Below are 56,272 nucleotides of genomic sequence, written 5' to 3'. Positions count from 1 at the left end.
CGGCAGCTCATGCAATCGGCGACGCGGGCCGCGAGCGCATCCCAGTCGAGCATCGCGACCGGCGTCGCGGCCGGACGCGCTTCGGCCGGCGGCAGCGGATCGCCGGGCGGCGCCGCGTCGAACCACGCGAAATCGTCTTCGGTGAGCGGCGGCATGTCGTCCGCGGCAGCGGCAGCGGCTGTGGACGATGCTGGCCCGGCGGACGCACGATCGTCGTCGATCGCGGCACGCGCGGCACTGCCCGTTTCGGCGGCCGGCGCCGCGGCGCGCGCGGCGCCGCCAACCGGCGGCGTATCAACCGGCGGCGTATCGTCACGCGGGAACACACGTGCAGGCGCCTGCGTGTCACGCGGCTGCTCCGACGTCGGCCGCGGCGCGCGCGCGACGGTTGCGGCCGCAACGGCGGGCGCATCGTCCGCCGCACCCGGCGCCTCAGCCGGCGCTGCACCCGCGCCACCCGCCTCCGCGCCTTCCGCGCGCGACCCGCGCCGCACCCAGATCTGCGCGAGACCCATTTCCTCGAGCGCTGCTTCAGCCCACGCCATGCGCGTCCCCTTCGTCCTTGTTCAGCGTCAGACGCATCACGATCGCGTCCTCCCGGCTGCGATGCCGCGCCGGATAGTAGTTCTTGCGCCGGCCGATCGTCACGAAGCCGAAGCGCTCGTACAGATGGATCGCCCGCGGATTGGACGGCCGCACCTCGAGCAGCATGCCGTCGAGCCGTTCCGCGCGCGAGATGCGCACGGCTTCGCGCAGCAGCGCGAGACCCGCGCCCGACTGCTGGGCGGCCGGCGCGACGCACAGGTTCAGCAGGTGCATCTCGTCGACCACCGGCATCAGCACGCAATAGCCGACGAGCGCGCCCGTCACGTGGCGCAGGCACACGCCGAAATAGCCGTTGCGCAGCGAATCCTCGAAATTGCCGCGGCTCCACGGGAATTCGTACGCGACCTGCTCGATCGCGACGACCTCGTCGAGATCGGTGTCGGTCATCGGCGACAAATAGCGGTCGCTCAACAGGACGCCCGTCATCCTTTCGCTCCGCCCGTCTGCGCGGCGCGCGCGGCCATGCGCTCGGCGGTGGTCTGCGCGACCTTGTCGCGCACGTATTCGGGCGCGGCCTGGTCGGCCGGCACCGTCCGGCCGGCGCGGAACGCCCGCAGCGCGGCATGCGCGACAGCCAGCGCATGCGGCAGCGCATCGCCGTCGATCACGGCCGCGGCCGCCGCGGCCGGCAGTTGCGCGCCGAACGCGGCCGCCGCGTTGCCCGCGAGCGTGAACGGCGCGTCGGGCACGCCGACGGCGCCCGGTGCATCGAGCGACGCCGGATGCAGCGTGCGCCAGTCGCCCGCCTGCGCGTCCCACGCGAAGTCGGCCCAGTACGCTTCGTCCATCCGCGCGTCGAGCGCGGCCAGCACGCGCGTCGTGCCGGGTGCGCGCAGCCGCGCGTGTTCGGCGCACGCGAGCAGCGTGCTGACCGGCACGACCGGCAGCCCGCGCCCGAACGCGAGCCCCTGGGTAATGCCGGTCGCGGTGCGCAGCCCGGTGAACGAGCCGGGGCCCGCGCCGAACGCGATCGCGTCGCAATCGGCGAACGTGAGGCCCGATTCGGCGAAGAGTTCCTGGATGGCCGGCAGCACGCGCGTGCTCGACACGGCGCCCGTCAGCTCGTGGCGGACCCAGGTTTGCGGGGTGGAAACGGCGTCATCGGCGAAAGCCGAGCGCAGCAGCGCGACCGAGCAGTATTCGGTCGACGTATCGATGGCGAGGAGCACTGTTTGCGTCATGGCCGACATTGTAATGCGGCGCCCCGCTCCCACGGGCGATCGGACCCGATCGCGATGCGCGCGCCGCGCGGCCGGCGGTTTGGAAGGATCGCTCGACCCCGCGCGGCGCGGCGCTTGTTAAGATCGCCCGACCTGAAACCCTTACGGAGACACACGATGAGCGAACTCACCGCCCAATTCGACCAGGCCCAGGTCGACGTCAAGCAACTGACCGAGCGCCCGGGCAACCTGACGCTGCTGCGCCTGTACGCGCTCTTCAAGCAGGCGACCGACGGCGACGCGCACGGCGACAAGCCCGGCTTCACCGACATCGTCGGCAAGTACAAGTACGACGCGTGGGAAGCGCTGAAAGGCACGACCCAGGACGCGGCGAAGCAGCAATACATCGAGCTCGTCGAATCGCTGAAGAACGGCACGGCGTCCTGATCTGTCCCGCCTGCCGCAATAGGCAATCAAATCAGTGGCGCAGCGCAGCAAATTTCTCTATAATGCTGGCTGCGTCACCTCCCGCGCTCGGCTCGCAAGCCGTTCCGGCCCGACGCCTCGTAGCGTTAAGCTCCAATCCGGTTTAGAACCTGTCCCCTCCTGCTTCGACCCTCGCGGTCGTCAACTAGGCTGGCGGCCCCGCTCCAGAAGCGCGCCGCACCCAAAACAGCTTCTAATGCCTCATCCGCCGACGGTTCGGCGGATTGCACCCGTTTCCCGATTTGCTCGCTGAATCCGACGACTTGGGTATGCGCGATTGGCGCCGACGTTTCACCCACTGTGTTTCAAGGATTGTTATGACTTCGAGCATCAACTCCAGCCCGCTCAACGCGATCGCCGACCAGGCGCTCGGTCTCGACAACGCTGCCGCACCGGCCGCGGTCGAACCGGCGTCGGACGAGCCGACTTTCGCGTCGCTCGGGTTGTCGCCGGAGATCGTTTCCGCGCTGCAGGCCGCCGGCTACGCCAAGCCGACGCCGGTCCAGCAGCGCGCGATTCCGGCCGGCATCGCCGGTCGGGACCTGCTGGTGTCGAGCCCGACCGGTTCGGGCAAGACGGCCGCATTCATGCTGCCCGCGATCGAACGTTTCGCGCAGCTCCAGAAGGCGCAGGCGCAGCAACCGCGCGCGCCGCGTGAACCGAACCAGGGCGACCGCCGTGTGCGCCGCCCGCAGCCCGTCGCCCGCCCGGGCCTGCTCGTGCTGACGCCGACCCGTGAACTCGCGATGCAGGTCACCACGGCCGCGTCGACCTACGGCAAGCACCTGAAGCGCCTGCGCACGGTCAGCATCCTCGGCGGCGTCGCCTACGGCCAGCAGCTGATGCTGCTCGCGAAGAACCCCGAGATCCTGGTCGCCACGCCGGGCCGTCTGCTCGATCACCTCGAGCGCGGCCGTATCGACCTGTCCGAACTGAAGATGCTCGTGCTCGACGAAGCCGACCGCATGCTGGACATGGGCTTCATCGAAGACATCGAAACGATCGTCGCCGCCACGCCCGAGTCGCGCCAGACGATGCTGTTCTCGGCCACGCTCGACGGCAAGATCGGTTCGCTGACGAGCCGCCTGCTGAAGGATCCGGAACGCATCGAGATCCAGCAGCGCCTCGAATCGCGCGCCAACATCGCGCAGACCGTGCACTACGTCGACGACCGCGACCACAAGGATCGCCTGCTCGATCACCTGCTGCGCGACGACGCGCTCGACCAGGCGATCATCTTCACGGCGACCAAGATCGACGCCGACCAGCTCGCCGGCCGTCTCGCCGACGCCGGCTTCGAATCGGCCGCGCTGCACGGCGACCTGCCGCAGGGCGCGCGCAACCGCACGATCCGTGCGCTGCGCGAGCGCCGCGTGCGCGTGCTGGTGGCCACCGACGTCGCGGCCCGCGGCATCGACATCCCGGGCATCACGCACGTGTTCAACTACGACCTGCCGAAGTTCGCGGAAGACTACGTGCACCGTATCGGCCGTACCGGCCGTGCCGGCCGTTCGGGCACCGCGGTGAGCCTCGTGCACCACGCCGAACAGGGCGCGCTCAAGCGCATCGAGCGCTTCGTACGCTCGCCGCTGCCGGTCAACGTGATCGAAGGCTTCGAGCCCCGCAAGGCACCCCCGCGCAACGATCGCGGCACCGGCGGCCGCGGCCGTCCGGGCGGCGGTAACGGCGGTCGTCGTTTCGGCGGCAAGCCGGGCGGCGGTCATGGCGGCAACGGCGGCAGCCGCAGCTACGGCGGCGGCAACGGCGGCGGCTGGAGCGGCAAGCCGGGCGGCAGCCGTGACGGCGGCCCGCGTCGCGACGGCCAGCGCAGCGGCGGCCCGCGTCGCAGCAATTCGGCGTCGTAAGCACGCCCCGGCGGCCCCGCGGCCGCCCGCCCATCCGGCAAACCGGCGCACCCGCGCCGGTTTTTTTTCGTCCCGCACCAAATTTCACGATGCGGAAAATTTTTTTGCGTCGTAAAAAATCATGCTGCGCGGCACAACCTTACAATTGCGAGATGGGAAAAATCGTTTCTCATTGCGAAATAAAAACAACAAGCGATTGATTAATAACGATTAAAAAGTTCGAAACTTCGCGAGACAGCCCCTGTTTGACTCCGACCGGTTTGCCTAGACTCTTATACAAGACTTCTCGAAGCGGCACGCCCCCGCTTCCGCTTCGAGAACAGCATCAGCACCGTCCGATTCGACCGATCTGGCAACACACCGCATCAAGGAGCTCATCATGTCGCGACAGCAACAGGCACAGGAACTGCAAAAGCAATGGGAAACCGATCCGCGCTGGAAGGGCATCAAGCGCAGCTACACGGCTGACGACGTGGTGCGCCTGCGCGGCTCGATCGCCGTCGAGCACACGCTGGCCAAGCGCGGCGCGGAAAAGCTGTGGCGCCTCATCAACGAAGAGCCGTTCGTCAACGCACTCGGTGCGCTGACCGGCAACCAGGCGATGCAGCAGGTGAAGGCCGGCCTGAAGGCGATCTACCTGTCGGGCTGGCAAGTGGCCGGCGACGCGAACGTCGCGGGCGAAATGTACCCGGACCAGTCGCTGTACCCGGCGAACTCGGTGCCGCTCGTCGTCAAGCGCATCAACAACACGCTGACGCGCGCCGACCAGATCCAGTGGTCGGAAGGCAAGAATCCGAGCGACGAAGGCTACGTCGATTTCTTCGCGCCGATCGTCGCGGACGCGGAAGCCGGCTTCGGCGGCGTGCTGAACGCGTTCGAACTGATGAAGGCGATGATCGAGGCAGGCGCCTCGGGCGTGCACTTCGAGGACCAGCTCGCGTCGGTGAAGAAGTGCGGCCACATGGGCGGCAAGGTGCTGGTGCCGACCCGCGAAGCGGTCGCGAAGCTGTCGGCGGCGCGTCTCGCAGCCGACGTGATGGGCACGCCGACCCTGCTGGTCGCGCGGACCGACGCGGAAGCGGCGGACCTGATCACGTCCGACATCGACGACAACGACAAGCCGTTCCTGACGGGCGAGCGCACGGTCGAAGGCTTCTTCCGCACGAAGCCGGGCATCGGGCAGGCGATCTCGCGCGGCCTCGCGTATGCGCCGTACGCCGATCTCGTCTGGTGCGAGACGGGCAAGCCGGATCTCGAGTACGCGAAGAAGTTCGCGGAAGCGATCCACAAGCAGTTCCCCGGCAAGATGCTGTCGTACAACTGCTCGCCGTCGTTCAACTGGAAGAAGAACCTCGACGACGCGACGATCGCGAAGTTCCAGAAGGAACTCGGCGCGATGGGCTACAAGTTCCAGTTCATCACGCTGGCCGGCTTCCATGCGCTGAACTACTCGATGTTCAACCTCGCGCACGGCTATGCCCGCACGCAGATGAGCGCGTTCGTCGAACTGCAGCAGGCCGAGTTCGCGGCGGCCGACAAGGGCTTCACGGCCGTCAAGCACCAGCGCGAAGTCGGCACCGGCTACTTCGACGCGGTCACGCAGACGGTCGAGCGCGAAGCCTCGACGACCGCGCTGCACGGCTCGACCGAAGACGAACAGTTCTTCGACGGCAAGAAGGTCGCGTAACGCGCGCAAGCGTCACGCCGATGCCGGCCCGTCACGCGACGGCGCGGCATCGGCCGCACGGAACAACGGGAACAACAATCAGGGAGGAGACGGCAGGCGCGCGGTGACCCGCGCGACCCGCCGCGCGGCCTGCGGCCGCCAGCAACGACGCGCGCCGGCTTCGTCCGGCGCGCCTTTTTTCAGCGGCGCCGCCGTGCTGTCACACGCGCGGCCACGAACGACGGGCGCCGCCTCTATCGATAGACGATCACCGGAATTTTCGTATGGGTCAGCACGCGCTGCGTTTCGCTGCCGATCAGCAGGCTGCCGAGCCCGCGACGTCCGTGGGACGCCATGAAGATCACGTCGCAGCCGCCACGTTCGGCCGCCTCGATGATGCCGAGGTACGGCGATGGATGCACGCTCGTCCAGCTGTCGCAGACGACGCCGGCCGCCTTCGCGGCTGCCTGCACATCGTCCAGGTGCGCGCGCGCCTCGCGCTCGCTGCGCGCCCGGAAATCGGCGGGCGGCTCGATGATCACTTCGGAAAACGGCGAGTACGGATACTGCGGCAGGCACGCATAGGCCGTGACCCGCGCGCCGACCGCGCGCGCCAGGTCGATCGCGCCGTCGATCGCCTTCTGCGACAGTTCGGAACCGTCGGTTGGAACGAGGATGTGCCGGAACATCGCGCCCTCCTGCGTCAGACGCATCGCGCGCACCGCGAACCCATGCGGGCCGGCTCCGGCGCGTCGCGCATGCCAGTTTCGATTGTAGTGCGCGAAACCGGGCGACCGGCGCCGGCAGCGGGTTCGCCCTCATATCGGAAACGCGCGGGCGGGTGCGCCCTACTCGCCCCAATACCCGGGCCGTTCGTACGTATGTTTCAGGTAATCGAGAAACAGCCGCACGCGCAGCGGCAGGTGACGGCGCTGCGGAAACACCGCGTGGATGCCGATCGGCGGCGCTGCGAACGCGTCGAGCACGGTGACGAGGCGGCCGGCCGCGATGTCGTCGCCGACCTCCCACCACGATCGCCATGCCAGGCCGTAGCCGGCGAGGCACCACTCGTGCAGCACCGCGCCGTCCGAGCATTCCATCGTGCCGTTCACCCGGATCGACACCACCTTGTCGTCCTCCTGGAACGCCCAGCCGCGCTGCTGGTTCGCATTCGCGGCAAGCGCGAGGCAGTTGTGGCGCGCGAGTTCCGCAAGCGTGGCCGGCGTGCCGCGCCGCGCGAGATACGCGGGGGACGCGACGCACACGCGCCGGTTCTCGCCGAGCTTCAGCGACACCAGCGACGAATCGGGCAGCTCGCCGAGCCGCACCGCGCAATCGAACCCTTCGTTGACGAGGTCGACCATCCGGTCGGACAGGTCGAGCGTGACCGACACGTCCGGATGCGCGCCGCTGAACTCGGGCACGAGCGGCGCGACGTGGCGCCGCCCGAAGCCGGCCGGCGCGGAAATGCGCAGGTGGCCGCTCGCCTTCACGCCGCCGGCGGACACGCTTGCCTCCGCGTTCTGCATGTCGTTGATGATTCGCTGGCAATCCTCGAGGAAGGCCGAACCCTCGAAGGTCAGCGTGAGCTTGCGCGTGGTCCGCACCAGCAGCTTGACGCCGAGCCGCTCCTCGAGCGCGTCGAGGCGGCGGCCGATGATCGCCGGCGCGACGCCTTCCGCATGCGCGGCCGCCGACAGGCTGCCCTTCGCCGCGACCGCGGCGAACGTTTCGATCTGTTTGAACCGGTCCATGACTCGCAAGGGCGGCGTTCCCGCCCTTCAAATAGCTTGAGCGGTCAAGATTAGGTATATGAAAGTAAAAGATCAAGTGATGTTTAGCGTCTTTTTTAGCACTGACGAGCACGAATAAAATCGTTTCCGACCTCTGAAACTGGAGCGCAAGGCTATGTCGGCCACAACGACACTCTCCTCTCCCGACGCAATCCTCTTCGATGCATTCGGCACGTTGTTCGACGTGCATGCGGTCGTGGCCGCGGCAGAGCAGATGTTTCCCGGTCACGGGGACCGGTTGTCGCAGCTGTGGCGACGCAAGCAAATCGAATACTCGCAGTTGCGCACGCTCGCCGATCCGTCCGGCGCCCGCTATCGCCCGTTCCGCGACATCACGCTCGACGCGCTGCGGTTCGCCGCGCGCAGGCTCGGGCTCGCGCTGAACAGCGCGGCCGAAAAGCGGCTGATGGACGAATACGCGTGCCTGTCCACCTATCCCGACACGGTGCCCGCGCTGCGCAAGCTGCGCGCGCTCGACCCGCGCCCGCCGCTCGCGATCCTGTCGAACGGCAACCCGGAGATGCTCGACATCGCGATCAAGAGCGCCGGCATGACCGGCCTGTTCGATCGCGTGCTGTCGGCCGACGCGGTACGCGCGTACAAGCCGAGCCCGGCCGCGTACGCACTCGGCACCGCCGCGTTCGGCGCGAACCCGCGCGACATCGTGTTCGTGTCGTCGAACGCCTGGGACGTCGCGGGGGCCGCCTGGTTCGGCTACACGACGTTCTGGCTCAACCGCACGGGCGCGCCCGCCGAGGAACTCGGCGCGCCGCCCGACGGCACCGGCAGCGGCATGGCCGATCTGCTCGCATTCCTCGCCACCCCGGCTCCGTCCGGCAGACCCGCGAACCGCGCGCGCCCCGGCCCGGGCGCATGACGTTCGCTGCGCTGCCGCCTTCCCCCTTCACCGAAACCGCAACTGACCGACCAAGGAGATGAGACTCATGAGCACCCCGATCACGCTGCCGCAAGGCATGGCGATCACCGGCGAAATCAAGCCGGGTTACGAAGCGATCCTGACGCCTGAAGCACTCGCGCTCGTCGCGGCGCTGCACCGCGCGTTCGAGCCGCGCCGCCAGGCGCTGCTGCAGGCCCGCGTCGAGCGCACCCGGCGCCTCGACGCCGGCGAACGCCCCGATTTCCTGGCCGACACGAAGGCGATCCGCGAGGGCGACTGGAAGGTCGCGCCGCTGCCGGCCGACCTGCAATGCCGCCGCGTCGAGATCACCGGCCCCGTCGAGCGCAAGATGATCATCAACGCGCTGAACTCGGGCGCCGATTCGTACATGACGGACTTCGAGGATTCGAACGCGCCGAGCTGGACGAACCAGATCGACGGCCAGATCAACCTGAAGGACGCGGTGCGCCGTACGATCTCGCTCGAGCAGAACGGCAAGTCGTACCAGCTGAACGACAAGGTCGCGACGTTGATCGTGCGTCCGCGCGGCTGGCACCTCGACGAGAAGCACGTGACGGTCGACGGCCAGCGCGTGTCCGGCGGCATCTTCGATTTCGCGCTGTTCCTGTTCCACAACGCGAAGGAACTGATCGCGCGCGGCTCGGGCCCGTACTTCTACCTGCCGAAGATGGAAAGCCATCTCGAAGCGCGCCTGTGGAACGACATCTTCGTCGCGGCACAGGAGGCAGTCGGCGTGCCGCGCGGCACGATCCGCGCGACGGTGCTGATCGAGACGATCCTCGCCGCGTTCGAAATGGACGAGATCCTGTACGAACTGCGCGAACACAGCTCGGGCCTGAACGCCGGCCGCTGGGACTACATCTTCTCGGCGATCAAGAAGTTCAAGAACGACCGCGACTTCTGCCTGGCCGACCGCTCGAAGATCACGATGACGGTGCCGTTCATGCGCGCCTACGCGCTGCTGCTGCTGAAGACCTGCCACAAGCGCAACGCGCCGGCGATCGGCGGGATGGCTGCGCTGATTCCGATCAAGAACGATCCGGAAGCGAACGACAAGGCGATGGGCGGCGTGCGTTCGGACAAGGCCCGCGACGCGACCGACGGCTACGACGGTGGCTGGGTCGCGCACCCGGGCCTCGTGCCGATCGCGATGGAGGAATTCGTCAAGGTGCTCGGCGACCAGCCGAACCAGATCGCGAAGCAACGCGACGACGTGCAGATCGAAGGCAAGAACCTGCTCGACTTCCAGCCTGAAGCACCGATCACCGAAGCCGGCCTGCGCAACAACATCAACGTCGGCATCCACTATCTCGGCGCCTGGCTCGACGGCAACGGCTGCGTGCCGATCCATAACCTGATGGAAGACGCGGCGACCGCCGAGATCTCCCGCTCGCAGGTGTGGCAGTGGATCCGCTCGCCGAAGGGCGTGCTCGACGACGGTCGCAAGGTCACCGCCGAGCTCGTGCGCGAATTCGCGAAGGCCGAGCTCGACAACGTGAAGCGTTCGGTCGGCGGCAACACGCAGCCGTACGAGCGTGCCGCGGCGATCTTCGAACAGATGTCGACGTCGGAAGGCTTCACCGAATTCCTGACGCTGCCGCTGTACGAGGAAATCTGACGACGCGGGCCGGGTCGCCCGGTCCTGCCCGCCGCCGGTCGCACGACACGGCGGCATGAAAAAAGCGCCCAGCGGGGCGCTTTTCTTTTGCTGCGCAGCGGGTTCTCTATACGGATGCTGCGGCGGCTTCCCGCTCGCGCCGATGCTGGACCCAATCGCCCGACGCGATGCGCGGACGGTCGGCTGCCGCATGCGCGGCGACCGGGTAGTAGACGCACGCGTAGGCACGACCGCCGAGTTCGACGGTCACCGGCTCCTGCCGGAACAGCGTGTCGACGCCCGGATAGACGCGCTCGATCTCGTCGAGTACGGGCACCAGTCGCTCGTCGATCTCGTAGACGTCGCCCCACACGAGCGACCGGCCGGCCGGCCCGGCGACCATGCCCGGATACGTGCCGAAATCGTACAGTTCGCCCGGCAGTGCGGCCGCCCCGAGCAGCGTCGGCGCGGCGATCCCGTGGCGCGCGGCCGCATGGCCGATGTCGTTGGCTTCTCCCGCTCTCAATGTGCCGTAGACGAATACATGGCGCATCGTGGTCCTCCTCTTCGATTCAGGTGTTGCCGTGCCGGGCCGTCGCGGCCGTGCCGCGGGCGCCGGCGTCGTTGGGGCGCTGCTTGTGCGAAAACGCGCCCACATCGATAGACCGCGCCGGCGGCACGATGGTTCTTTTCGGCACGACGCATCACGCTGGCCCGGGCTTGCGCCGGCCGGAACACGTGCTGCCCCATACAAAGTTCATTTGAGCCGTGCATTATCGACCGAAAAACCGCCGCATGCGCCTGCGCGGCGCCTTCTAAAATGACGGCATCGCCGCCGCGCCGACCGAATCGTCCATGAACCCGCCAGCCCAAGCCGACGCATCGAACCCGTACGACGTCATCGACATCCCGCCCGAGTTCGCGCCGACCCGCGTCCACCCGATGCGTGTCCGGGCGCGGCAGGTGGACGCCGGCCGCCGGATCCCGCTGCACACGCACGCGTGGGCGCAACTTGCGTATGCATCGCGCGGCGTGCTGCGCGTCGCGACGACCGGGACGACGTGGATGGTGCCGCCGTCCCGCGCGATCTGGGTGCCGCCGCACGTCACGCACGAGGTCGTGATCGTCGAGGAAGCGTACTTGCGCACGCTGTACATCGACGAGTCTGTCGTGCCGGACGGGCTCGATGCATGCCGGGTGGTCGAGGTGACGGGCTTGCTGCGCGAACTGATCGTCGCGCTCGACGCGCGCGACCTGAGCGGCACCCGCGAACGGCTGCTGTGCGGGCTCGTGCTCGACGAGCTGAGCCGCGCCGAACCGCTGCCGCTCGCGGTGCCGATGCCCGACGAGAAGCGGCTGCGCATGCTGTGCGAGGCGGTGCTCGCGCAACCGGCGCATGCGGAATCGCTCGAACACTGGGCGAGCGAGGTCGGCGCGAGCACGCGCACGATCTCGCGGCTGTTCAGGCAGGAACTGGGCGTGAGTTTTTCGCAGTGGCGGCAGCAGGCGCTGCTCGCGCGCGCGATTCCGCTGTTGAACCAGGGGCGCCCGCTGTCGCATATCGCACGCGAACTCGGCTACCAGAGCCAGAGCGCGTTTTCGGCGATGTTCCGGCGCGCGTTCGGCGAAAGCCCGCGCGCGTTCATGCTGCGCGGCTACGAGCATCGGGGCGCGGAAGACGGCATCGCAACCGACGGCGCGATCGACGCTGCCCGCTGACCGTCGCAGCGTGGTCCCCCGCGTGGGTCCCGTTACGCGCTCAAACCGGACGCACCATGTGGCGAATCGAGCCGAGCTGGGCCAGCCTCGGCCCGGTGACACGGTAGCCCATACGCAGGTAGAGGCGCGCGGCCGGATTGTCGACGAACACACGCAACTGCAGTTCGTGCAACCCGCGGGCGCGCGCCCAGCGATGCGACATGTCGAGCATGTAGGTGCCGGCGCCCTGTCCGCGATGGCCGGCCGCGATCTGCACGTCGCGGATGTGCAGCGAATCGCCCTCCTCGGTCACGCGCAGCACGCCGATACGTTCGCCGTCGGCTTCCAGGATGAAGTTTTCGGATTCGCGCCAGCTCGCATAGAACAGGTCGCTGCGCCAGACGAGCCCATGGCGCTTGTAATAGCCGCCCATGTTGCCGTGCGTCAGCGCCTCGGCAAACGGAAAATCGCCAGGCTCCGCGGGCCGGAGCTGATACAGCAATCGCAGGTCGGTCGGATCGAGCATCGCGCAGGGGTCAAGAACGCATTCCGCCACGATAGCGCAGTCGCGGGCGGATGCAATCGCGAATTTCTCGTAGCGGCGCCGGATCAACGATGCAAATGAAAAAGCCCGCACGAGGCGGGCTTTCTCATTTTCTGGCGGAGCGGACGGGACTCGCCTACATCCTGCAGGCCGCGGCTGCGCGTGCACGCGCAGCCCTTCGAGTCCCGCCGGAAGCCGCGCAGGCGGCTTCCTCCGCTCCGCAGTCACGCGCCCGCAAGCGGGCACGAGCAACGATGCAAATGAAAAAGCCCGCACGAGGCGGGCTTTTTCATTTTCTGGCGGAGCGGACGGGACTCGAACCCGCGACCCCCGGCGTGACAGGCCGGTATTCTAACCGACTGAACTACCGCTCCAGTCTTGCTTCTTGCCTGGCAGGCGTCGGTTACTTCCTGCCGGCGCATCGTTTGTTCGAACGACGCCGAAATCTGGCGTCCCCTAGGGGATTCGAACCCCTGTACTCACCGTGAAAGGGTGATGTCCTAGGCCTCTAGACGAAGGGGACAACGTACTGCTTACATCTTTAATGCAAAAGCCCGTTCAAAACGTTCATTTGAACGGGCCTTGTTCTGGCGGAGCGGACGGGGCTCGAACCCGCGACCCCCGGCGTGACAGGCCGGTATTCTAACCAACTGAACTACCGCTCCAGCTTTCTTCACTCTCACCTGCAGGACCTCGTTCACGTCCTGCAAGCGTTGCGACACTTCTACTACGAAACGCCGCTGAATCCTGGCGTCCCCTAGGGGATTCGAACCCCTGTACTCACCGTGAAAGGGTGATGTCCTAGGCCTCTAGACGAAGGGGACAACGTACTGCTTACATCTTTAATACAAAAGCCCGCTCAAAAACGTCTTGAACGGGCTTCGTTCTGGCGGAGCGGACGGGACTCGAACCCGCGACCCCCGGCGTGACAGGCCGGTATTCTAACCGACTGAACTACCGCTCCAACTTTCTGCACCGTTACCTGCAGAACGTCGGTTACGTTCTGCAAGCCTCGCGACACTTCTACGAAACGCCGCTGAATCCTGGCGTCCCCTAGGGGATTCGAACCCCTGTACTCACCGTGAAAGGGTGATGTCCTAGGCCTCTAGACGAAGGGGACATGATCTTTTCAGATCAGTCTGACTTTCGCTATTCACTCATCATCAACAGCGAAGGCCGAAATTCTAACTGCTTTAAATCATTTTGTGAAGCATTTATTACTACTACCGCTGCTTCGCAAATCAATTCGTTCTGCTCTGATGGTGGAGGTAAGCGGGATCGAACCGCTGACCTCTTGCATGCCATGCAAGCGCTCTCCCAGCTGAGCTATACCCCCTTGCAGAACAGAAATGAGATTATATGGACCGAATTTGAACTTGTAAATACCCTTTTTGCGATTCGAGCGAAATTTTTTGCGAAGCCGCCGTGACACCCTGCGCGAGCGGCTTCGCACCCGCTCCAACCTCAGGCCAGCGCGGCCTCGATACGCGACACCACGACGTCACGACCGAACAGCACGAGCACCGCGTCGATCGACGGCGTATGCGTCGTGCCCGCCACCAGCAGGCGCACCGGCATCGCGAGCTGCGGCATCTTCAGCTTGTGCGCGCCGAGCGTCGCCTTCAGCGCAGCGGACACCGCTTCCTTCGTCCAGTCGGCCGCCTTCAGCGCGGCGACGAGGTCGGCCAGTGCCGGGCGCACCGCATCGGTCACGTGCTGCGCGAGCGCGTCGGCATCCGGCGCCGGCACACGGTAGAACATCGCGGCGCCTTCGGCGATCTCCTTGACCGTCGTCGCGCGGTCCTTCATCAGGCCGACCACCGCGTCGAGCGCGGGGCCCGTCGCGATCGCCGCGTCGTCGATGCCAAGCGCGTCGAGGAACGGCTTCGCCAGCGCGGCGAGGCGCGCGTTGTCCGCTTCCTTGATGTAATGGGCGTTCAGCCAGCTCAGCTTGCTGTGGTCGTACTGCGCGGGCGACTTGCCGAGATGCTCGAGGTCGAACCATTCGACGAACTGCTCGCGCGAGAAGATTTCCGCGTCGCCGTGCGACCAGCCGAGGCGCGCGAGGTAGTTGACGACGGCCTCCGGCAGGAAGCCGTCGTCGCGGTACGCCATCACGCTCATCGCGCCATGCCGCTTGCTCATCTTCTCGCCCTGCTCGTTCAGCACGGTCGGCAAGTGTGCATAGACCGGCGGCTCGCCGCCGAGCGCGCGCAGGATGTTGATCTGGCGCGGCGTGTTGTTCACGTGGTCATCACCGCGAATCACGTGCGTGATGTTCATGTCCATGTCGTCCACGACCACGCAGAAGTTGTAGATCGGCGTGCCGTCCGGACGCGCGATCACGAGGTCGTCGAGCTCCTCGTTCGAGATCTCGACACGCCCCTTCACCGCGTCATCCCACACGACCGTGCCGGTCAGCGGGTTGCGGAACCGCAGCACCGGCTTCACGCCGGCCGGCGGCTCGGGCAGCACCTTGCCCGGCTCCGGACGCCACGTGCCGTCGTAGCGCGGCTTGAGGCCGGCCTCGCGCTGGCGCTCGCGCAGCGCGTCGAGTTCCTCGGCCGACATGTAGCACGGGTACGCGAGGCCCTGCTCGAGCATCTGCGCGAGCACCGCGCGGTAGCGGTCCATCCGCTGCATCTGGTAAATCGGGCCTTCGTCGAAATCCAGGCCGAGCCACTGCATCCCCTCGAGGATCGCGTCGACGGCTTCCTGCGACGAGCGCTCGACGTCGGTATCCTCGATACGCAGCACGAACGTGCCTTTCATCTTGCGGGCGAACGCCCACGGATAGAGCGCGGAGCGGATGTTGCCGAGGTGGATGAAGCCGGTGGGACTCGGCGCGAAGCGGGTACGGACAGGACGGGTCATAAACGGTAACTCGAACGCCTGGGGCGCATGAATGATTCGACGCGGGATCGACGGCGACAGCCCGGACAGCACTGGGGCCGGCCGCGCCCGGAACGGGAAAGAAGCCGGAATTATACTCGCGCCGCCCTTCGCGCCAAGCGCGCCGCTTGCTTTATGATGTGCGCGCCGCGGCCGCCAGCCGGCGCCGCGCCGGCCGCGCGGTTTGTGCCGCGCGGCCGCTCGGAACCTATCGCCGCCGCGGGCCGCACGGCCCGCCGCCAAGCCGCCGGAGAACCATTCGATGTCGTCCCCTCGCCTGTCGCGCCGTCACTTCACGATCGCTTGCGCATCCGCCAGCCTCGCCGCCTGCACGTCGTTCGGCGACAAGTCCCGCCCCGACAACGCCGCGAATCCCGCGCAGTCGCGCGAGAAGCCCGTGAAGATCGGCATCGCGCTCGGCGGCGGCGCCGCCCGCGGCTTCTCGCACATCGGCGTGCTGAAGGCGCTCGAGGCGCGCGGCATCCCGGTCGAGATCGTCGCGGGCACGAGCGCGGGCTCGGTGGTCGGGGCGCTCTATGCCGCCGGGATGAGCGGCCTGCAGATCAACAAGATCGCACTCGACATGGATCAGGCGGCGATCAGCGACTGGGCGCTGCCGTTCCGCTCGCGCGGGCTGCTGCAGGGCGTGGCGCTGCAGAACTTCCTGAACAAGACGCTCAACAACCGGCCGATCGAAAAGATGGCGAAGCCGCTCGGCATCGTCGCGACGGACCTGCAGAACGGCCAGCCGATCCTGTTCCAGCAGGGCAATACGGGGCTCGCGGTGCGCGCGTCGTGCAGCGTGCCGTCGGTGTTCGAGCCCGTGAAGATCGGCAACCGCGAATACGTCGACGGCGGCCTCGTGAGCCCGGTGCCCGCGTCGTTCGCACGCAAGATGGGCGCGAGCTTCGTGATCGCGGTCGACATCTCGTCGCGGCCGGACGGCGCGGCGACCAACAACCCGATCGAGATGCTGCTGCAGACCTTCACGATCATGGGCCAGACGATCAAGACCTACGAGCTCGACAAATACGCGGACGTCGTGATCCGCCCGAACCTCGCGGCGATGGGCGGCAGCGACTTCAACCAGCGCAACGCGGCGATCCTCGCGGGCGAGGAAGCCGTCGCGCGCGTCATGCCCGAGCTGCAGCGCAAGCTCGCGGCGGCCCGCGGCGCCGCGGCGGCATAAGCGGCACATCGCGGGGCGCGGCGCACGACAGCGAGCGCGCCACCGACGATGGCACCCCCGCCAGCCGCTTGCGCACGCCCCAAAACAAAAAACCCTGCCGCCTTCCGGTGACAGGGTTTTTTTGATCCGGCGGTTCGCCGGCGCGCGTCGGTTAGTTGCTGCCGTTCGCCGCGTCGTCGCCGATCGTGGCACGCACGCGCTGGCGCAGGTCGTCGGCCTTCATCGGGACCGCCGACTCGAGCCGGCGCGCACCGGTGAAACGCTTTTCCCAGTAGCCGCTGTCGAGGTCATCGACGCGAACCGTGCTGCCCGTCGACGGCGAATGCACGAACTTGTTGTCGCCGATATAGATGCCGACGTGCGAGAACGTGCGGCGCATCGTGTTGAAGAACACGAGGTCGCCCGGCTTCAGGTTGCTCATGCTGACCTTCTCGCCGACTCGGCTCATCTCTTCGGCACGACGCGGCAGCGACATGCCGAGCGTGTCCTGGAACACATAGCGCACGAAGCCGCTGCAGTCGAGGCCGGAATCCGGCGAATTGCCGCCCCAGCGGTAACGCACGCCGATCATGTTCAGCGCACCGACGACGACGTCGCCTGCCTTGCCCGCCATGCCGGCGAGGAACGACTTCGCGCCGCCGCTCGACGACTGGGCATTGGTCTGCTGGAGGGAGGAGCTCGACCCGATTTGAGTCGAATTCGTGACATTCTGGTTAAAACTGCTGACTTCGTCGGCGAACGCGCCGGGAGCTGCTGCGAACAAGGCGCCGATGAACAGCCCCGCGAGGGTGCGCGCGCATGCCTGGGTCAGGGATCGATGCTGCATTGGTCGATGGAATGTGCTTAAAAATCAGCTGATTGGCGGAAAATTTCGGTCGATACTAGCCAGCGCGTAATCGTTTGTCAAAACAAATTAAAAAATACAATCGAGATAGTCAGACCATTGGACGCCTATCACGCTTTCCAGACCGCTTTCAACAGCTTTTGTGTGTAAGGATGTGACGGTTTCGTGAAGATATCGGCCACGTCGCCGGACTCGACGATCGCCCCGTCCTGCATCACCGCGACGCGGTGCGCCATCGCGCCGATCACCTCCAGGTCGTGGCTGATGAATACATAGCCGAGGTTGTATTTCTGTTGCAAATTCGCGAGCAGCTTCAGCACCTGCTGCTGGATCGACACGTCGAGCGCGGACGTCGGTTCGTCGAGGATCAGGATGCGCGGCTCCAGCACGAGCGCACGCGCGATCGCGATCCGCTGGCGCTGCCCGCCCGAGAATTCGTGCGGATAGCGATGCAGCACCGTGCGGTCGAGGCCGACTTCGCGCAGCACGGCCAGCGACTTCGCGCGCCGAGCGTCCGGCGTGAGTTCCGGGCGATGCAGTTCGAGCCCCTCGCCGACGATCCGCTCGATCGTGTGACGCGGCGACAGTGAACTGAAGGGATCCTGAAAGACGACCTGCATGTTCGAGCGCAGCGCAGTCTGTTCGCGGCCGCGATAGGTCGACAGCGCGCGCCCCTGGAATTCGATCTCGCCGTGGGCCGTCCTTTGCAGCCCGAGCAGCGCCATCGCGAGCGTCGACTTCCCGGAGCCGGATTCGCCGACGATCCCGAGCGTCTCGCCCTGCCGCACCGACACGGACACGTCCGCGACCGCCGTCACGGGCGTCGTGCCGAACCAGCCTGCGAAGCCCGGCCGCTTGCGCGCGAACTGCACGCTGACGTGGCGCGCATCGAGCACGACGGGCGCGATCGGCATCACCGGCGCGACCGCGCGCTGCGGCCGGCTGTTCAGCAGCCGCTGCGTATACGGATGCTCCGGCTCCGCGAAGATCCGCTCGACCGGCCCGCTTTCGACCAGCTTGCCGCGCTCCATCACCGCGACCCGCTCGGCGAAGTGCCGTACGAGGTTCAGGTCGTGCGTGATCAGCAGGATCGCCATCCCGCGCTTTTCCACCTCCTCGCGCTGCAGCTCGAGCAGCAGTTCGACGATCTGCGCGCGGATCGTCACGTCGAGCGCCGTGGTCGGCTCGTCCGCGAGCAGGAGGCGCGGCCGGCAGGCGAGCGCCATCGCGATCATCGCGCGCTGCCGCTGGCCGCCCGACAACTGGTGCGGGTAGCTGTCGACGCGCCGCTCCGGCTCCGCGATGCCGGTGCGCGCAAGCAGCGCGATCGCGCGCTTGCGCGCCTCCACCGCCGTCACGCCGTCATGCAGCATGATCGTCTCGCCGATCTGCGCGCCGATCGTATACAGCGGGTTGAGCGCCGTCATCGGCTCCTGGAAGATCATCGCGATGTCCGAGCCGCGCAGCCCGCGCATCTCGCGTTCGCTCTTGCCGGCGAGGTCGTGCCCGGCGAAGCGGATCGTGCCGCTCACGTCGGCGTCGCGCAGCAGCCGCAGGATCGACAGCGCGGTCACGCTCTTGCCCGATCCCGACTCGCCGACGAGCGCGACGCGCTCGCCGCGGCCGATCGCGAGCGTCACGTCGTCGACGGCCACCGTGTCGCCGAAGCGCACCTGCAGATGCTCGAGCGACAGCAGCGGCTCGCCCGCGTTCGATACGATCGGGGCGTTCATCGCTGGCCTCCTGCCGCGCGCACCGAGTCGGCGATCCGCGTGTCGAGCGCGTTGCGCAGCGCGTCGCCCATGAAGGTCAACAGCAGCAGCGTCGCGACCAGCACGCCGAACGTCGACAGCGAAATCCACCACGCATCGAGGTTGCCCTTGCCCTGCGCGAGCAGCTCGCCGAGGCTCGGCGTCGGCGGCGGCACGCCGAGCCCGAGGAAGTCGAGGCTCGTGAGCGCGAGGATTGCGCCGCTCATCCGGAACGGCAGGAACGTGATCACGGGCGTCATGCTATTCGGCAGCACGTGGCGCCAGATGATCTGCCAGTTCGTGAGCCCCATCGCGCGGGCCGCGCGCACGTAGTCCTGCGTGCGGTTGCGCAGGAACTCGGCGCGCACGTAATCAGCCAGGCCGATCCAGCCGAACAGCGACAGCAGCACGATCAGCAGCAGGAAGCTCGGCTCGAAGATCGACGCGAAGATGATCAGCAGGTACAGCTCGGGCAGCGAACTCCAGATCTCGATCAGCCGCTGCCCGACGATGTCGATGCGCCCGCCGAAGTAGCCCTGCACGGCGCCCGCGGCGATCCCGAGCAGCGTGCCGATCGCGGTCAGGATCAGCCCGAACTCGACCGACACGCGGAACCCGTACACGAGCCGCGCGAGCAGGTCGCGCCCGTGCGCGTCGGTGCCGAGCCAGTTCGCGCGCGACGGCGGCGCCGGGTTCGGCACGGTCGAGAAGTAATTCAGCGTGTCGTAGTAATAGCGGTTCGGCGGATACACGACGAAGTTGCCCGGCGCCTCGAGCCGCTTGCGGACGTACGGATCGAGATAGTCGGCCGGCGTCGGGAAGTCGCCGCCGAAGGTCGTCTCCGGATACGCATGAAACATCGGGAAATAGGTCTGGCCGTCGTAGCGCACGACGAGCGGCTTGTCGTTCGACCACAGCGGCGCCGCGAGGCTCGCGGCGAACGCGACGACGAAGATCACGAAGCTCCAGTAGCCGAGGCGCTGCTGGCGAAAGCGCTGCCAGACGCGGCGCGCGGGCGACGGCGACACGCGCGCACGCGCCGCGTCGATGCGGGACGACACGACGGCCCGGTTCATCGCGCACCTCGCCCGGCGAGCGCGGGCAGGCGGACGGGCGCGCCGGCGAGCAGCGTGCTGGCGGACGGTTTCATGTCAGCGCTCCAGGTTGTCGAATTGAATGCGCGGGTCGACCCACACATAGCAGAGGTCCGAGATCAGTTTGGTCGCGAGCCCGATCAGCGTGAACAGGTAAAGCGTGCCGAGCACGACCGGATAGTCGCGCCGCACGACCGACTCGTACGACAGCAGCCCGAGGCCGTCGAGCGAGAACAGCGTTTCGATCAGCAGGCTGCCCGTGAAGAACGCGCCGATGAACGCGGCCGGAAACCCGACGATCAGCGGCAGCATCGCGTTGCGGAACACGTGCTTCCACAGCACGGTGCGCTCGGCGAGCCCTTTCGCGCGCGCGGTCAGCACGTACTGCTTGCGGATTTCGTCGAGGAACGCGTTCTTCGTGAGCATCGTGATGACCGCGAAGCTGCCGACGACCGACGCCGTGATCGGCAGCGCGATGTGCCACAGATAATCGAGCACCTTGCCGGCGAGCGACAGCTGGGAAAAGTTGTCCGAAGTGAGCCCGCGCAGCGGGAACAGCTGCCAGAACGAGCCGCCGCCGAACAGCACGAGCAGCAGCACGCCGAGCACGAAGCCCGGAATCGCATAGCCGACCAGCACGACGAGGCTCGTCGCGACATCGAACGGCGAGCCGTTGCGCACGGCCTTCGCGATGCCGAGCGGCACGGAGATCAGGTAGGTGACGAAGAACGTCCACAGCCCGATGCTGATCGACACCGGCAGCTTCTGCACGACCAGCGACCACACGCTCTGGTGGCGGAAGTAGCTGTCGCCGAGATCGAAGCGCGCGAAACGCTTCAGCATCAGCCAGTAACGCTCGAGCGGCGGCTTGTCGAAGCCGTACAGCGCCTTGAGCTGCGCGAGCTGCTGCGCGTCGACGCCGGTGTGCGCACGCATCCCGAACGGCGCCGCGCCCTGCTCCGTCGCGCCCTTGCGCAGTTCCTGCACGGCCTGTTCGACCGGGCCGCCCGGCACGAACTGGATCACCGCGAACGTGAGCGTGAGCACGCCGACGAGCGTCGGGATCATCAGCAGCAGGCGTTTGAGGATGTAGCTCCACATAGGGCGTCGACTCGCGATCGATAGGCTGGGTTGAACGAAGGGCCGGCAGGCTTCAGTGATCGGGCTTGGCCCACCAGGTCGATACGACCCAGCCCTCGGCCGAATAGTACAGCGGCAGCGTTTGCGGATAGCCGAGCGTGCGCTTGTATGCGATCCGGTGCGTGGTGCTGTACCACTGCGGAACCGCGTAATAGCCGTGCATCAGCACGCGGTCGAGCGCATGCGTCGCGTCGAGCAGGTCCTCGCGCGTCTGCGCGGCGCCGAGCGCATGCAGCAGCGCGTCGACGGCCGGCGACTTCAGGCCGATGATGTTGTCGGAGCCTGGTTCGTCCGCGAACTTGCTGCCGTAGCGCGAGAACTGCTCGGCGCCCGGCACCTGCACACCCGGCAGGCGAACCGTCGTCATGTCGTAGTCGAACGCGTCGAGCCGCTTCTGCAGCAGCGCGTAATCGGCCGTGCGAAAGCGCGCGTCGATGCCGAGCTTCGCGAGATTGCGCTGGTAGGCGGTCACGACGCCTTCCATCGCCGCGCCGGAATCGTCGAGGATCTCGAACGTGAACGGCTCGCCCTGCGCGTTGCGCAACGCACCGTCGCGGTAGGTCCAGCCGGCCTGCGCGAGCAGCGCGCGCGCCTTCAGCAGGTTCGCGCGCAGCGAGCCCGGCGGGTTCGTGTTCGGCTGCGTGACCATCGGGCCGAACACGGCCGGGTCGAGTTGCGTGCGCAACGGCTCCAGCAGCTTCAGTTCGCCCGGGCCCGGCGTACCGGTCGCCTGCAGGTCGGTATCGGCGAAATAGCTGTCGAGGCGCGTGTACGCGCTATAGAACAACTGGCGGTTCAGCCATTCGAAGTCGAACGCGAGATCGAGCGCCTGGCGCACGCGCACGTCGCGAAACAGCGGCCGGCGCAGGTTCATGAAGAAGCCCTGCATGCCCGCGCCGTTGTGCTGGCGGAACTCGCGCTTGACGAGCTCGCCGCTGTCGAAACGCTTGCCGACGTCGCGCCGGGTCCAGTTGCGCGCGATGTATTCGACCAGCACGTCGTACTCGCCGGCCTTGAACGCTTCGAGCCGCGCGACGCCGTCGCCGTACAGCTTGTAGACGATCCGCTCGAAGTTGTCGGTGCCGATCCGCACCGGCAGGTCGGCGCCCCAGTACGCGGGATTGCGCCGATAGGTAATCGTGCGGCCGTTGTCGTAGCGCTCGATCAGGTACGGGCCGCTGCCGATCGGCTGCTCGAACGCGAGCTGGTCGAACGGAATCCGCGAACCGTCCGCGCGCAGCCCCCACTTGCGCGAGAATACCGGCACGCCGCCGGCGATCAGCGGCAGCTCGCGGTTCGTGCTGCGGAACTCGAAACGCACGGTCGCGGGATCGACCACCACCGCCTTCGCGATCTCGGCGAAATACGCGCCGAACTGCGGTGCGGCCTGCTTGCTCTTCAGCGTGTCGAACGAAAACCTGACGTCGTCGGCCGTGACCGGATCGCCGTTCGAAAAGCGCGCGCGCGGGTTCAGGTGAAACGTGACCGAGCGGCGGTCCGGCGCGATCGCGATGTCGTCGGCGAGCAGCCCGTAGGCGGATGCCGGTTCGTCCATGCTGCCGGTCGCGAGGCTCTCGAACAGCAGGTCGATGCCCGGTGCGGGATTGCCGCGCATCGTGAACGGATTGAACTTGTCGAACGACGTAAGCCGGCTCGGGTTCGCGAGCACGAGCGTGCCGCCCTTCGGCGCGTCGGGGTTCACGTAGTCGAAATGCCTGAAGCCCGGCGGATATTTCGGCTCGCCGTACTGCGCGATGGCATAGGCCGCGTGCGCGGCGGTTGCAGCCAGTACCGCCTGTAGTGCCCATGCTGCCGCCGTGCGGCCGGCGGCCCGTACCGCATGCGCGGCGCCGAAGCGGATGCGGGTGGCGGCGGTCCGGGGCGAACCCTTCGTCATAGAGGCCCTGTCGGTCGATTGAGGGATGGAACGTGGGTCGATTCTACCCATTCAATTCGAGGTCGAGCCAACTTGCGGGTTTTCGTGCACGGCACCGGCGCGTTGCGGCTGCCGCGTCCGACTCGCACAGGCAAAGAAAAACCGCCACGCGGGCGGTTTTCCTTCGAGGCGCGCACGCATCGCGCGTGCGCCGCAGATCGATCAGCGCCAGCCGTTGTGGCGACCGTTGTCCCAGTGGCCGCGATCGCCGTGCCAGCCGCGGCCATGATGGCGATACCAATCGTCGCGGCCCCAGTAGCGGCGGCCGTCCCAGTAGCGATCGCCGTGCCAGCCGATCACGATCGCCGGGGCCGGCGCGTAGACGGGCGCCGGCGCATACACGGGCGCCGGCTGGTAGACGACCGGCGGAGGCGGCGGCGCATACACGGGCGCGGGCGCGACGTAGACCGGAGCCGGCACGCCGACGTTGATCCCGACATTGACTCCCGCCATTGCTGCGCCCGACACGAGCAAGGCCGTCATACCGGTCAAGAGCGAGGCAATACGCAAAGTCTTCATGGATTCCTCTTCGAGTTGTTTCATGTGTGATTCGACTATAACGACAAGCACAGTCTCCGCATATTTCAAGTTTGTAAGAACTGATGCGCTGCATCGCAACCGGAGGCGCCCGCTAACGTCTTGTAACATTTGACGCCCGGCGGCCTGCCCGCCTGCCCGGCCCGCCTTGCTGCGCGGGCCTTCGGCCCGCTCCGTCCTGCCGCCCCTACCTAAAACATCTTTCATCCTGGCCCGCGCCCGGCGTTAAGCGGCGCCACGCACACTGCGCGGGCCGATGCAGGCTCGCGCCGCGCTTCGGCACCTCGCTGACAGGCCGGCGCCCCGCGCCGGCGGAGACCTCGCCGATGCTGAAACTCGTCCGACTCGCGCTCGCGCGCCCCTATACGTTCATCGTCCTTGCCCTGCTGATCCTGATCGCGGGGCCGCTCGCGGCACTGCGCACGCCGACCGACATTTTTCCGGACATCCGGATTCCGGTCATCAGCGTCGTGTGGAACTATGCGGGCCTGCAGCCGGACGACGTGGCCGGGCGCATCGTCACGTACTACGAGCGCACGCTCGGCACGACGGTCAACGACGTCGCGCACATCGAGTCGCAGTCGTTCCGCAGCTTCGGGATCGTCAAGATCTTCTTCCAGCCGAGCGTCGACATCCGCACCGCGACCGCGCAGGTCACGTCGATCTCGCAGACCGTGCTCAAGCAGATGCCGCCCGGCACCACGCCGCCGCAGATCCTCAACTACAACGCGTCGACCGTCAGTACTCGCATGCCTGTCCTCGCAATGGCTGTCACGGCGCGCGCATCCGATGCGCGCGCAACTATCGTAGCCGCCTCGATCGCCGTCCGGCGTTAAATGAAAATAGCTTCATCCGGCATCGGGCGAACGCGGGTGAAACATGTTTCATCCGTGCGTCGCCCGCCTGGCGCTGCGCGCCGCCTACGCTGACGTCATGCGGCATCGGGCCGCGAATTCAGGAGCCACCGGATGAAACTGTCGACTACCGTCGCCTGCATGCTGCTCGCATGCGCCAGCACCGCCGCGTTCGCGGCGCCCCACCTGACACCGCAGGAATGCAACGCCTACCCGTTCGTTCACACGCGGCACGACGTCACGCGTGCGGATCTCGTGCGCGAGCTGGCCGAACTCGAACAGGTCGGCTACGAGCCCGCGCACAGCAGTCCGTACTATCCCGACGATCTCGACGCCGCGAAGCAGCGGCTCGCCGCCGAGTACCGCGCGGACTGCACGCATGCGCTGACGGCCGACGCGGGCACCGGCACGCACTGACGACCGGCGCGCACGGCGCGGCCGAAACGAGAAAAGGCGGCACTCGCGTGCCGCCTTTTTTGCGTGAATGCGCATGGAGATCGTCCGCTGCGCCCGACGCCGTTCAGCGCGACATCATGTTCATGCTGACGTTGTGCATCACCCACAGCGTGCCGACGATCAGGATCGCCGCCGTCAGCACGGTGTAGCTGAACGCCATCACGTTCCAGCGTTGGCCGGACGAACCGTTCATGTGCAGGAAGTACACGAGGTGCACGACGATCTGCACGAATGCGAGCGCGGCCAGCGCGATCAGCGATGCGTGCGGCGACAGCACGCCGCCCATCACGAGGCCGAACGACGCGGCCGTGAGCAGCGCCGACAGGATGAAACCGGCGACATAGCCGCCGACGCTGCCGTGCCCTTCTTCGAGTTGCGACGAATGCGAATGGGCCATTTAGATCACGCTCGCGAGATAAACAAAGGAAAACACGCAGATCCACACGATGTCGAGGAAGTGCCAGAAAAGGCTCAGGCACGTCAGGCGCCGCAGGTCGCGGTCGGTCAGGTCGCCGCCGCGCAACAGGATCTGCCCGGCGAGCACGATCATCCACAAGAGGCCTGCCGTCACGTGCAGCCCGTGCGTGCCGACCAGCGTGAAGAACGCCGACAGGAACGCGCTGCGCTGCGGGCCCGCGCCTTCCGCGATCAGGTGCGAGAACTCGCGCAGCTCCATCGCGAGGAACGCCGCGCCGAGCACGAACGTCACCGCAAGCCACGCGAGCAGCGCGCCGCGCCGCTGCTTGTACGCGGCCAGCATCGCGAAGCCGTAGGTGATGCTCGACAGCAGCAGCGCGGCGGTTTCCACCGCGACGCCCGGAATGTCGAACAGGTCCTTCGCGGTCGGACCGCCCGCGTACTGGTTGCCGAGCACCGCGAACGTCGCGAACAGCGCCGCGAAGATCACGCAGTCGGTCATCAGGTACAGCCAGAAGCCGAATACCGAGTGCGACGGCGGATGGTCGTCGTGCTCGAGCAGGGTTGCGCTCAAGGTTTTCTGCAGCATCAGTTGGCCTCCAGTTCCACGTCGTCGACACGCGTGGCCACGCGCACCGCCGGTTGCTTCTCTTCGATCCTGCGCACCTTCGACGCCGGGATGTAGTAGCCGTCGTTGTCACGCGAGCTGTAGACCACGAGCGTCGCGACGATACCGACCAGGCCGCCGATCGCCATCCACCAGATGTGCCACACCAGCGCGAAGCCCAGCACCAGGCTGAAGATCGCGACCACGAGGCCCGCACACGTATTCGACGGCATGTGGATGTCGCGGATCGCCGCCGGGTTCGGCCGGCCGTCGCCGCGTGCCTTCATGTCGGCGTACGCGTCGAGCGTGCGCACTTGCGGAATCACCGCGAAGTTGTACTCGGCCGGCGGCGACGAGGTCGCCCATTCCAGCGTGCGGCCGCCCCACGGGTCGCCCGTGGTGTCGCGGTATTCCGGCAGGTTGCGATTGCGGATGCTGACGACCAGTTGCAGCAGCTGGCATGCGATGCCGATCGCGATCAGCACGGCGCCGAACGCGGCGACCAGCAGCCACGGATGCCACGCCGGGGTGTCGTAGTGGTTCAGGCGCCGCGTCATGCCCATGAAGCCGAGCACGTAGAGCGGCACGAACGCGACGTAGAAGCCGACCTGCCAGAACCAGAACGCGGCCTTGCCGAGCTTCTCGTTCAGCTTGAAGCCGAACGCCTTCGGGAACCAGTAGTTGAAGCCCGCGAGATAGCCGAACAGCACGCCGCCGATGATCACGTTGTGGAAGTGCGCGATCAGGAACAGGCTGTTGTGCAGCACGAAGTCCGCGCCCGGGATCGCCATCATCACGCCGGTCATGCCGCCGAGCGTGAACGTGACCATGAAGCCGATCGTCCACAGCACCGGCGTCGTGAATTCGATCCGGCCGCGGTACATCGTAAACAGCCAGTTGAACACCTTCACGCCGGTCGGGATCGCGATGATCATCGTCATGATGCCGAAGAACGCGTTCACGTTCGCACCGGAGCCCATCGTGAAGAAGTGATGCAGCCACACGAGGAACGACAGCACCATGATCGCGCAGGTCGCGTACACCATCGTCTTGTAGCCGAACAGCGGCTTCTTCGAGAACGTCGCGATGACTTCCGAGAAGATGCCGAACGCCGGCAGGATCAGGATGTACACCTCCGGATGGCCCCACGCCCAGATCAGGTTCAGGTACAGCATCGCGTTGCCGCCGGCTTCGTTCGTGAAGAAGTGCATGCCGAGGTAACGGTCGAGGCCGAGCAGCGCGAGCGTCGCGGTCAGGATCGGGAACGACGCCATGATCAGCACGTTCGTGCAGAGGGCCGTCCACGTGAACACCGGCATCTTCATCAGCGTCATGCCGGGCGCGCGCATCTTGATGATCGTCACGAAGAAGTTCACGCCGGTCAGCAGCGTGCCGACACCCGAGATCTGCAGCGCCCACAGGTAATAGTCGACCCCTACGCCCGGGCTGAACTGCAGCTCCGACAGCGGCGGATACGCGAGCCAGCCGGTCTGCGCGAACTCGCCGATCACGAGCGACACGTTGATCAGGATCGCGCTGACGGCCGTCATCCAGAACGACAGCGAGTTGATGAACGGGAACGCGACGTCGCGCGCGCCGATCTGCAGCGGCACGACGAGGTTCATCAGGCCGACCATGAACACCATCGCCATGAAGAAGATCATGATCACGCCGTGTGCCGTGAAGATCTGGTCATAGTGGTGCGGCGGCAGGTAGCCGGGCGCGTTGTACGCGAGCGCGAGCTGCATGCGCATCATGATCGCGTCGGCGAAGCCGCGCAGCAGCATGATCAGCGCGACGATGATGTACATCACGCCGAGTTTCTTGTGGTCGACCGTCGTCAGCCATTCCGTCCACAGCCACTTCCAGCGGCCGGTGATCGTCAGCGCGGCGAGGATGCCCAGCACGGCCAGCGCCATGAAGGCGCCGGCCACCATGATGATGGGCTGATCGAACGGGATCGCCGATAGTGTGAGTTTGCCGAACATGCGTTACCCCTTCGTGCCGCAGGCGGCGTCCTTCAGATCGAGGACGTGGCCATCGTTGTATTTCGCGATGATGTTGTGGAACAGCCGCGGATCGACCGACGAGAAGTAGCGCACGGGCGCCTTCTCGCTCGGCTGCGCGACGGTGCCGTACACCGTCGCGTCGAGCCGGTCGGGCGAGGCCTTCACCTTCTGCACCCACGCGTCGAACTGTTCGCGCGGCTCGGCGAGCGTGCGGAACTTCATGTCGGAGAAGCCGCGGCCGCTGAAGTTGGCGGACGTGCCCGCGTAGTCGCCGGCTTCGTCGGCGATCAGGTGCAGGCGCGTCTGCATGCCGGCCATCGCGTAGACCTGGCCGCCGAGCTGCGGAATGAAGAACGAGTTCATCACCGAATCCGACGTGATGTGGAAGTTCACCGGCGTGCCGACCGGAATCGCGAGCTGGTTCACCGACGCGATACCGAGGTCCGGATAGATGAACAGCCACTTCCAGTCGAGCGCGACGACCTCGACGTCGATCGGCTTCACCGACGACTCGAGCGGCTTGTACGGATCGAGCTCGTGCGTGGTTTTCCACGTCAGCACGCCGAGGAACAGGATGATCAGCGTCGGCACCGTCCAGATCACGACCTCGATCGCGGTCGAGTGCGACCAGTTCGGCGCATAGGCGGCGTTGCGGTTCGATGCGCGGTAACGCCACGCGAACCACAGCGTGAGCAGGATCACCGGCACGACGACGATCAGCATCGCCCATGTCGACGTCGCGATCAGCGCCTTTTCGGCGGCCCCGACACTTCCTTTCGGATTTAGTACATCTAAATTACAGCCTGACAGGCTCAGCGCCGCGCCGATCGATATCAGCGCCGTCCAGCCTTTTGAAGCTCTTCTTTTCATCACACAGCCCGAGGGTCATTGAATCCGTTGCGTATGCCCGATGCGCATTCGATCCACGAAAGTGGCCGAATCATACGTCGCGCGAGCGCGGCGAAAAACCGGTGGGTGCGACAAATCATCATTGCAAAATCCGCAGTGAGACAGATTGTCGCGGGGCAATTTCACGCAGCCGGGAGGCGGCCGCGAGCCGGCCTTGAGCCTTGAGCCTTGAGCCTTGGGCCTTGGGCCTTGGGCCTTGGGCCTTGGGCCTTGGGCCTTGGGCCTTGGGCCTTGGGCCTTGAGCCTTGAGCCTTGAGCCTTGAGCCTTGAGCCTTGAGCCTTGAGCCTTGAGCCTTGGGCCTTGGGCCTTGGGCCTTGGGCCTTGAGCCTTGAGCCTTGAGCCGGCCGAAATCGGTGCAAACCGCGGGCTCGTGTCCGCCCTGCCCCGATGAATGCGCGCGCAACGATGTCCGCATCGGCACGCGATGCGGACATCGTGCGCGGCGTCACGCGCTCAGCCGTGCACCGCCGCCATGTACGCCGGCTGCGCCGGTGCGCCGCCGTCCCCGGCCGGCAGCTTCGAACGGCTCGCTTCCTCGATCAGCCGTGCGACGGTCGGATCGATCGCGTCGGTGAACGGCTTCGGATCGACGCCCACCATCAGCACGATCAGCGCGAGCGATGCGAACATCACGATCTCGCGGCGGCTCAGGTCGGCGAGCTTCGCGATGCGCGGACCCGCGATCTTGCCGAACACGACGCGCTTGACCATCCACAGCGTGTACGACGCGCTGAGGATCAGCGTGAGCGCCGCGATCGCGCCGATCCAGAAGTTGACGCGGATCGCACCCATGATGACCATGAACTCGCCGACGAAGCCCGACGTGCCCGGCAAGCCGACGTTGGCCATCGCGAACAGCAGCGCGAACGTCGCGAAGCGCGGCATCACGCCCGCCACGCCGCCGTACGCGGCGATCTCGCGCTGCTTCGTGCGATCGACCAGCACGCTCACGCACAGCAGCATCGCGCCCGCGACGAAGCCGTACGACACGAGCTGCACGATCGCGCCTTCGACGCCGATCTGGTTGAACAGGAACAGCCCGAGCGTGACGATCCCCATGTGCGCGACCGTCGAATACGCGAGCAGCTTGCCGAGATCGGTCTGCGCGAGCGCGATCAGGCTCGCGTAGACGATCGCGAACAGCGACAACGCGATCACGGCCGGCGCGAAGAAGTGGCTCGCGTCCGGCGTGATCGGCAGCGCGAAGCGCAGGAAGCCGTAGCCGCCGAGCTTGAGCATCGCGAGCATCAGCGCGGCACCCGTCGGGCCGTCGGTGTAGACGTCGCGCAGCCACGTATGAACCGGCCACATCGGCACCTTGACTGCGAACGCGGCGAAGAAACCGAGGAACACCAGCAGCTGCGGCGCGAAGCCGAGCTGCAGCGTGCGCCATGCGTTCATGTCGAACGTATGCGACTTCGCATACAGGTACAGCATCGCCATCAACAGCAGCAGCGAACCCGCGAACGAGATGAAGAAGAACTTCACGGCCGCGTAGACGCGATGCTCCCTGCCCCACGTGCCGATCAGCAGGTACAGCGGAATCAGCGTCGCCTCGAAGAAGATGAAGAACAGCAGCCCGTCCTGCGCGACGAACACGCCGACCATCAGCCCCGACAGGATCAGGAACGACGCGTAGTACTGCGCGACGCGCACCGTCACCGCTTCCCACGATGCGATCACGACGACGAGCGTCGTGAAGGCGGTCAGCACGACGAGCCACAGCGACGCGCCGTCGATCCCGACGCGCCAGCCGGCGTTGAAGGCCGCCAGCCAGTTGCGGGTTTCGGCGAACTGCATCGCGGCCGAGTGTGAATCGAAACCGCTGACGAGCGGCACGACGGCGGCCAGCCCCGCGAGTGCGCCGACGAGTGCGATCAGTCTCGTGCGATGCGGATGACGGTCGGAACCGGCGCGCAGCAGGCACGCGCCGAACAGGATCGGAACCCAGATCGCCAGGCTCAGGAAGGGGAAATCATGCATGTCAACAGGCCTTGAGAGGGTCGCGCGCTGCATCGGGAACAGGCGTGACGAAGGAAACGAAATCAAATCGACAGATAGATTTCGTGGATCGACAATGTTGGCAAAATGTAAAGCGGAATCAGCGCGAAGGTTGACGCCGCTCAAGCGCTATCGGGTTAACCAGCATAAGGTGATTGATTATTTTTTGCATCGCAGCAGAACTGCTTTTCACGACGCACGAATAGATCGCTGATTTTTATGGGTAATTTTTCGTATTGCGATGCGGTGCCGATCGCGCAAATCGGTGCGATGCCGCATTTTTGGTCTGAAGACGGATTCTTCGGGGCGCAAGAGCGGAATGCGGGGAAGGATGAACGAGCGCGATTCGATCCTTACACAGTTACTTTCATTTTTATTTCAACGATCGCCGATCGCCGCGATCCGGAACACCGGAAATCGCGGCGCATTCCGTCAGCGTTGATGGCTCAGCCTGTCCCATACGCGCATCGTCACCGCGCGATAGTGGTTGTGTTGCGCGGGGAAATGGACGAAGCGGCTGTCGCGCGTCGCATAGACCGGCGATGACGCGAGCGACATCGCATCGACGATATAGCGCGCGTCGATCATGCCCGCCTCCAGCAGTTCGACATAGATCGCCTGCTGGTCGCCGCCGCTCGCATAGACCGACGACCGATCGCCGATGCGCTCGATGCGCGCGCATATGCGTTCGACCAGTTCGCGCATCGGCGCGACGTTGCGCACGCCGATCATGCACGAGTTGATCGCCCAGGCCGTATGATCGGTGCCGATCACGAAATCGCGGCCGTCGATCACGCCGTCGACCGTCTGGCGCTGGTCGATCGCGAGGATGTCGGCGTCGACCCAGAACACGAACGCGTGATCCGGCAGATGTTCGCGAATCAGGTGCAGCTTCGCCCAGTTCGCATCGACGCCGGCCGGCAGGAACGCCGGCGGTTCGCGATACGCGTGGTACGCATAGCCGTGTCGCGTGCAGTAGCGAACGAAGTTCTCTTCGTGAAGATCGCCGTAACCGGCGATGTGCGACGTGTGCAGGCTCACGAACGCAATGCTTGCGTCCGGGTTCAGGTGCCGCGCCGGCTCGCGCGGCCGTTGCTGCGCGGTGCGCCAGTCGTCCATCGCGCGCGGCTGCTCGCCCCGCTGGACACGCGCCGCGTCGTCGACGAGCGCGAGCACGTAGCGAAAGTCGTAGTCGGGCGTCGGCGCCCATACGCCATCGATCTGCTGCCATTCGGGCGCCTGGTGCGCCACGAGCGGATGCGCGCCGACGACCGCGTCGATCGCAAGCCCGTCGCGCCATACCGTCTGGGCCGACGCGAAATAGCCGGTCGCGAGCGGCTGATCGAACGGCAGCGGCGGGAAGTGCTCGGCAAGCAGCGTCGCCTCGCATGCGTGTTGCCGCTCGGGCAGGCGCATCGCCCACTTGCCCAGCTCGACCACCAGCTTGCGCAAGCGCTCGCGCACGTCGGGCACGTTGCGAAAGATCATGCCGCTCGCGGCGGGCAGCGGCGACTTCGAGGTCTGCGTCGTGACGATCGCGTCATAACCGTCCGCGACAGCCGGCAACGCATGCTGGCCGAACACGACCGAGAACGGATCGAGCACGAGCAGCAACGCGCCCTGCTCCATCGCGACGAGCTCCGCGATGATCGCGTGGTACTTGTGCAGCACCTGCTGGCGCTCGCCATACACGTGCGTGCCGTCGACGATCGCGTGCCGGTAGCCGTGGGCCCGCGCGTAACGTTCGTGATTGTCGACGAGCCCGTCGACGGGACGGTGCGAAAGGATGGTCAGTACGGAATGCATGCGTGCCGGAACTCCAGATTGAGCCGCGCGAGGCGATACGCCTATTTAGCGCATGAGCGCCGCTCGAGTCGAGCATTGATTGGCTGTCCGGACGAAGCGTGGCGCCGAGCGGCGCGTCCGGAAACGACGCTGGAAAAGAAAAAGCCCCGCAAGTCCGAGAACTTGCGGGGCTTTGTCACCGCTTTTGGCGGAGACGGAGGGATTCGAACCCTCGATCCAGGTTTTGGCCCAGATGCTCCCTTAGCAGGGGAGTGCCTTCGACCTCTCGGCCACGTCTCCCAAACTTTCGCTCGCACCAGGGAGGCAGTGCGACGAGAACGAAATAATATAGGGTTTCGAACCGTGCGTCAATTTCCGTGATGCATTTTCTTCAATGCATCACGAAAAAATTCACGCGGGCTGGTCGAGTTCGAATGCCTTGTGCAGCGCGCGGACGGCCAGCTCCATGTATTTCTCGTCGATCAGCACCGAAATCTTGATTTCGGACGTCGAGATCATCTGGATGTTGATGCCCTCTTCCGACAGCGTGCGGAACATCTTGCTCGCGACGCCCACGTGCGAACGCATGCCGACGCCGACGACCGACACCTTCGACACCTTCGGGTCGCCTTGCACGCGCTCGGCGCTCACATGGCCCTGCACCTGGTTGGTGAGGATGTCCATCGCCTTCTGGTAGTCGCCGCGGCCGACCGTGAACGTGAAGTCCGTCTTCCCTTCGACGCTCTGGTTCTGGATGATCATGTCGACGTCGACGTTCGCGTCGGCGACCGGGCCGAGGATCTGATACGCGATGCCCGGCTTGTCGGGCACGCCCATCACCGCAATGCGTGCTTCGTCGCGCTGGAACGCGATGCCGGAAATGACTGCCTTTTCCATGGTCTCGTCTTCTTCAAAAGTAATCAGGGTGCCCGAGCGCATTTCTTCGTCGAGCGCAATCAGCGGATCGGTCAGGCTCGACAGCACGCGCGTCTTCACCTGGTATTTGCCGGCGAATTCGACCGAGCGGATCTGCAGGACCTTCGAGCCGAGGCTGGCCATTTCCAGCATTTCCTCGAACGTCACGCGATCGAGGCGTCGCGCCTCTTCGACCACGCGCGGGTCGGTCGTGTAGACGCCGTCGACGTCCGTATAGATCAGGCACTCTTCGGCATCCAGCGCGGCCGCGACCGCCACCGCCGACGTGTCCGAGCCGCCGCGGCCCAGCGTCGTGATGTGGCCGTCCGGATCGACGCCCTGGAAGCCCGTGATGATCACGACCTTGCCGGCGTTCAGATCGGCCTTCACGCGCTCGTCGTCGATCGAGTGGATACGCGCCTTCGTGAACGCGCTGTCCGTCTTGATCGGCACTTGCCAGCCGGCATAGCTCACGGCCTCGACGCCGATTTCCTGCAGCGCGATCGACAGCAGGCCGACGCTGACCTGCTCGCCGGTCGACGCGATCATGTCGAGCTCACGCGGGCTCGGCTGGCTCGAAATCTCTTTCGCGAGACCGAGCAGACGGTTGGTTTCGCCGGACATCGCGGACGGCACGACCACCAGCTGGTGCCCGGCCTGATGCCATTTTGCGACGCGTTTCGCGACGTTCTTGATGCGCTCGACCGAGCCCATCGAAGTGCCGCCGTATTTGTGTACGATGAGTGCCATTGTCGTTCTGAACTGAAGGAGAAGCCGCACGGGCGCGCTGGGCAGGCCGCGTTGCCGTTCGGTCACGCGGCTTGTGGCTGTGGACGGACGACGAGGGGGACGGCTGGGACGCAACACGCAAGCGTGACGGATTTTGCCCGGAAGGCCGATCAGGCCGCGCAAACCGGGTACGTCACGCGGAAAACCTGCACAAATCGCTCAAAAATCGAGCCGAGCAAACGTCCGAGCGTACCCGATAGAGGCCCGCTTGACAAGCCGCTCGCCGGTTCGGCAAGTGTTCCGGCGCTGTTTACCAAATGGTGAAAACCGGCGCGCGATCGCGCGGCCGGCAGCGTGTCGCCGCTATGCGATCAGCAGGTCGGGACGCCATTCGATCCGGCGCCACGCGCCGGCATCAGCCAGTCCATCGCCGTGATTCACGCCGAGCCGCGGCACGTAGACGAGCCGGTCGCCCGCAAACAACAGCGGCACGTCGCGCTGCCAGGCCGGCACGCCGCGCTCCTGGAACAGGTTCTTCAGCGTGCGGCCCGGGCCGCCGGGCGACGTACGCAGCCGCTCGCCGCCCGCGCGGGCGCGCGCGGCGAGCGTCGCGCTGCGCAGCAGCGCCTCCGGCACCGCGCCGTCGCTGCCGGCCTCGGCCGGCGCGAACACGAACGTGCCGCGCCATGCCGGCACGCGCCAGACTTCCTGGCCGTCCCACGCGAGCGCGGATTCGGGATGCGGCGTTCCGGTGCCGTCGTCGGCCGGCTCGGCGCTGTCGCCCGCCTCCCAGTACACGGTGTCGCGATAGAGCCGCAGGCACTGCCCCGCGTGATCGACCCGCAGCGCATGCGCGTCGTGCGCCGCGCGCAGCTGCCGCATCATGTTCGCCAGCCGCCCCGCCGACGCACCGGGCAGCCCGAGCCGGCGCATCCAGAAACGCAGCAGGTTCGCGCCGCGCGTATCGTCGAACGCGACCAGCGCATCGCGCGACAGCGCGCGGCCGTCGTCGCGCGCGGCGCCGGCGAAATCCAGTTCGGCGAGCTCGTCGAGCAGCCGCTGCGCGGCGGCCGCATGCTGGGCCGCGCGGCCCAGCGCATCGCGAAAACCCGGGAAATGCACGGCGAGCGCCGGCAGCACGTCGATGCGCAACGCATTGCGCGCGTAGCGCGTGTCGCCGTTCGATTCGTCGTCGATCCACGTCAGCGCGCGCTGCGCCGCATAGCGCTCCAGTTGCGCGCGCAACAATCGCAACAGCGGGCGCACACGCTCGACGCTCGCGCCGTCAGGCCGATAACGCGGCGCCATCGCGGCCAGGCCCGCGATCCCCGCGCCGCGCAACAGCTGGAGCAGCACGGTCTCCGCCTGGTCGTCCGCATGCTGCGCGACCCAGAGCGCGGCCACGCCGTGGCGCTCGCACATCGCGTCGAGCGCCGCATAGCGGCGCTCGCGCGCGGTCGCCTCGATGCCGAGGCCGCTGTCGCGCGGCACATCGACACGCTCCGACTCGAACGCGACGCCGAGTTGCCCGGCCGTCGCCTGCGCATGCGCGACCCATGCGTCGGCGTTCGCGCTCAGGCCGTGGTGCACGTGCAGCGCGACGCAACGCGCGGCGCCCGCCACGCGCACGGCCGCGTCGAGCAGCACCGTCGAGTCGAGGCCGCCGCTGTACGCGATCGCGATGCGTGCATCGGCCGGCAGATCGGCAAGCGCAACGCCGACCGCGTCGAGGACGACGCGGTCGGCGGAGAATTCGGTCGGGGGGATCACGAGCGAGACGCGCGCCGGACGGCGCGCGATGCGAACACGCCGGTCATGCGCCGGGCGTGGTTTCCTTGAACTTGCCGTAGGCCATCAGGCGCTCGAAGCGGCGCTCGCGCAGCGCATCGATGCTCATGCCCTGGAACTGGCGCAGCGAATCGGCGAGCGCACGGCGCAGCAACGCGGCCATGCCCTTCGGATCGCGGTGCGCGCCGCCGAGCGGCTCGTTGATGATCTTGTCGATCAGGCCGAGCGCCTTCAGGCGATGCGCGGTCAGGCCCAGCGCTTCCGCGGCCTCGGGCGCCTTCGCGGCGCTCTTCCACAGAATCGACGCGCAGCCTTCCGGCGAAATCACCGAGTAGGTCGAGAACTGCAGCATCATCACGGTGTCGGCCACGGCGATCGCGAGCGCACCGCCCGAACCGCCCTCGCCGATCACGGTCGTGATGATCGGCGTCTTCAGTTCGGCCATCACGTACAGGTTGCGGCCGATCGCCTCCGACTGGCCGCGCTCTTCCGCGCCGATGCCCGGGTACGCGCCCGGCGTGTCGACGAACGTGAAAATCGGCAGCCCGAATTTCTCGGCGAGACGCATCAGCCGTTCGGCCTTGCGATAGCCTTCCGGACGCGGCATCCCGAAGTTGCGCGCGGCGCGCTCCTTCGTGTCGCGGCCCTTCTGGTGGCCGATCACCATGCACGGATGGCCGCCGAAGCGCGCGAGGCCGCCGACGATCGAAAGATCGTCCGCGAACGCGCGGTCGCCATGCAGTTCGTGAAAATCGGTAAACAGTTCCGCAACGTAATCGAGCGTGTACGGACGCTGCGGATGCCGCGCGATCTGCGAGACCTGCCACGGCGACAGGTTCGCGTAGAGGTCCTTCGTCAGTTGCTGGCTTTTCTTCGACAGCCGCTCGATTTCTTCCGAAATATCGACAGCCGAGTCGTCCTGCACGAATCGCAGCTCTTCGATCTTGGCCTCGAGTTCGGCGATCGGCTGTTCGAAATCCAGAAACGTGGTCTTCATGTGTTCGAATCCTTGGGTCTTGCGGCAGCGCGTATTCTACCCGCGCGGGGGACGTGCAAAACCGGCTCTCAACTATTGATGTTTAAAACCCGATAGCCGTCAATCGGCGTCGGCGTCCGGCGCGTCGAGGCTGCGCCACATGTACCAGGTCGCGACGGTACGCCACGGCTCCCAGTTGGCGGCCACTTCACGCGCCTCGCTGCGCGTGACAGGCTCCCCGCTGAAGTAATTGACGCTGATCGCGCGGATCAGGCCCGGATCGTCGAGCGGCAGCACGTCCGGCCGCGACAGGTTGAAGATCAGGAACATCTCGGCCGTCCAGCGACTGATGCCGCGGATCTGCGTGAGTTCCGCGATCACGTCCTCGTCGTCCATCGACGTCCATTTGTCGACGTGCAGCGCGCCGGACACGAAGTGTTGCGCGAGATCGAGAATATATTCCGTCTTGCGCTTCGACAGCCCGCACGCGATCAGCTTGTCCGCGCCGAGCCGGATGACCGGCTGCGGTGCGAGTTTCGGACACGCATCCTCGATGCGCGCCCACAGCGCCTGCGCGGACGGCACCGAGATCTGCTGGCCGACGACCGAACGCGCGAGCGTGACGAACGGGTCGCCGCGCTTCACGAGATGCGCGGGGCCGAACTTCGGGATCAGCTTCTTCAGGATGCGGTCGCGCTTGACGAGATCGGCGCACGCTTTATCCCAGTAGGCGGGACGCACGACGCCATCGGCGCCGTCGACTGCCGCATCGGCTGCCCGCACCTTGCGGGCCGCATCGGCGGCCGCCATCGCGACCTCCGGCTGCGCCGCGTCCACGCCCTTCGCGCGCGCGGGCTTTGCATGACCGTTGAGCGCGCCGTTCGGCACGGCGCGCGTCGCGTCCGCCTTCGCCGCTGGCGCGCGCTTGGCTGCCGGACGCGCGGCGAGCGGAGTCGCACGCCTGACCGGCGCTTTTCTGGCCGTTGCCATCCTGCCTCCTACCTGACGGATCGGTCAGTGGAACGCACCGCGCTCATACGCGACGCCATTCGGTCGATCCGCCCGGTTTGTCTTCAAGTGCGATGCCGGCGTCGAGCAGTTCCGCCCGAATCCGGTCCGCTTCGGCATAGTCCTTCGCTTGTTTCGCCGCGACCCGCGCGGCGATCTTCGCTTCGATTTCGTCGGCTGCGAGCCCGCCCGCCTGCGCGGCACCGGTGCCCTGCTGCAGGAACGCGCGCGGTTCGCGGTCGAGCAGGCCCAGGAGGCCCGCCAGTTGTTTCAGTTGCCGCGCGAGCGACGCATCGCGCGTGCGATTGACTTCACCCGCCAGTTCGAACAGCGTCGCCACCGCGACCGGCGTGTTGATGTCGTCGTTCATCGCGGCCGCGAAACGCTGCGCGTGCGGCTCGTTCCAGTCGAGCGCGAGCGTGTCGGGCTCGACATCCTTAAGCGCCGTGTACAGACGCGTGAGCGACGCGCGCGCGTCGTCGAGATGCACGTCGCTGTAGTTGAGCGGCGACCGGTAGTGCGTGCGCACGATGAAAAAGCGCATGACCTCGGCGTCGTACCGCTCGAGCACTTCGCGGATCGTGAAGAAGTTGCCGAGCGATTTCGACATCTTCTCGTTGTCGACCTGCACGAAGCCGTTGTGCATCCAGTAATTGACGAACGCCTGGCCGGTCGCGCCTTCGCTCTGCGCGATCTCGTTCTCGTGGTGCGGGAATTGCAGATCCTGCCCGCCGCCGTGGATGTCGAAATGCTCGCCGAGCAGCGTGCAGCCCATCGCCGAGCACTCGATGTGCCAGCCCGGCCGGCCCATCCCGTACTTCGATGCCCACGACGCACCGTCGGGCTCGTCCTCCTTCGCGCGCTTCCACAGCACGAAGTCGAGCGGATCCTGCTTCGCATCGTTTGCGGCAACGCGTTCGCCCGCGCGGAGGTCGTCGAGCGACCTGCCCGACAGCTTCCCGTAGTTCGCGAACTTGCGCACCGAATAGTTGACGTCGCCGTCGCTCGCCTGGTACGCGTAGCCGTTCGCCTCTAGCTTCTCGATCATCCCGAGCATCTGCGGAATGAACTGCGTCGCGCGCGGCTCGATGTCCGGCCGCTGGATGCCGAGCGCCGCCTCATCCTCGTGCATCGCACCGATGAACCGGTCGGTCAGCGACTTGATCGTCTCGCCGTTCTCGACCGCGCGGCGGATGATCTTGTCCTCGATGTCGGTGATGTTGCGCACATACGTGACCCGATAGCCGATCGCACGCAGCCAGCGCTGGACGAGGTCGAACACGACCAGCATGCGCGCGTGGCCCACGTGACAATAGTCGTAGACGGTGATCCCGCATACGTACATCCGCACTTCGCCGGACTGGCGCGGCACGAAAACTTGCTTGTCACGCGCGAGCGTGTTGTAGATGCGCAGTGATTCCATAGAGATGAACCGTGAGCCGAAGGAAACCGCCCTGGCGAAGCTCGCCCAGCATGCGAAACGGACGGACCACCTGCTGCGGCACGACGCCGCGCGTCCTCGATATCACATGGGGCGGTCAGGCTGCAAGCACAGCGGTGACGGCCACGAGAGGCAAAGAAAGACTGTCTGCGGCTCGCCGGAACGCGCAGACGTTTTGTTAGAATGGCTCGGAGTATAACATTCCGATTTACGCCTATGAAACCTCATCGCGGCCGCGCGCCGAGCGCTGCGACCCTCGTTGCGACCGCCGTCATGGGCGTCGCACTGACGCTTTTCGCGGCCCCCGCGGCGCATGCGCAGAAGGCCCCGGCCACCGCCGACGGCACGCCCGAAATCGACGCGTCGATCTCCGGCAAGCAATGGAAACAGGCGCTCGCGCAACTCGATGCGCGCATCGCCGCGAATCCGCACGACGTGCAGGCGCAGTTCAAGCGCGGCACCGTGCTCGCCCGCCTGAACCGCGACGACGACGCGATCCAGCAGTTCGTCGCGATCACGCAGGCCTACCCCGAACTGCCCGAACCGTACAACAACCTCGCGGCGCTCTACGCGAAGCACGGCCGCTACGACGAAGCGCGCAGCGCGCTCGTCACCGCGACGCAATCGAACCCGAGCTACTCGCTCGCGTACGAGAACCTCGGCGACCTCTATCTGCGCCTCGCGGCCGAATCGTACAAGCGCGCGCAATCGCTCGGCCGCACGAGCGGCGCGACCGCGCAGCGCCTCGCCGACCTGCAGAAGATCGTGTCGCCACCGAAGCCGGCAGCCAACGCGCGCGCCGTCACGCCGGCCACGCGCACGTACACCGATCGCGCCGCCGCAAACGTGAGCACCACCACGCTGCCGATGTCGCCGACGTTCCAGTTCAACGGTCCGTCCGGTGCGCTGGCAGCGCCGTACGTCGCGCCGTCGCAGTAAGCGGCGCAACCTTCCCTCCCTCCCAACCTGAGGATCGCAATGAAACGTCTGTTGCTGGCGCTTGGCGGCGCCGCCCTTCTCGCGACCGCGCCCGCGTTCGCGCAATCGGCCACCGCGCACCCCGTCGTGCAGCTGAAGACCTCGCAGGGCGACATCCGTGTCGAGCTCTACCCGGAGAAGGCGCCGAAGACGGTCGCCAACTTCCTCGACTACGTGAAGGCCGGCCAGTACAGCGGCACGATCTTCCATCGCGTGATCAAGGGCTTCATGATCCAGGGCGGCGGCTACAAGACCAACTTCGAGGAGAAGCCGACCCGCGCGCCGATCCCGCTGGAAAGCCGCAATGGTCTGAAGAACCTGACGGGCACGATCGCGATGGCGCGTACCAGCGATCCGAACTCGGCCACCGCGCAGTTCTTCATCAACACGGTCGACAACAGCGGCCTCGACTACCCGAACCCGGACGGCAACGGCTATGCGGTGTTCGGCAAGGTCGTGTCGGGCCTCGACGTCGTGAAGAAGATCGAAGGCGTGGCGACGACCTCGCGCGGCCCGATGCAGGACGTGCCGGCCCAGCCGGTCCTGATCGAATCGGCCAGCATCGTCTCGAAATAAGCACCTGCCGGCACGTCCGGCGCCACACGCGGCCGCGTCGCACGACCGGCCGCGTGCCATTTAAACCGCCTCACCGAAGGAATTCATCATGGTTGAACTGCACACGAACCACGGCGTGATCAAGCTCGAGCTGGACGCTGCGAAGGCACCGAAGACGGTCGAAAACTTCCTCAACTACGTGAAGAAGGGCCACTATGACGGCACGGTGTTCCACCGCGTGATCAACGGCTTCATGATTCAAGGCGGCGGCTTCGAGCCGGGCCTGAAGCAGAAGCCGACCGACGCGCCGATCGACAACGAAGCGAACAACGGCCTGAAGAACGACAACTACACGATCGCGATGGCGCGCACGAACGATCCGCACTCGGCGACCGCGCAGTTCTTCATCAACGTGAACGACAACGACTTCCTGAACCACTCGTCGCCGACGCCGCAGGGCTGGGGTTACGCTGTGTTCGGCAAGGTCGTCGAAGGCCAGGACGTGGTCGACAAGATCAAGGGCGTCAAGACGGGCAACGCGGGCTTCCACCAGGACGTCCCGGCCGACGACGTCGTGATCGAAAAGGCCGTGGTGGTCTGACCCACAGCCGTTACGGAGGCACTTCGATGTTGCAGGAGAGTCCGCCGCGAAGCGTCTCCGCGGGCGTGCCGGGCGAGCGCGAATACGCGCAAGCCGCACGCCCGTTCCTGTTTCTCTCCGATCTGCACCTGAGCGAGGCGATTCCGAAGACGGTCGCCGCGTTCGAGCATTTCGTGAAATACACGGCCGACAGCGCCGACTCGGTGTTCATCCTCGGCGACCTGTTCGAATACTGGATCGGCGACGACGTGCTCGACCACGATCCGTTCGCGGCCCGCATGGCCGCGCTGATGCATACGTTCTCGGAGCGCGGGATCGCGCTCTACGTGATGCACGGCAACCGCGATTTCCTGCTCGGCCGGCGCTTCATGAAGGCGGCCGGCGCGATGCTGCTGCGCGACCCGGCGCTGATCACGTCGTTCGGCCAGCGCATCGTGCTCACCCACGGCGACGCGCAATGCACGGCCGATCGCGGCTATCAGATATTTCGGCGGTTTGCCCGCAATGGCGTCGCGCAGGCGCTGTTTCTCGCGTGGCCGTTCCGCTGGCGCCGCGCGCTCGCGCAACGGATGCGCTCGAACAGCGAAGCGGGCCGGATGCGCCCCGCTTCGGCGATCTACGATGTCACGCGTGAAGGCATCGCCGCGCTGTTCCGGAAGAGCCGTGCGAGCGTGATCATTCACGGCCACACGCATCGCCCCGCGCGCCACGTCGAACCGGGCGGGATTCGCTGGGTACTGCCCGACTGGGATCTCGACCACGGCATGCCGCGCGGCGGCTATCTGCGCGTCGACGCCGAAGGCATCCACGCGATGCCGCTCGACTGACGCGAGCGACACGACCGCAGCTGCCGGCGGCCGCCGGCATGCGCCGCGTTACGCCTGGCGCTCGACCGCCTTGCCCTCCAGCACCGCCGACAGCCTGCGCAGATCGAGACGCGCCGCGTCCGCGCCCTGCAGCGTTTCCAGATGCGTGCCGAGCTGCTCGAGCGCCGCGACGATCTCGTCGACGCGCCGGCTTTCCTTCGCCGCGTGGTCGATCAGGCCGTGAATCGCGAGCGACATCGGGTCGTCCGCGTTCGGCGTGATCCCGTACGCGCAGAACGCGGCGCGCTCGGGCTGCGGCTTCGGTTGCGCCGGCATCACGATGCGCGCCGGATTGCCGACCGCGGTGCCGCCTGCCGGCACCGGCTTCACGACGACCGCGTTCGAACCGATCTTCGCGCCCGCGCCGACCGTGAAACCGCCGAGCACCTTCGCGCCCGCGCCGACGATCACGCCGGCCTCGAGCGTCGGATGGCGCTTCGCGCCGCGCGTGAGCGACGTGCCGCCGAGCGTCACGCCCTGATAGATCGTGCAGTCGTCGCCGACGATCGCGGTTTCGCCGATCACGACACCCATCCCGTGATCGATGAACACGCGCCGGCCGATCGTCGCGCCCGGGTGGATCTCGATACCCGTCAGGAAGCGCCCGGCCTGCGACGCGAAGCGTGCGAGCCAGTAGCGCTTCGCGCGCCAGCACGCATGCGCGAAGCGATGCAGCACGAGCGCGTGCAGCCCCGGATAACAGGTCAGCACTTCCCAGGCACTGCGAGCGGCGGGATCCCGCTCGCGAATCGTCGCAACGTCTTCGCGCAGTCTAGTGAACATGATCGGGTCTGGGCTGGGGAAAAGGCCGGCACGCCCGCCGGCAACGGCCGGTCGTTATCGCACCGGGTAATTTGCTTATGATGTCCGGCGATTGTAGGGCCACTCGCGCGCGGCCGCACAGCGTCGCGCGTTCACCCCGTCGGCGGCACGGGTATTCGCGCGGGGCGCCCGTCGTGGCCGGGTAGCGCGGTCATCCGGTGGCCGGGCACGGAGACCGGGCACCACCGTCGCGGCGGCCGACGCGACACGCCGGCTGCAGGCCGGAACGCATCCGTCAAACGCATGAGCGCCCGGCCGCGGCGCACCTCGGCCGCTTACGCGTCGCCTTCGGACGTGCCGGACTTCAGCAGGATGTGCTTCGCGATGCCGCGCAGGATGTTGACCTCCTCGCGTTCGAGGCCGGTGCGCGCGAACAGGCGCCGCAGCCGCGGCATCAGCTTCTTCGGGTTGCGCGGGTCGAGAAAATCGAGCGCGATCAGCGCGTTCTCGAGGTGCGCGTACATCCGCTCGATCTCGTCGCTCTGCGCGAGCGTGCCGACCTCGGCCTGCGCGGCGCGCGACGACTCGCTCCCCTGCTCCAGGAACGCGACACGCAGTTCATACGCGAGCACCTGCACGGCCTGCGCGAGGTTCAGCGAACTGTAGGCCGGATTCGCCGGGATATGCGCGAGCGCGCTGCACTGCTCGACGTGCTCGTTCGCGAGGCCCGTGCGCTCGTTGCCGAACACGAGCGCGATGTCGCCGGTGCCGACCTGCGTGTGTGCCTGTTCGGCGGCCGCGCGCGGCGCAAGGCGCGGCGGCCCGTATTCGCGCGTGCGCGCGGTCAGCGCGATCGACCAGTGGACGCCGGACAGCGCGTCGCCGAGCGTGGGCACGACGTGCGCGGACGCGAGGACGTCGTCCGCGCCGCTCGCCATCGCGATCGCCTCGGGGTCGCTCTGCACGTGCGGCACGCGCGGCGCGACCAGGACGAGCCTGGAGAAACCCATCGTCTTCAGCGCGCGGGCGGCCGCCCCGACATTGCCGGGATGGCTCGGCTCGACGAGCACGAAACGGGTGGAAGTGAAGCCGCCGGACGGCGGCGGGGACGAAGCCGCGCCCGATTCGGACGGCACGGCGGGGTTCTGCGGGGTTTCCACTACATACGACTCGGTTCGTCAGAATGGCAGTATGGTATCGCCATCGCCCCGGCAAACCCACTCGTCCGGACGGCCAGTGGGGTTTCCCCGCATCCCGGTCACCTGAAACTCCCGAAAATCGGGTAAAATCATGCGTTTACGCGTCGCATCCCGTGCGACGCGGGTCGTACCCTGCTCTTTGTCAATTCGCGTCTCATCTCGCCCGGCACGTTTTGCGCCGTTCCGGGCGGTGTGTTCCACTTCGTGGCGGCCCGTGCCGCCGGCTACAGGATCCAGGCTCATGCATCCCATGCTCAACATTGCTGTCAAGGCTGCGCGCCGCGCCGGACAGATCATCAACCGTGCCTCCCTCGATCTCGACCTGATCGAGATCCGCAAGAAGCAGCAGAACGACTTCGTCACCGAAGTGGACAAGGCCGCCGAAGAGGCGATCATCGAGACGCTGAAGACCGCCTACCCCGACCACGCGATCCTCGCGGAAGAATCGGGCGAATCGGAGAACGAATCCGAATTCAAGTGGATCATCGATCCGCTCGACGGCACGACCAACTTCATCCACGGCTTCCCGTACTACTGCGTGTCGATCGCGCTCGAGCACAAGGGCGTCGTCACGCAGGCCGTCGTCTACGATCCGAACAAGAACGACCTGTTCACGGCCACCCGCGGCCGCGGCGCGTACCTGAACGACCGCCGCATCCGCGTCGGCCGCCGCGACCGCCTGGCAGACGCGCTGGTCGGCACGGGCTTCCCGTTCCGCGAGAAGGACGGCCTCGACGCCTATGCGCGCCTGTTCACCGAAATGACGCAGGCCTGCACGGGCCTGCGCCGTCCGGGCGCGGCCGCACTCGACCTCGCGAACGTCGCGGCCGGCCGTCTCGACGCGTTCTTCGAGCAAGGCATCAACGTGTGGGACATGGCGGCGGGCAGCCTGCTGATCACCGAAGCCGGCGGCCTCGTCGGCAACTACACGGGCGACGCCGATTTCCTGCATCGTCATGAAATCGTCGCGGCGAATCCGAAGATCTACGCGCAGATGATCCCGATCCTGAACCGCTACAGCTACATGCATCCGGCGGCGGAGTAAATCCGCGCCGCGCCCGCGCCCGTCTCAACACCGCCACGACTTCGTGGCGACCGTATCCGAATATTCATGTTACGGCTAAGCGAACTTAAACTCCCGCTCGACCACCCCGAGAGCGCCCTCGAAGCCGCGATTCACGCGCGCCTCGCGGAGCTTGGCGTGGCGGCGGACGGGCTCCTCCGTTACACGGTGTACCGCCGTGCGCACGATGCGCGCAGGCGCGCCGACATCAAGCTCACGTATATCGTCGATGTCGAGGTCAAGGACGAAGCGGCCGTGCTGCCGCGACTCGCCGTCACGCCGCATTGCGGCGTGACGCCCGACATGGCGTACCACTTCGTCGCGAAGGCGCCCGAGCACGGCAACTTCCTGCGCCCGGTCGTCATCGGCATGGGGCCGTGCGGCCTGTTTGCAGGGCTGATCCTCGCGCAGATGGGTTTCCGCCCCATCATCCTCGAACGCGGCAAGGCCGTGCGCGAGCGCACCAAGGACACCTTCGGCCTGTGGCGCAAGAGCGTCCTCAATCCCGAGTCCAACGTGCAGTTCGGCGAAGGCGGGGCCGGGACGTTTTCCGACGGCAAGCTGTACAGCCAGATCAAGGATCCCCATCACTACGGCCGCAAGGTGCTCGACGAATTCGTCAAGGCCGGTGCGCCGGAGGACATCCTGTACCTGAGCCGGCCGCACATCGGCACGTTCCGCCTCGTCAGCATGGTGGAAAAGATGCGCGCGACCATCCACGAACTGGGCGGTGAAGTGCGCTTCGAAACCCGGGTCGAGGACATCGAGATCGATCAGGGCAAGGTGCGCTCGCTGACGCTGTCGAACGGCGAAACGCTCCGGTGCGATCACGTGGTGCTGGCCGTGGGCCACAGCGCACGCGACACGTTCCAGATGCTGCACGATCGCGGTGTGTATGTCGAAGCGAAGCCGTTCTCGCTGGGTTTCCGGATCGAACATCCGCAGGGGCTGATCGATCGCAGCCGCTTCGGCAAGTTCGCGGGCCACAAGCAACTCGGCGCGGCCGACTACAAGGTGGTTCATCACTGCAGCAACGGACGCGCGGTCTACAGCTTCTGCATGTGCCCCGGCGGCACGGTGGTCGCGGCGACCTCCGAGCCGGGCCGCGTGGTCACCAACGGCATGAGCCAGTATTCGCGCGCCGAGCGCAACGCGAACGCGGGCATCGTCGTCGGCATCACGCCGGAGGACTATCCGGGCGGGCCGCTCGCGGGCATCGCGTTCCAGCGCAAGTGGGAAGAACGCGCGTTCGAACTCGGCGGCGGCGATTACAGCGCGCCGGGCCAGCTGGTCGGCGATTTCATCGCGGGCCGGCCGTCGACGTCGCTCGGTTCCGTGGTGCCGTCGTACAAGCCGGGCGTGCGCCCGACCGACCTCAGCACCGCGCTGCCCGACTACGTGATCGAAGCCATTCGTGAAGCGCTGCCGCAGATCGACAAGAAGATCGCCGGCTTCGCGATGCACGACGCGGTGCTCACCGGCGTGGAAACGCGCACGTCGTCCCCGATCCGGATCCGGCGCAAGGACGATTACCAGAGCGTGAACGTCGAAGGGTTGTATCCGGCCGGCGAAGGCGCCGGGTATGCCGGCGGCATCTATTCGGCAGCCATCGACGGTATCGAGGTCGCGCAGGCGGTGGCGCTCGATCTGATGTCGGCGCACACGTCCTGATATTGCCCGTCAGGCCCGGCGCACGAAGGTCCGTGCGCCGGGTGATCCAGCAATACCCGCGCCTTGTCTGACAAGGTTCGCCGCACGAAGCTCCCCCCTCTTTGCGATGCGCCGCGGCCATTAGCGGTCAATTTGGCGAACACGACCGACGCCAGGCCGAATTTCGCCTTGGTATACACTGCGGCCAGATTCTCCACGTTCCCACGAATCCATGGCAGCAGCACAGTCGGGCAACGCGTCATCTGATTTCATGCCGGCCGACCTCAGGCAAAGCCTGGTCACGCAGACGCTGCCGCACGCCCAGGTCGGCATCAGCCGACTGAAGACATCTCGTAGAAATATTGGTCGAACTGCGCCATACGAACTTGAAGACGCCGATCTCATCGTGTTGCAATTGCGCGCGTTCGGCGAACAGGAATTGTGGCTTGACGGACGTGTTGCGCGTTTCGTCCCCTATGACGCAGGGACCGTCACGATTCACGACCTCGACCGCAGTTGGGTTTCCGACCTGAAGGGGGCGTTCGACTGCATCCATTTTCACCTCCCGCGCCGAACGCTGGAGGAGACAGTCGATGAAATCGGGGGCAGGCAGCGGCCCCAGCTTTACTTGCCACCGCATTTGAGCGCGACGGATCCGATCATCCATCGCCTGGGCCAAGCCCTGCTCCCCGCCTTGGCGCGGCCCGAGCACGCATCCCAGCTCTTTATCGACCACGTCGCGCTCGCCTTCCAGACGCATGTCGCGCGTCTGTACGGCGGCATCGGCGAGCGGCGGGAGAAGTCGACCGGCACACTCACGGCGTGGCAGGAGCGCGTGGCGAAAGGCTTTCTGCTCGAACACCTTACCGGGAACATCTCGATTGCCGACGTGGCGAAAGCTTGCGGCCTGTCTCGTGGCCATTTCGTCAAGGCCTTTCATCAGACCACCGGGTTACCGCCCCATCGCTGGCTGATCAATCAGCGCATCGAGCGCGCAATGATGTACATGCGCACATCGTCCATGCCGCTGCAAATGGTCTCGGATGCATGCGGCTTCGCCGACCAGAGCCACTTCACGAGAACATTCACGCGACTCACCGGCGTTACCCCGCGTCGCTGGCGCATGGACAACGTTTGAGGACCGTGGCCGACGCGAGCTTTGCGCGTCACATGAACGCCCAACCCACCACCGCACCTGCAGACGTCACGCCGATGAGGCAACGGTACCTGCGCGTCATCCCACCAAGCATCGACCAGGCGATCAGGCCCGAGCCTACGCCATGAAACGCCTGCGCCGGCCGCTCCCGCACCGCGAAGCGGCCGGTCGCGTCTGGCGCAAACGAACATCCGACATTGGTCAGAACAGGCGCGAAATTCCTCCCGTTGCGTATGCTCGAGGCGGGAGATTACCCATCGGGGGCGGTCTGGCACGCATGCCATAATTTCGGCAACGCGCCTGCTGGTGCATGATTCCGCCAAGGTCATGTCAGCTCTGCTTCGCAGGAAGATCGGCAGCATTCTGGGATTGCTTGCGATCCTGCTGACGACGCTTGCGCCGACGGTGTCGCAGAGCCTGTCGTCCGAGCGAGCGTTCGAGGCGGTATCCGGGGCGTTCTGCACAGTACGGAACGAGGACGGTCCGGATGTCGCCGCCCCCGACCATTCATCGTTGCCCGGGAAGGCAGTCCACTGGCAGGCGTGCGCGTATTGCGGGCTGCTTGCGGACATGCCGGTACTACTGGGCGGAACCTCGGGATTCGTGCCGACTGACCAGGCCGCTCATCCGGCGTTGACGCCCCTGTTTCAGGCACCCCGCAGCGTTTTCCGATTTACCGCGGCACAGCCGCGCGCCCCTCCGCTTTCATCCTGAATGATCCAGCCAGCGGCGATGCTTGTGACATTGCATCGCCTATGCTCGCGCGTCTTTTGTCTTTTGACAGACCCGCGAGCATATCGACGCGATCTTCAGAAAGGGGGGACCATGTACACCCAACCTGCACGCAATACCATGCCGGCGCTTGTAGCGTCCGTCATTCCAGCCGCATTTGCCGTCCTGCTTCTTTTCCCGTCCGTTGCAACGGCTCACGCGATCGCCGGCAACCGCGCCTTTCCGGCGACCATGGCGGTCGATGATCCCGGCGTCGGGGACGAACTCAACCTCGAGTTCGGCCACCTCCAGTCCGACACGGATGACGGCGACAAGCAGAACAGCAATACGACGACACTCGAATGGGACAAGCTGATCACGTCCCGTTTCCAGCTATCCGTGACCGGCACGTACATCAACCTCAATGCGCCCAACGACAGCTCGGCGCGCGGTTTCGACAACTGGCAGGTCGGTGCCAAATACCGCTTCTACGGCAACGAAAGGCATGAGCTCATGGCCTCCGTCGGCGCGACCGCGGAGCTGGGCGGAACGGGGGCGAAGTCGATCGCTGATCCACACTCGGCGATCACGCCGACGCTTTACTTCGGCAAGGGCTTCGGCGACCTGCCCGACAGCCTGAAGTACCTGAAGCCGCTGGCGATCACGGGCACCGTCGGCCCCCGCTTGGCATTGAACCGTGCCGATCCGAATTCGTTGAACTGGGGCGTCACCGTGCAATACAGCCTGCCCTATCTGCAGCACTTCGTGCGCGACGTGGGTCTCAAGGCGCCGTTCGACAGCCTGATCCCGGTCGTCGAGTTGCCGATGAGCACCTGCACCGCCAGCCCGTGTTCGGGCCATACGACCGGAACGATCAACCCCGGCGCGTTGTGGCTGAATCGCTGGGGCCAGCTCGGCATCGAGGCGCAGATTCCGGTCAATCACGCGAGCGGAACGGGCGTGGGCATCCTGTTGCAAGTGCATCTTTATCTCGATGACATCCTGCCCCGCTCCATCGGCAAGCCGCTGTTCGGCAACGGAGAATAATGATGCGCCCATTCGACCGATTTCATCCCGGCTCGCGCGCAGCGGCCGTCGCGACGAGCATCCTGACCGCGTCGACGGCATTCGCCCATGTGTTTCCGCAGAAACAATCGCCGTCCGCGGGCGCGGAAGTGGCGGCGCCGGCAGGCGTGACGATCATCTTCGACGGACCGCTCGAACCCGCCTTCAGTTCGCTCAGCGTCAGCAATTCGGCGGGCAAACAGGTGAACACGGAAAAGGCGGAAGTCGACCCGAATGACACGAAGTCGATCCATGTGGCATTGCCGCCATCGCCGCCCGGCACGTACACGGTGCACTGGGTGGCGGTCGCGTCGGACGGGCATCGCACGCACGGCGATTATTCGTTCAAGATCAGGTAGCGGATCCGGCGACGTCCAGCCGATTTCGGGCGCGTCGGACGTCCGACCGTTCAAGCCGGCAGCGGCCTGTCGCGGCCGCCGGCAACTGGCCGAACGGCGAGCGTCGCGCTGGCGCGTCGTGACCACTGGCAAACTCGGGCCACTCAGTCACAATCCAGCCTGTCGGCCGCAACTGGCGTGTCGGGGTTGGCACTACGTTGCGAGTTGTGCCAGCACCGCTACGCCCATGAGCCAGGGTAGGCCCCCGGCCGCTGCCGATCGCCATCACCCGCACCCGGCCAAACGGCGAACTTCGCGCGTGCACATGGAAGCGACTGGTAAACTCGGGCAACCAAAGCAACAACTTCCTGCCTGACCTATGACCACGCTGTCGCCCGAAGCCTTCGCCGGCCATACTCGGATGATGCAGCAGTACCTGCGCATCAAGGCCGATCACCCCGACACGCTCGTCTTCTACCGGATGGGCGACTTCTACGAGCTGTTCTTCGAGGATGCGGAAAAGGCCGCACGCCTGCTCGACCTGACCCTCACGCAACGCGGCGCCTCGGCCGGCACGCCGATCAAGATGGCCGGCGTCCCGCATCATGCGGTCGAACAGTATCTGGCGAAGCTCGTGAAGATGGGCGAATCGGTCGCGATCTGCGAGCAGATCGGCGACCCTGCCACGTCGAAGGGCCCGGTCGAGCGCAAGGTCGTGCGCGTCGTCACGCCCGGCACGCTGACCGACGCGGCGCTGCTGTCCGACAAGAACGACGTCTACCTGCTCGCGATGTGCACGGGCCACAACAAGCGCGGCGTCGCGGTCAATATCGGCCTCGCATGGCTGAACCTCGCGAGCGGCGCGCTGCGGCTCGCCGAGATCGAACCCGACCAGCTCGGCGCCGCGCTCGAACGCATCCGGCCGGCCGAAATCCTGACGGCGGACGGCGCGACCGACGCCGTGCCCGCGGGCGCCGGCGCGATCAAGCGCGTGCCGGCATGGCACTTCGATATCGCATCGGGCACGCAGCGCCTGTGCGACCAGCTCGACGTCGCGGGCCTCGACGGCTTCGGCGCGCATTCGCTGACGAGCGCATGTGGAGCCGCCGGCGCACTGCTGCTTTACGCGGCCGCCACACAGGGTCAGCAATTGCGTCACGTGCGCAGCCTGAAGGTCGAGAACGAAACCGAATACATCGGACTCGATCCGGCTACGCGCCGCAACCTCGAGCTGACCGAAACACTGCGCGGCACCGAATCGCCGACGCTGTACTCGCTGCTCGACACCTGCTGCACGACGATGGGCAGCCGCCTGCTGCGTCACTGGCTGCATCATCCGCCGCGCGCGTCGGTCGCCGCGCAGTCGCGCCAGCAAGCGATCGGCGCACTGCTCGAGGCGCCCGCGAACGCGAGCCTCGACGCACTGCGCAGCGCGCTGCGCCAGATCGCCGACGTCGAACGGATCACCGGGCGCCTCGCACTGCTGTCCGCGCGGCCGCGCGACCTGTCGAGCCTGCGCGACACGTTCGCCGCGCTGCCCGCGCTGCGCGAGCGCATCAGCGCGATCGTCGCGAACGCGGATGCGCTTACGCGCGTCGACTCCGCGCTCGCGCCGCCCGCCGAATGCCTCGACCTGCTGACGAGCGCGATCGCCCCCGAGCCGGCCGCGATGGTGCGCGACGGCGGCGTGATCGCGCGCGGCTACGACGCGGAGCTCGACGAACTGCGCGACATCTCCGAGAACTGCGGGCAGTTCCTGATCGATCTCGAGGCGCGCGAGCGCACCCGCACGGGCATCGCGAACCTTCGCGTCGAATACAACAAGGTGCACGGCTTCTACATCGAGGTCACGCGCGGCCAGACCGACAAGGTGCCAGACGACTATCGCCGCCGCCAGACGCTGAAGAACGCCGAGCGCTACATCACACCCGAACTGAAGACCTTCGAGGACAAGGCGCTGTCCGCGCAGGAACGCGCGCTGGCCCGCGAGCGCGCGCTGTACGACGGCGTGCTGCAGGCGCTGCTGCCGTTCATTCCGGAGTGCCAGCGCGTCGCGTCGGCGCTCGCGGAACTCGACGTGCTCGCCGCGTTCGCCGAGCGCGCCCGCACGCTCGACTGGGTCGCGCCCGCCTTCACCGACGAAATCGGCATCGAGATCGAACAGGGTCGCCACCCGGTCGTCGAAGCGCAGGTCGAGCAGTTCATCGCGAACGACTGCCGGTTCGGCGCCGAGCGCAAACTGCTGCTGATCACCGGCCCGAACATGGGCGGTAAGTCGACCTTCATGCGGCAGACGGCGCTGATCGCGCTGATGGCGTACGTCGGCAGCTACGTGCCCGCGAAATCGGCCTGCTTCGGCCCGATCGACCGGATCTTCACGCGGATCGGCGCGGCCGACGATCTCGCCGGCGGACGCTCCACCTTCATGGTCGAGATGACCGAAGCCGCTGCGATCCTGAACGACGCGACACCGCAGAGCCTCGTGCTGATGGACGAAATCGGCCGCGGCACGTCGACGTTCGACGGCCTCGCGCTCGCATGGGCCATCGCGCGTCACCTGCTCGCGCAAAACGGCTGCTACACGCTGTTCGCGACGCACTACTTCGAGCTGACGCAGCTGCCGGCCGAATTCCCGCAAGCGGCCAACGTCCATCTGTCGGCCGTCGAGCACGGCCACGGCATCGTGTTCCTGCACGCGGTCAACGAAGGCCCGGCGAACCAGAGCTACGGGCTGCAGGTCGCGCAACTCGCGGGCGTGCCGGCGCCGGTGATCCGCGCCGCGCGCAAGCATCTCGCGTATCTCGAACAGCAGTCGGCCGCACAGCACACGCCGCAGCTCGACCTGTTCAGCGCGCCGCCCGCCGCGGCCGACGAACTCGCGTGCGCGGATGCGCCGGCGCCGGCCGACGTCCCGCATCCGGCACTCGAAAAGCTGCGCGACATCGATCCCGACGACCTCAAGCCGCGCGAGGCGCTCGACCTGCTGTACGAACTGCGCACGCTCGTCCGCTCGCACGATGCCGACGGGCACGCGTAAACGCCTCCCGTCGGGCCGGCCGGCCCGCGCCGCCGCAGCCGCACTGGTCACGGCGGTGCTCGCGCTCGCCCAGGCGAGCGCGCTCGCGGCGCCGCCCAAGCGTGCCGCCGCCCCCTACTCGTTTGCGATCGTGTCGGGCGTCATCAACGCGCCGGCCGACGAGCCGGCCGCGCAGCGGCTGTTCGAATCGATCGCGCGCGAGCGCAATCTGGCCTTCGTCGTCTATGCGGGCGACCTCAAGGGTGCGAAGGAAGCGTGCCGCGACGCGCTGTACGCGCAGCGCGGCGCGATCCTGGACGCATCGCGCGTGCCGCTCGTGTTCATTCCCGGCCACGACGACTGGGTAACGTGCAACACGGCGGCCGGCGGCGGCTACGACCCGGTCGAACGTCTGGACTTCCTGCGCCAGACGCTGCTGGCGGACGCCGCGCTGCCCGACGCCGGCGCGCTGCAGATCACCCGCGAAAGTGAAGTCGCGCGGTTCCGGCCGTATCGCGAAAACGCGCGCTGGATGCATGACGACGTCGTCTACGTCGCGCTGAACGCACCGGCGCCGAACAACCACTATCTGACGGCCGGCGGCCGCAACGGCGAATTCGAGGACCGCATCATCGCGAACGGCTTCTGGATCGACCACGCGGCCGAATACGCGAAGCGGCGCGACGCGCGCGCCATGGTGGTGATGTTCGAAGGCGATCCGCAGTTCGATCGCTACGAGCGAGCCGAACGCTTTGCGTGGTTGCGTTTCAACCGGCCGCGCGTCCGCGACGGCTTCCGTGAACTGAAACGAACGCTGGTGAAGGCGGCGGCGACATTCCGCGGCCCGATCCTGGTGATGCACGCGAGCAGCGAGCCGCTTGCGAACGGCTTCCTGATCGATCGCCCGCTGCATGCGGACGACGGTGTGCTGGTGGGAAATGTGACGCGTGTCGCGATCGGACCGCGTCATCCGGCGAATCAGTGGGTGAAGGTCAGCGTGTCGCCGGCACGGCAGACGATCTTCAACGTGAGCCTGCAGGACGTGCCGAAGAATCTGCCGACCCCGCCCGCGCTGCCGGTCGCGCCGCGCGACGAGGTCCCGCTGCCGCAGATGCCGGAGATCCCGGCCTTGCCGGCCCTGCCCGACTCGTCGTCGGTCGCGCCGCCGCTGCAGGGCGACGGCACGACGCCGGGCGGCGCCTCGTGGCCCGCGCCGCCCCCTGCCTCAGGGCCGGCGCCCGGCCTGCCCGCCAGTTCAGTGCAGGGTACGCCCTGACGGTGCGTCGCCGTCCTCGTCTTCGTCCTCGTCGACGATTTCGAGGCCTTCCGCGCCGTGTGCGTGCTCGTGCTCAATCTCGTCCTCGGTCGCTTCGCGAACGTCCTTGACCGTGAGCGCGAAACGCAGCGCCATGCCCGCGAGCGGGTGGTTGCCGTCGAGCACGACCTTGTCTTCGGCGATGTCGGTGACCGTGTAGATCAGCGAATCCACTTCCTCGTCGCCGTCTTCCGGCGTGCCTTCGAACTGCATGCCCACTTCGATCGGCTCGGGAAAACGATCGCGCGGCTCGATCTTCACGAGTTCGGGATCGTAGTCGCCGAACGCGTCCTGCGGCTCGAGCTGAACCTGCGCCTGGTAACCGGGCTCCTGGCCGTCGAGCTGTTCCTCGATCTTGGGGAACGTGCCATCATAGCCGCCGTGCAGATAAACCATCGGCTCGTCGCTTTCCTCGATCAGATTGCCTTGCGCATCCGACAGCTTGTAAGTGACCGACACGACGGTGTTTTTTGCGATTTTCATCCAATTCTCCCAAATACAAGTCTCATTATACGATGCGCAACCGGTCTCAAGCCGAACCGCGGGATGCCGCTGCCGCCCCGCTCGGCGCGCCGCCTTCCGATTTTCCCACGCCGCTGCTCGGCGGCCTCTCGCCGGCGCAATTCATGCGCCGCTACTGGCAGAAAAAACCGCTGCTGATCCGCCAGGCGATCCCCGGCGTGAAGCCGCCGGTCACGCGCGACGCATTGTTCGAGCTGGCAGCTGACTATGACGCCGAATCGCGCCTGATCACCCATTTTCGTAACAAGTGGCAACTTGCGCACGGCCCGTTCGAACCGGACGCGCTGCCGGCTATCTCGCGCAAGTCCTGGTCCCTGCTCGTGCAGGGGCTCGACCTGCACGTCGACGCGGCGCGCGCGCTGCTCGACCGCTTCCGCTTCATCCCGGACGCGCGCCTCGACGACCTGATGATTTCGTACGCGACGGACGGCGGCGGCGTCGGCCCGCACTTCGACTCGTACGACGTATTCCTGCTGCAGGTCGAAGGCCGGCGCCGCTGGCGCATCGGTGCGCAGAAGGACCTGTCGCTGCAGCCGGACGTGCCGCTGAAGATCCTCGAGCATTTCGAGCCGAGCGACGAATGGGTGCTGGAGCCGGGCGACATGCTGTACCTGCCGCCGCACATCGCGCACGACGGCGTGGCCGAAGGCGAATGCATGACCTGCTCGATCGGCTTTCGGGCGCCCTCCGCCGGGGAGCTGGGCGCGCAATTCCTGTACTACCTCGCGGAACGCGGCGGCCTGCGCGACGAGCGCGGCGACGCGCTCTACCGCGACCCCAAGCAGCCGGCGGTCGACACCCCCGCGCAACTGCCGCCGGCGATGGTCGAGCGCGTCGCCGAGATCGTCGAAGCGATCCGCTG

At 66.6% G+C, this 56,272-nt stretch carries 49 protein-coding genes, 8 tRNA genes and 2 pseudogenes (2 of these 59 running past the window's edge); 23 read left to right on the top strand and 36 right to left on the bottom strand.

From position 1 onward, the window contains the following. The 3 genes in view from U4Y91_RS13230 to tsaB are tightly spaced (each overlapping or abutting the next) and all read right to left on the bottom strand, a layout consistent with a single transcriptional unit that may run on beyond the window. On the bottom strand, positions 1-545 hold the 5' portion of the coding sequence (locus U4Y91_RS13230; RefSeq protein WP_321805416.1) for a uracil-DNA glycosylase. 535 nt of this gene lie to the left of the window's left edge; 545 of the gene's 1,080 nt are visible here — the first part of the coding sequence; it begins with the start codon at positions 543-545; its stop codon lies beyond the left edge, outside the window. Further along, the gene (gene rimI / locus U4Y91_RS13225) at positions 532-1,032 is read right to left on the bottom strand and encodes a ribosomal protein S18-alanine N-acetyltransferase (RefSeq protein ID WP_321805415.1); all 501 of its coding nucleotides are present in this window, start codon (positions 1,030-1,032) and stop codon (positions 532-534) included. The genes U4Y91_RS13230 and rimI overlap by 14 nt, the downstream gene beginning before the upstream one ends. Beyond that, positions 1,029-1,796 (bottom strand): tRNA (adenosine(37)-N6)-threonylcarbamoyltransferase complex dimerization subunit type 1 TsaB, encoded by a 768-nt coding sequence (gene tsaB, locus U4Y91_RS13220; RefSeq protein WP_321805414.1) that lies wholly within the window; start codon positions 1,794-1,796, stop codon positions 1,029-1,031. Before tsaB ends, rimI begins: the two co-directional genes overlap by 4 nt. A 147-nt stretch (positions 1,797-1,943) precedes the next feature. Here tsaB and U4Y91_RS13215 point away from each other — a divergent pair, with 147 nt between their 5' ends. The 3 genes from U4Y91_RS13215 to aceA all read left to right on the top strand — a co-directional run bounded on the left by U4Y91_RS13215 (position 1,944) and on the right by aceA (position 5,804). Beyond that, complete coding sequence (locus U4Y91_RS13215) at positions 1,944-2,213, top strand: acyl-CoA-binding protein (RefSeq protein ID WP_044847954.1); 270 nt, start codon at positions 1,944-1,946, stop codon at positions 2,211-2,213. Between the two features lie 356 nt (positions 2,214-2,569). Next, positions 2,570-4,117, top strand: coding sequence for a DEAD/DEAH box helicase (locus U4Y91_RS13210; protein ID WP_321805413.1), 1,548 nt, complete (start codon positions 2,570-2,572; stop codon positions 4,115-4,117). 379 nt (positions 4,118-4,496) lie between these two features. Continuing rightward, positions 4,497-5,804 (top strand): isocitrate lyase, encoded by a 1,308-nt coding sequence (gene aceA, locus U4Y91_RS13205; protein ID WP_321805412.1) that lies wholly within the window; start codon positions 4,497-4,499, stop codon positions 5,802-5,804. Positions 5,805-6,037: 233 nt separating this feature from the next. Here aceA and U4Y91_RS13200 read toward each other — a convergent pair whose 3' ends face one another. Together U4Y91_RS13200 and U4Y91_RS13195 are read right to left on the bottom strand one after the other, a co-directional pair. Further along, positions 6,038-6,472, bottom strand: a complete 435-nt coding sequence (locus U4Y91_RS13200; RefSeq protein WP_059459679.1) for a universal stress protein — start codon at positions 6,470-6,472, stop codon at positions 6,038-6,040. Positions 6,473-6,631: 159 nt separating this feature from the next. Further along, positions 6,632-7,537 carry a LysR family transcriptional regulator gene (locus tag U4Y91_RS13195; RefSeq protein WP_257771653.1) on the bottom strand — a complete coding sequence of 302 codons (906 nt, stop codon included), beginning with the start codon at positions 7,535-7,537 and terminating at the stop codon, positions 6,632-6,634. A 154-nt stretch (positions 7,538-7,691) separates the two neighbouring features. Here U4Y91_RS13195 and U4Y91_RS13190 point away from each other — a divergent pair, with 154 nt between their 5' ends. Continuing rightward, positions 7,692-8,453 carry a haloacid dehalogenase type II gene (locus U4Y91_RS13190; RefSeq protein ID WP_321805411.1) on the top strand — a complete coding sequence of 254 codons (762 nt, stop codon included), beginning with the start codon at positions 7,692-7,694 and terminating at the stop codon, positions 8,451-8,453. 67 nt (positions 8,454-8,520) lie between these two features. Further along, positions 8,521-10,113 carry a malate synthase A gene (gene aceB, locus U4Y91_RS13185; protein WP_321805410.1) on the top strand — a complete coding sequence of 531 codons (1,593 nt, stop codon included), beginning with the start codon at positions 8,521-8,523 and terminating at the stop codon, positions 10,111-10,113. Between the two features lie 106 nt (positions 10,114-10,219). On the opposite strand, the gene U4Y91_RS13180 is transcribed toward aceB, so the two are convergent. Beyond that, a complete protein-coding gene (locus U4Y91_RS13180) occupies positions 10,220-10,645 on the bottom strand; it encodes a gamma-glutamylcyclotransferase family protein (protein ID WP_321805409.1) in 426 nt (141 codons plus the stop codon). Between the two features lie 302 nt (positions 10,646-10,947). Between U4Y91_RS13180 and U4Y91_RS13175 the strand changes: the two genes are divergently transcribed. Then, positions 10,948-11,811: a helix-turn-helix transcriptional regulator gene (locus U4Y91_RS13175; RefSeq protein WP_321805408.1), complete on the top strand. Its 864-nt coding sequence runs from the start codon at positions 10,948-10,950 to the stop codon at positions 11,809-11,811. 40 nt (positions 11,812-11,851) lie between these two features. On the opposite strand, the gene U4Y91_RS13170 is transcribed toward U4Y91_RS13175, so the two are convergent. The 9 genes from U4Y91_RS13170 to gltX all read right to left on the bottom strand — a co-directional run bounded on the left by U4Y91_RS13170 (position 11,852) and on the right by gltX (position 15,208). After that, entirely contained in the window at positions 11,852-12,316 is a 465-nt protein-coding gene (locus U4Y91_RS13170) for a GNAT family N-acetyltransferase (RefSeq protein ID WP_014896698.1), read from the bottom strand. Between the two features lie 315 nt (positions 12,317-12,631). Continuing rightward, a tRNA-Asp gene (locus tag U4Y91_RS13165) sits at positions 12,632-12,708 on the bottom strand. A gap of 73 nt (positions 12,709-12,781) precedes the next feature. Next, positions 12,782-12,857, bottom strand: a tRNA-Glu gene (locus U4Y91_RS13160). A gap of 65 nt (positions 12,858-12,922) precedes the next feature. Next, positions 12,923-12,999, bottom strand: a tRNA-Asp gene (locus U4Y91_RS13155). Between the two features lie 83 nt (positions 13,000-13,082). Beyond that, a tRNA-Glu gene (locus U4Y91_RS13150) sits at positions 13,083-13,158 on the bottom strand. A 63-nt stretch (positions 13,159-13,221) separates the two neighbouring features. Further along, a tRNA-Asp gene (locus U4Y91_RS13145) sits at positions 13,222-13,298 on the bottom strand. A gap of 80 nt (positions 13,299-13,378) precedes the next feature. After that, a tRNA-Glu gene (locus U4Y91_RS13140) sits at positions 13,379-13,454 on the bottom strand. A 140-nt stretch (positions 13,455-13,594) separates the two neighbouring features. Continuing rightward, positions 13,595-13,670: transfer RNA gene (locus U4Y91_RS13135), tRNA-Ala, on the bottom strand. A 128-nt stretch (positions 13,671-13,798) separates the two neighbouring features. Then, on the bottom strand, positions 13,799-15,208 hold the full coding sequence (gene gltX / locus U4Y91_RS13130) for a glutamate--tRNA ligase (RefSeq protein WP_321805407.1): 1,410 nt from the start codon (positions 15,206-15,208) through the stop codon (positions 13,799-13,801). A gap of 280 nt (positions 15,209-15,488) precedes the next feature. On the opposite strand from gltX, the gene U4Y91_RS13125 reads away from it, so the two are divergent. Continuing rightward, positions 15,489-16,415, top strand: coding sequence for a patatin-like phospholipase family protein (locus U4Y91_RS13125; protein WP_321805406.1), 927 nt, complete (start codon positions 15,489-15,491; stop codon positions 16,413-16,415). A 151-nt stretch (positions 16,416-16,566) separates the two neighbouring features. Here the strand turns inward: U4Y91_RS13125 and U4Y91_RS13120 are convergent, their stop codons facing one another. From U4Y91_RS13120 to U4Y91_RS13095, 6 genes are all read right to left on the bottom strand, one after another. Further along, positions 16,567-17,241, bottom strand: coding sequence for a C40 family peptidase (locus U4Y91_RS13120; RefSeq protein ID WP_321805405.1), 675 nt, complete (start codon positions 17,239-17,241; stop codon positions 16,567-16,569). Positions 17,242-17,369: 128 nt separating this feature from the next. Continuing rightward, positions 17,370-18,992: a dipeptide ABC transporter ATP-binding protein gene (locus U4Y91_RS13115; RefSeq protein WP_321805404.1), complete on the bottom strand. Its 1,623-nt coding sequence runs from the start codon at positions 18,990-18,992 to the stop codon at positions 17,370-17,372. Further along, entirely contained in the window at positions 18,989-20,086 is a 1,098-nt protein-coding gene (locus tag U4Y91_RS13110) for an ABC transporter permease (RefSeq protein WP_321805403.1), read from the bottom strand. The genes U4Y91_RS13115 and U4Y91_RS13110 overlap by 4 nt, the downstream gene beginning before the upstream one ends. A gap of 75 nt (positions 20,087-20,161) precedes the next feature. Continuing rightward, positions 20,162-21,205 carry a microcin C ABC transporter permease YejB gene (locus U4Y91_RS13105; RefSeq protein ID WP_124488275.1) on the bottom strand — a complete coding sequence of 348 codons (1,044 nt, stop codon included), beginning with the start codon at positions 21,203-21,205 and terminating at the stop codon, positions 20,162-20,164. Positions 21,206-21,257: 52 nt separating this feature from the next. After that, positions 21,258-23,141 (bottom strand): extracellular solute-binding protein, encoded by a 1,884-nt coding sequence (locus tag U4Y91_RS13100; RefSeq protein WP_321805402.1) that lies wholly within the window; start codon positions 23,139-23,141, stop codon positions 21,258-21,260. A 201-nt stretch (positions 23,142-23,342) separates the two neighbouring features. Then, positions 23,343-23,699: a hypothetical protein gene (locus U4Y91_RS13095; RefSeq protein WP_321805581.1), complete on the bottom strand. Its 357-nt coding sequence runs from the start codon at positions 23,697-23,699 to the stop codon at positions 23,343-23,345. Positions 23,700-24,043: 344 nt separating this feature from the next. Between U4Y91_RS13095 and U4Y91_RS13090 the strand changes: the two are divergent. Both U4Y91_RS13090 and U4Y91_RS13085 read left to right on the top strand, forming a co-directional pair. Further along, positions 24,044-24,508: pseudogene (locus tag U4Y91_RS13090) on the top strand (efflux RND transporter permease subunit); the annotation flags it as partial. 177 nt (positions 24,509-24,685) lie between these two features. Next, positions 24,686-24,988, top strand: coding sequence for a DUF4148 domain-containing protein (locus tag U4Y91_RS13085; RefSeq protein WP_321805401.1), 303 nt, complete (start codon positions 24,686-24,688; stop codon positions 24,986-24,988). Positions 24,989-25,091: 103 nt separating this feature from the next. Here U4Y91_RS13085 and cyoD read toward each other — a convergent pair whose 3' ends face one another. The 8 genes from cyoD to U4Y91_RS13045 form a co-directional block, all read right to left on the bottom strand. Beyond that, a complete protein-coding gene (gene cyoD / locus U4Y91_RS13080) occupies positions 25,092-25,424 on the bottom strand; it encodes a cytochrome o ubiquinol oxidase subunit IV (protein ID WP_321805400.1) in 333 nt (110 codons plus the stop codon). After that, complete coding sequence (cyoC, locus tag U4Y91_RS13075) at positions 25,425-26,033, bottom strand: cytochrome o ubiquinol oxidase subunit III (protein ID WP_321805399.1); 609 nt, start codon at positions 26,031-26,033, stop codon at positions 25,425-25,427. Further along, on the bottom strand, positions 26,033-28,039 hold the full coding sequence (gene cyoB, locus U4Y91_RS13070; RefSeq protein ID WP_321805398.1) for a cytochrome o ubiquinol oxidase subunit I: 2,007 nt from the start codon (positions 28,037-28,039) through the stop codon (positions 26,033-26,035). The genes cyoC and cyoB overlap by 1 nt, the downstream gene beginning before the upstream one ends. Before the next feature lie 3 nt (positions 28,040-28,042). Further along, a complete protein-coding gene (cyoA, locus tag U4Y91_RS13065) occupies positions 28,043-28,930 on the bottom strand; it encodes a ubiquinol oxidase subunit II (protein WP_321805397.1) in 888 nt (295 codons plus the stop codon). 493 nt (positions 28,931-29,423) lie between these two features. Further along, positions 29,424-30,953 (bottom strand): NADH-quinone oxidoreductase subunit M, encoded by a 1,530-nt coding sequence (locus tag U4Y91_RS13060; RefSeq protein WP_321805396.1) that lies wholly within the window; start codon positions 30,951-30,953, stop codon positions 29,424-29,426. A gap of 450 nt (positions 30,954-31,403) precedes the next feature. Further along, positions 31,404-32,777 carry a hypothetical protein gene (locus tag U4Y91_RS13055; protein WP_321805395.1) on the bottom strand — a complete coding sequence of 458 codons (1,374 nt, stop codon included), beginning with the start codon at positions 32,775-32,777 and terminating at the stop codon, positions 31,404-31,406. Between the two features lie 185 nt (positions 32,778-32,962). Further along, positions 32,963-33,056 (bottom strand) — tRNA-Ser (locus U4Y91_RS13050). Positions 33,057-33,167: 111 nt separating this feature from the next. Then, a complete protein-coding gene (locus tag U4Y91_RS13045) occupies positions 33,168-34,421 on the bottom strand; it encodes an aspartate kinase (protein ID WP_257771683.1) in 1,254 nt (417 codons plus the stop codon). Between U4Y91_RS13045 and U4Y91_RS36765 the strand changes: the two are divergent. Further along, positions 34,404-34,641, top strand: a pseudogene (locus U4Y91_RS36765) (hypothetical protein); the annotation flags it as partial. The gene U4Y91_RS13045 and the pseudogene U4Y91_RS36765 sit on opposite strands and share 18 nt — an antisense overlap. 122 nt (positions 34,642-34,763) lie before the next feature. Here the strand turns inward: U4Y91_RS36765 and tilS are convergent. The 4 genes from tilS to cysS form a co-directional block, all read right to left on the bottom strand. Then, positions 34,764-36,170, bottom strand: coding sequence for a tRNA lysidine(34) synthetase TilS (gene tilS, locus U4Y91_RS13040; protein ID WP_321805394.1), 1,407 nt, complete (start codon positions 36,168-36,170; stop codon positions 34,764-34,766). Positions 36,171-36,213: 43 nt separating this feature from the next. Beyond that, a complete protein-coding gene (locus U4Y91_RS13035) occupies positions 36,214-37,185 on the bottom strand; it encodes an acetyl-CoA carboxylase carboxyltransferase subunit alpha (RefSeq protein WP_006478433.1) in 972 nt (323 codons plus the stop codon). 99 nt (positions 37,186-37,284) lie between these two features. Next, the gene (locus U4Y91_RS13030) at positions 37,285-38,154 is read right to left on the bottom strand and encodes a DNA-3-methyladenine glycosylase (protein WP_321805393.1); all 870 of its coding nucleotides are present in this window, start codon (positions 38,152-38,154) and stop codon (positions 37,285-37,287) included. 43 nt (positions 38,155-38,197) lie between these two features. Next, the gene (gene cysS / locus U4Y91_RS13025; RefSeq protein WP_321805392.1) at positions 38,198-39,595 is read right to left on the bottom strand and encodes a cysteine--tRNA ligase; all 1,398 of its coding nucleotides are present in this window, start codon (positions 39,593-39,595) and stop codon (positions 38,198-38,200) included. 234 nt (positions 39,596-39,829) lie between these two features. Between cysS and U4Y91_RS13020 the strand changes: the two genes are divergently transcribed. The 4 genes from U4Y91_RS13020 to U4Y91_RS13005 all read left to right on the top strand — a co-directional run bounded on the left by U4Y91_RS13020 (position 39,830) and on the right by U4Y91_RS13005 (position 42,574). After that, entirely contained in the window at positions 39,830-40,552 is a 723-nt protein-coding gene (locus tag U4Y91_RS13020; RefSeq protein ID WP_321805391.1) for a tetratricopeptide repeat protein, read from the top strand. A 39-nt stretch (positions 40,553-40,591) separates the two neighbouring features. Further along, positions 40,592-41,167: a peptidylprolyl isomerase gene (locus tag U4Y91_RS13015; RefSeq protein WP_321805390.1), complete on the top strand. Its 576-nt coding sequence runs from the start codon at positions 40,592-40,594 to the stop codon at positions 41,165-41,167. Positions 41,168-41,255: 88 nt separating this feature from the next. Further along, positions 41,256-41,747: a peptidylprolyl isomerase gene (locus U4Y91_RS13010; RefSeq protein WP_006751616.1), complete on the top strand. Its 492-nt coding sequence runs from the start codon at positions 41,256-41,258 to the stop codon at positions 41,745-41,747. 26 nt (positions 41,748-41,773) lie between these two features. Then, positions 41,774-42,574: a UDP-2,3-diacylglucosamine diphosphatase gene (locus U4Y91_RS13005; RefSeq protein ID WP_257771696.1), complete on the top strand. Its 801-nt coding sequence runs from the start codon at positions 41,774-41,776 to the stop codon at positions 42,572-42,574. A 48-nt stretch (positions 42,575-42,622) separates the two neighbouring features. On the opposite strand, the gene cysE is transcribed toward U4Y91_RS13005, so the two are convergent. Together cysE and U4Y91_RS12995 are read right to left on the bottom strand one after the other, a co-directional pair. Continuing rightward, positions 42,623-43,396 carry a serine O-acetyltransferase gene (gene cysE, locus U4Y91_RS13000; RefSeq protein ID WP_044847978.1) on the bottom strand — a complete coding sequence of 258 codons (774 nt, stop codon included), beginning with the start codon at positions 43,394-43,396 and terminating at the stop codon, positions 42,623-42,625. Between the two features lie 314 nt (positions 43,397-43,710). After that, a complete protein-coding gene (locus U4Y91_RS12995) occupies positions 43,711-44,535 on the bottom strand; it encodes an RNA methyltransferase (protein ID WP_321805389.1) in 825 nt (274 codons plus the stop codon). Positions 44,536-44,815: 280 nt separating this feature from the next. On the opposite strand from U4Y91_RS12995, the gene U4Y91_RS12990 reads away from it, so the two are divergent. The 8 genes from U4Y91_RS12990 to U4Y91_RS12955 all read left to right on the top strand — a co-directional run bounded on the left by U4Y91_RS12990 (position 44,816) and on the right by U4Y91_RS12955 (position 54,849). Beyond that, positions 44,816-45,619 (top strand): inositol monophosphatase family protein, encoded by an 804-nt coding sequence (locus tag U4Y91_RS12990; RefSeq protein WP_044847980.1) that lies wholly within the window; start codon positions 44,816-44,818, stop codon positions 45,617-45,619. A 66-nt stretch (positions 45,620-45,685) separates the two neighbouring features. Beyond that, a complete protein-coding gene (locus tag U4Y91_RS12985; protein ID WP_321805388.1) occupies positions 45,686-47,308 on the top strand; it encodes an NAD(P)/FAD-dependent oxidoreductase in 1,623 nt (540 codons plus the stop codon). Between the two features lie 211 nt (positions 47,309-47,519). Further along, the gene (locus U4Y91_RS12980) at positions 47,520-48,425 is read left to right on the top strand and encodes an AraC family transcriptional regulator (protein WP_321805387.1); all 906 of its coding nucleotides are present in this window, start codon (positions 47,520-47,522) and stop codon (positions 48,423-48,425) included. A gap of 345 nt (positions 48,426-48,770) precedes the next feature. Further along, a complete protein-coding gene (locus U4Y91_RS12975) occupies positions 48,771-49,157 on the top strand; it encodes a DUF2946 domain-containing protein (protein WP_321805386.1) in 387 nt (128 codons plus the stop codon). Between the two features lie 111 nt (positions 49,158-49,268). After that, positions 49,269-50,201 carry a hypothetical protein gene (locus U4Y91_RS12970; protein WP_321805385.1) on the top strand — a complete coding sequence of 311 codons (933 nt, stop codon included), beginning with the start codon at positions 49,269-49,271 and terminating at the stop codon, positions 50,199-50,201. After that, complete coding sequence (locus U4Y91_RS12965; protein WP_321805384.1) at positions 50,201-50,578, top strand: copper resistance protein CopC; 378 nt, start codon at positions 50,201-50,203, stop codon at positions 50,576-50,578. Before U4Y91_RS12970 ends, U4Y91_RS12965 begins: the two co-directional genes overlap by 1 nt. Positions 50,579-50,936: 358 nt before the next feature. After that, the gene (gene mutS, locus U4Y91_RS12960; protein ID WP_321805383.1) at positions 50,937-53,594 is read left to right on the top strand and encodes a DNA mismatch repair protein MutS; all 2,658 of its coding nucleotides are present in this window, start codon (positions 50,937-50,939) and stop codon (positions 53,592-53,594) included. Next, positions 53,575-54,849, top strand: coding sequence for a hypothetical protein (locus U4Y91_RS12955; RefSeq protein ID WP_321805382.1), 1,275 nt, complete (start codon positions 53,575-53,577; stop codon positions 54,847-54,849). Before mutS ends, U4Y91_RS12955 begins: the two co-directional genes overlap by 20 nt. Here U4Y91_RS12955 and U4Y91_RS12950 read toward each other — a convergent pair. Then, a complete protein-coding gene (locus U4Y91_RS12950) occupies positions 54,829-55,371 on the bottom strand; it encodes a peptidylprolyl isomerase (protein ID WP_321805381.1) in 543 nt (180 codons plus the stop codon). The two genes, U4Y91_RS12955 and U4Y91_RS12950, sit on opposite strands and share 21 nt — an antisense overlap. 32 nt (positions 55,372-55,403) lie before the next feature. On the opposite strand from U4Y91_RS12950, the gene U4Y91_RS12945 reads away from it, so the two are divergent. Further along, positions 55,404-56,272, top strand: partial view of a cupin domain-containing protein gene (locus U4Y91_RS12945; RefSeq protein ID WP_321805380.1) — the 5' portion only. 352 nt of this gene lie beyond the right edge of the window; the window shows 869 of its 1,221 coding nt (coding positions 1-869); it begins with the start codon at positions 55,404-55,406; the stop codon falls past the right edge of the window.

The sequence above is a fragment of the Burkholderia sp. BCC1993 genome (genome assembly GCF_905339865.1).
GTDB lineage: Bacteria > Pseudomonadota > Gammaproteobacteria > Burkholderiales > Burkholderiaceae > Burkholderia.
This window is presented reverse-complemented; position numbering and strand designations above follow the sequence as displayed.

Excerpts from the sequence above, each read along its gene's own strand:
- U4Y91_RS13095 (WP_321805581.1), bottom strand. The coding sequence starts at position 23,699 with ATGAAGACTTTGCGTATTGCCTCGCTCTTGACCGGTATGACGGCCTTG.
- U4Y91_RS13110 (WP_321805403.1), bottom strand. The coding sequence starts at position 20,086 with ATGAACCGGGCCGTCGTGTCGTCCCGCATCGACGCGGCGCGTGCGCGC.
- U4Y91_RS13060 (WP_321805396.1), bottom strand. The coding sequence starts at position 30,953 with ATGCATGATTTCCCCTTCCTGAGCCTGGCGATCTGGGTTCCGATCCTG.
- mutS (WP_321805383.1), top strand. The coding sequence starts at position 50,937 with ATGACCACGCTGTCGCCCGAAGCCTTCGCCGGCCATACTCGGATGATG.
- U4Y91_RS13175 (WP_321805408.1), top strand. The coding sequence starts at position 10,948 with ATGAACCCGCCAGCCCAAGCCGACGCATCGAACCCGTACGACGTCATC.
- U4Y91_RS13010 (WP_006751616.1), top strand. The coding sequence starts at position 41,256 with ATGGTTGAACTGCACACGAACCACGGCGTGATCAAGCTCGAGCTGGAC.
- U4Y91_RS13045 (WP_257771683.1), bottom strand. The coding sequence starts at position 34,421 with ATGGCACTCATCGTACACAAATACGGCGGCACTTCGATGGGCTCGGTC.
- U4Y91_RS12975 (WP_321805386.1), top strand. The coding sequence starts at position 48,771 with ATGTCAGCTCTGCTTCGCAGGAAGATCGGCAGCATTCTGGGATTGCTT.
- U4Y91_RS13210 (WP_321805413.1), top strand. The coding sequence starts at position 2,570 with ATGACTTCGAGCATCAACTCCAGCCCGCTCAACGCGATCGCCGACCAG.
- U4Y91_RS12955 (WP_321805382.1), top strand. The coding sequence starts at position 53,575 with ATGCCGACGGGCACGCGTAAACGCCTCCCGTCGGGCCGGCCGGCCCGC.
- U4Y91_RS12985 (WP_321805388.1), top strand. The coding sequence starts at position 45,686 with ATGTTACGGCTAAGCGAACTTAAACTCCCGCTCGACCACCCCGAGAGC.
- U4Y91_RS13035 (WP_006478433.1), bottom strand. The coding sequence starts at position 37,185 with ATGAAGACCACGTTTCTGGATTTCGAACAGCCGATCGCCGAACTCGAG.
- tsaB (WP_321805414.1), bottom strand. The coding sequence starts at position 1,796 with ATGTCGGCCATGACGCAAACAGTGCTCCTCGCCATCGATACGTCGACC.
- U4Y91_RS13015 (WP_321805390.1), top strand. The coding sequence starts at position 40,592 with ATGAAACGTCTGTTGCTGGCGCTTGGCGGCGCCGCCCTTCTCGCGACC.
- U4Y91_RS13020 (WP_321805391.1), top strand. The coding sequence starts at position 39,830 with ATGAAACCTCATCGCGGCCGCGCGCCGAGCGCTGCGACCCTCGTTGCG.
- U4Y91_RS13170 (WP_014896698.1), bottom strand. The coding sequence starts at position 12,316 with ATGCTCGATCCGACCGACCTGCGATTGCTGTATCAGCTCCGGCCCGCG.
- cyoB (WP_321805398.1), bottom strand. The coding sequence starts at position 28,039 with ATGTTCGGCAAACTCACACTATCGGCGATCCCGTTCGATCAGCCCATC.
- U4Y91_RS13030 (WP_321805393.1), bottom strand. The coding sequence starts at position 38,154 with ATGGCAACGGCCAGAAAAGCGCCGGTCAGGCGTGCGACTCCGCTCGCC.
- cyoC (WP_321805399.1), bottom strand. The coding sequence starts at position 26,033 with ATGCTGCAGAAAACCTTGAGCGCAACCCTGCTCGAGCACGACGACCAT.
- U4Y91_RS13085 (WP_321805401.1), top strand. The coding sequence starts at position 24,686 with ATGAAACTGTCGACTACCGTCGCCTGCATGCTGCTCGCATGCGCCAGC.
- U4Y91_RS12980 (WP_321805387.1), top strand. The coding sequence starts at position 47,520 with ATGGCAGCAGCACAGTCGGGCAACGCGTCATCTGATTTCATGCCGGCC.
- U4Y91_RS13055 (WP_321805395.1), bottom strand. The coding sequence starts at position 32,777 with ATGCATTCCGTACTGACCATCCTTTCGCACCGTCCCGTCGACGGGCTC.
- U4Y91_RS13120 (WP_321805405.1), bottom strand. The coding sequence starts at position 17,241 with ATGCAGCATCGATCCCTGACCCAGGCATGCGCGCGCACCCTCGCGGGG.
- U4Y91_RS13105 (WP_124488275.1), bottom strand. The coding sequence starts at position 21,205 with ATGTGGAGCTACATCCTCAAACGCCTGCTGCTGATGATCCCGACGCTC.
- gltX (WP_321805407.1), bottom strand. The coding sequence starts at position 15,208 with ATGACCCGTCCTGTCCGTACCCGCTTCGCGCCGAGTCCCACCGGCTTC.
- U4Y91_RS13115 (WP_321805404.1), bottom strand. The coding sequence starts at position 18,992 with ATGAACGCCCCGATCGTATCGAACGCGGGCGAGCCGCTGCTGTCGCTC.
- U4Y91_RS13125 (WP_321805406.1), top strand. The coding sequence starts at position 15,489 with ATGTCGTCCCCTCGCCTGTCGCGCCGTCACTTCACGATCGCTTGCGCA.
- cyoD (WP_321805400.1), bottom strand. The coding sequence starts at position 25,424 with ATGGCCCATTCGCATTCGTCGCAACTCGAAGAAGGGCACGGCAGCGTC.
- U4Y91_RS12970 (WP_321805385.1), top strand. The coding sequence starts at position 49,269 with ATGTACACCCAACCTGCACGCAATACCATGCCGGCGCTTGTAGCGTCC.
- cyoA (WP_321805397.1), bottom strand. The coding sequence starts at position 28,930 with ATGAAAAGAAGAGCTTCAAAAGGCTGGACGGCGCTGATATCGATCGGC.
- U4Y91_RS13100 (WP_321805402.1), bottom strand. The coding sequence starts at position 23,141 with ATGACGAAGGGTTCGCCCCGGACCGCCGCCACCCGCATCCGCTTCGGC.
- U4Y91_RS13180 (WP_321805409.1), bottom strand. The coding sequence starts at position 10,645 with ATGCGCCATGTATTCGTCTACGGCACATTGAGAGCGGGAGAAGCCAAC.
- cysE (WP_044847978.1), bottom strand. The coding sequence starts at position 43,396 with ATGTTCACTAGACTGCGCGAAGACGTTGCGACGATTCGCGAGCGGGAT.
- U4Y91_RS13215 (WP_044847954.1), top strand. The coding sequence starts at position 1,944 with ATGAGCGAACTCACCGCCCAATTCGACCAGGCCCAGGTCGACGTCAAG.
- rimI (WP_321805415.1), bottom strand. The coding sequence starts at position 1,032 with ATGACGGGCGTCCTGTTGAGCGACCGCTATTTGTCGCCGATGACCGAC.
- U4Y91_RS13200 (WP_059459679.1), bottom strand. The coding sequence starts at position 6,472 with ATGTTCCGGCACATCCTCGTTCCAACCGACGGTTCCGAACTGTCGCAG.
- U4Y91_RS13005 (WP_257771696.1), top strand. The coding sequence starts at position 41,774 with ATGTTGCAGGAGAGTCCGCCGCGAAGCGTCTCCGCGGGCGTGCCGGGC.
- U4Y91_RS12950 (WP_321805381.1), bottom strand. The coding sequence starts at position 55,371 with ATGAAAATCGCAAAAAACACCGTCGTGTCGGTCACTTACAAGCTGTCG.
- aceA (WP_321805412.1), top strand. The coding sequence starts at position 4,497 with ATGTCGCGACAGCAACAGGCACAGGAACTGCAAAAGCAATGGGAAACC.
- aceB (WP_321805410.1), top strand. The coding sequence starts at position 8,521 with ATGAGCACCCCGATCACGCTGCCGCAAGGCATGGCGATCACCGGCGAA.
- U4Y91_RS12990 (WP_044847980.1), top strand. The coding sequence starts at position 44,816 with ATGCATCCCATGCTCAACATTGCTGTCAAGGCTGCGCGCCGCGCCGGA.
- U4Y91_RS13190 (WP_321805411.1), top strand. The coding sequence starts at position 7,692 with ATGTCGGCCACAACGACACTCTCCTCTCCCGACGCAATCCTCTTCGAT.
- U4Y91_RS12965 (WP_321805384.1), top strand. The coding sequence starts at position 50,201 with ATGATGCGCCCATTCGACCGATTTCATCCCGGCTCGCGCGCAGCGGCC.
- U4Y91_RS13195 (WP_257771653.1), bottom strand. The coding sequence starts at position 7,537 with ATGGACCGGTTCAAACAGATCGAAACGTTCGCCGCGGTCGCGGCGAAG.
- cysS (WP_321805392.1), bottom strand. The coding sequence starts at position 39,595 with ATGGAATCACTGCGCATCTACAACACGCTCGCGCGTGACAAGCAAGTT.